Origin of the sequence: Nocardia sp. NPDC060259, from assembly GCF_042728775.1 — a bacterium.
GTDB lineage: Bacteria > Actinomycetota > Actinomycetes > Mycobacteriales > Mycobacteriaceae > Nocardia.
In genome coordinates, this window is record NZ_JBHXAY010000038.1 from 1 (window position 1) to 55,236 (window position 55,236).

Below are 55,236 nucleotides of genomic sequence, written 5' to 3' on the forward strand. Positions count from 1 at the left end.
GGACCAGGTCGAGGACGAGCGGCCGGCGGCTCTGCTCGGCGGGCCGGTCGACGAGGCCGTACGGGACGGGCCGGACGTCGTCGTGGTCGGTGGGCGGCGGCGGGTAGGCGGCCATGCCGTCGAGGGAGATCTGTTCGTCGAGCGGCGGCAGCCAGGGGCTGCGCTGCGCGGCGCGCCGATGTGGCGCGCCACCACCACCTCACGCCGAGGCCAGCGCCAGCGACCCGGCCGACAGCAGCAGATACGGCAGCGGGTAGCCCAGATGGGCGTACTGGCGCGAACGCAGCACGGTGAGCTCGGCGCCGACGAAGTACAGCACCAGCCCGGCCGCGGCCGCGACGGCCAGGGGGCGGTAGGCCAGACCGGCGAGCAGACCCAGCCCACCGGCCGCCTTGATCACGGCCAACGGGGTGAGTGTCCACGGTGCGACGCCGTAGTGGCGCATGTTCTCGCGTACCCAGTCGGCACGCACGACATCGATCGCGGCGGCGGCGAGTGCGGCCAGCGCGGCGAGCACGGTGACGACGACATAGCTGGTGTGCATCGGACGGTTCCTCCGGTCTACGGTGATCGACGGCAGTCGCCGTCGTCGTCTGTGACGAACGGCCCGACCGAAAGGTGACCGATGCGCGCGGATTCGCTCGCGCTCGCCTTCGAGCAGCGGCGCACTCGGCTGCGCGGCATCGCGTACCGGATGCTCGGCTCCGCCGCCGAGGCCGACGACGCGGTGCAGGAGACCTGGCTGCGGCTGGACCGGGTGGCCGCGGCCGAGATCACGAATATCGACGGCTGGCTGACCACCGTCGTGACCCGGATCTGCCTGGACGCCCTGCGCGTTCGCGCGCAACGCGCCGAGACCACCGACGTGACGGCCGTCGATGCTCGCGCCACCGGACCTGGCGCCGATCCCGAGGACGAAGCGCTGCTGGCGGATTCGGTCGGACGCGCCCTGCTCGTCGTGCTCGATGTGCTCGGGCCGGAGGAGCGGGTCGCGTTCGTCCTGCATGATCTGTTCGCGGTGCCGTTCGCGGACATCGCGCCGATACTCGGGCGGACACCGGCCACCACCAAGAAACTCGCCAGCCGGGCCCGGCTCCGGGTACACGCGCCGGCTCGCGTCGATCAGGCCGCACTGGCGGAGCAACGCGTCGCGGTGGCGGCGTTCCTGAAGGCGGCCCGCGAAGGTGACCTGGGCGAATTGCTGGCCGTGCTCGCACCGGACGTGGTGCGCACGGCCGATCCGGCGGCCCTACCGCCCGGGATGGCGGCACTCGTCCGTGGCGCCGCCGCGGTCGCCGACGGCACGCTGGTGCTGCGGCAGCGGTCGCGCGATGCCGTGCTGCTCCTCGTCGACGGGCGGCCCGGCCTGGTGGTGGCACAGGCGGGCACGCCGTTGTTCGCCGTCACGTTCACTGTCCGCGCGGGCCGGATCGCGGCCTATGACGTGGTCGCCGCCCCGGATCGGCTGGCCGAACTCACGCTGGCGCTCCTGCCGGACCCGTCCTGAACCCGTGCGGCACCGCCGTTTTGGCACACTGTGCAACTTTGCACTGGTTGCGATACCGCAGCCAGTGCGTAAACGCAGCGCGCGCAGGCGAACTCGCGTGGGTCAGAGCGCCGGGACGCGCGCGAACCCCAGCGGCGGGGTCGGCACCGGGCCCGAGCGCAGGTCGTGCCGGAAATCGGCCAGCAGCGGCAGCATGTCGACATTGCGGGCGGCATAGCAGCGCACCATCGGCAGGGCGCGTGAGACCTCGGCGCGTTCCACCGGCTCGGCGTCGAGGAACGCCATCCCCTCCAGACCGAGCCCGAGGGTGTCGGCGAGGCGCACGATCGAGGCCGACTTGCGGCCCCAGCCCACCTCGACCGCCGAGAACATCTCGTACAGCCCGTGCCGGTAGAGCGTGCGCAGCGTGCGCGAACGATCACCCCGTGCCGCGACAGCATGCAGCACACCGCGCTCGCTCAGTTTGGTGAGCGTGCGCAGTGCCTGCGGGCGCAGCGTGGTGCTGGTCGCGTCGTGGACCACACCGTCCCACAGCGTTTCGTCCAGTTCCCAGACCAGACAACGGACGGCAGGTCGCATGGTGGTGCCCCCTATCGGTTCGTTCCGGCGCGGAGAACTCTACAACCACTCATACCGATGGACCAGACTTGTGACCGCTCACCAAGCAGGCAGGCAAGCATGAGTCCGCGACCCATTACCCGACGTTCCATTCCGGCATCGGCGCCGGTTGGCTAGGGTGAAGTCGCTGGACAGCGGGGGCACAGCCGAAATTGGGCGAAGGGAACACAGATGTCCGTCGATAATCCACCCCGGCAATCGCTGACCATCTCGGGTCAGCCGATGTCGTCGCCGCTGAAGGACGTCCGTGCCCTCTCCCGGCAGATGGTCGGCCACTTCGTCGCCAATGTCGTCCCCTGCGGCACGCTGCCCGGCGACGCCATCACCGGCGACGTCACCACCATCACCCGGATCTGCCTCGAATTCGCCGTCAGCATGCTCGACGGCCGCGACATCCCGAACAAACTGCAGCGCCTGCAGGACGCGGCCAGCGGCTGGGCCCGCGAGGGCGTGCCGATCGACACGATCCACCACTCCATCGCCGAGGGCTTCAAGATCGGCCTCGACCTGGTCGTGGCCAACGCGTCGGTGAAGGACTACGACAACCTGGTCGACGGCGTGAAGATGGTGATGGAAATGCTCGACACCATCACCGCCCAGGTGTCGCTGGCCTACGTGCGGGAACTGCGCGGTGTCGTCAGCGAGCACCACACCGCGGTGCACACGCTCACCTCGGCCCTGCTCGGCGGGCACAGCACCTCCACGATGGCCCGCGAGTGCGGGATCGCGATCGCCGAAACCTACGCGGTGCTCGCGCTGGCGATCCCGCCGCACCGCGAGGAGGCCAACCCCGCCCTCGACGCGAAGGTGGTCGCCCGCCGCAAGTTGCGCCGCGTGCAGGCCGAACTGGCCAAGCGCTGCGGGGATTCGGCGCTGTCGCTGCTCAGTGTCGACGGCGGCACGGTACTCATCCCCGCCGACACCTTCGACCGCGACGGCCTGACCGCGCTGGTCGCCCAGCTCTCCCAGGCCGCCCAGGTCGGGATCACCGCGGCGATGGTCGAGACCTCGACGACCGGCGTCCCCGACGCCGCCGACCAGTCCCACGAACTGCTCGACATGGTGCAGCGACTCGAGGTGACCTCGGGGCTGTACCGCTTCGACGAGCTGGCCCTCGAGTACCAGCTGACCCGCCCCGGCCCCGGCCGGGAGTTCCTCGGTTCGCTGCTCGACCCGCTCGATCAATACCCCGAGCTGCTGGAAACCCTGCAGCGCCACATCGCCAACAATCTCAACCGCCAGCGCACCGCGCGAGTCCTGCACGTGCACACCAACACCGTCGACTACCGGCTCAAGCGGATCGGCCAGCTCACCGGTTTCGATCCCACCCAGCCGTCGGGTCTGTGGTACCTGCGTTCCGCGCTCGTCGCGCGCAGCTACCGTTCCGCCGCCTGATCCGCTCCCCCGGAAACGCCGAAGGCGCTGCCCGCCGAGTGCGGACAGCGCCTTCGTGGTTTCTCACAGCGAGCCACTACCCCCGATCAGCCAGGGGTTGAAGGTGCACACGAGCTCGTGGTTGCCCGCCGGGTCGATGGCCCGCAGCGCGATCGAGAGCGCCCGCGGGGAGTACATCATCGTCAGGTGGTCGGAAACGTCCTGTTCGCAGCCCTCCTGCAGGGTGATGTTGTCGACCGTGGCGCCGGGACCCGGCTTCAGGAAGGTCAGGTCGTAGGGGTTGGTGACCTCGTCGTAGCGGGTGCCGACGACCGTGTAGTCGACGCCGGCGACGGTGTCACCGTTGGCGTTGAGCTGGTTGACGAAATCCGAGCCGATGGTCTGCTGGATGCCGGCGTGCCCGACGAAGATCTCGATGAGACCGAGGATGTCGATGCCGAGGTTGTTGATCGCGCGGCCGAGGGCACCGATGCCGTCCAGGCTGGTGCCGTGGTGGGTGGCGCCGAAGGTGACCAGGTTCTTCACCTTGGCAGCGCCGCCGTCGAACTTGGTGTACCAGTTGGCCATCGCGCCGCCCTGGGAGTGGGCGACGATGTCGACCTCGTCGGCGCCGGTGGCCGCGAGCACCCGGTCGACGAAGACCGCGAGCTGATCGGCGGAGTCCTGGATGTAGCCGGTGCCCATGACGCCGGGCAGGACCGAACCGAGACCGCCGCCTTCGACCAGGCCGGAGCGGCCGTAGTTGAAGGTGAACGTGCACAGGCCCGCGTCCTTGATCGGCTGGCCCATGAACGCGTACCCGTTGTAGGCGTTCATCCAGGTGCCGTGCAGCAGCACGACCGGGCGAGGCTTCTCGGCGGTCGGCTTGCAGGCCCAGTCGTTCGCACCGGGCGGAGTGGCGTCGCCGTTGGCAAGGCCGTAGGCGAAGGCGCCGAGGAACGAGGTCTGGGCGGGTCCGTAACCGACTGTGTCGGTGGACTTTCCGCCGGAGGAACCGGAACTCGAACCGGAGCCGCCGTAGCAGTTCCCCGATCCGTTGCCCGAACCGGCGCCGCTGCCGGAGGTGCAGGCGGAACCGCTACCGGGGCCGGCGACCTGGCGGCCCTCGGAGATGAGATCGGCGAGGGCCTGCTCGGTCGGCGCCTGCGCCGGGGACGCACCCGCCCCGGGACCGGTGAGCGCGACGGCGAGCGCGCCGACGCCGGTCAGCACCGCCGTCTGTAGCGTCCGTCTGCGACTGGGAGATTTCATTGTTGGCGTATCTTCCTGTGCGATTCGAGAAATACGAATGGCTTTGTCGAAACCGCACTGAACATAAGGCGGCGAAATCGCCGCTTTTCCAACGTCTCCTGGTTTCTGGAAAGATCACCACCGGTTGTCGAAAACCGCCATGAAGCGGCACAGGAATTTTGCCGTCAGCATTCGCTGCGCGCGGCGACCCCTTGCAAACGCTCGTCCAGCCACAGCATCGCCTCCGGATAACCGGTGACCGCACCGATCACATGTTCACCGAACACGCTGCGGTACACCGCGTTCGCGCCGAGTGAGCACTGCTCGTTGTAGAGATTGCGCGCGCCCGCGGCGGGGATCCAGAACTCCTGCTCGCCGTTGTAGATGTAGAGCGGAGTGGCCGAGCGCATCCCGGACATCCGGGTGATCTCGTAGATCGTGGTGGCCAATTCCGAACGCAGCGGGTCGGCGATGTTGGCGCCGACATCGATCGGCAGGTGCAAGACGCCGGGAATGGCGAACACGCTGACGCACTGGTCCTTCATCACCGAGGTCGCCACCCAGCGCGCGAGATTGTTCATCGCGGCCAGGATTTCCGGGCGTTCCCGGCCGATCGCGAACGTCGCCGCCATAAAAATGCCGGAAGCGAGGTTGGCATTCATGCTGCGCGAGAGAATCTCGAAATCGGCGGGAACGCCACCGAGTGCCGCGCCGACGATCACGTCGGCGAGTTCCGGTGCGTAGGAATCGATCAGCTTGGCCGCGCCGTGGGTGGCGATGGCGCCGCCGGAATAGCCGGTCATCGCGAATCTGCTGGCACCAAATGTCACCGGGTCGATCCCGCGGACGGCGCGGATCGCGTCGAGCACCGCGTGCCCGGCGACATACGGCTCGGCATAGGCCATCCAGGGGCCCTCGTGATCGGGCACCAGCACCGCGTAGCCGCGCAGGCCCGCCAATTGCGTGGTCGGCGGGATGAATTCGGTCGTGCTCGAATGCAGATTGAGGCCGTGCGCCAGGGTGTATCCCGGCGTGCAGTCGCGCCCCAGCGCGTCGATCGGCAGGTTGTTGACCAGCACCGGGCGATCACCGGGACCGGTCCAGTCGGTGGCGGGCACGAGCAGGGTCGCCGTCGCGAAGGACGGGCGGCCGTGCGAGTCGTCGGTGCGGAACTTGAGCAGGGTGGCCGACCGGATCGGCACGAGGGTGAGCGGGGCCGCGGTGGCGATGACATCGCGGGTCTCGATGATGTCGCCCGGCGCCAGCTCGGCCAGGCCGTCGGGCCAGTGGTCGAACATCGGGTCGCCGACCGCCGAGGGCATGACCGCGGCGTGCAGGGCGGCGAGTTCGGCATCGGGATCGCCGGTGGGCTGGATCGGCGACGGCAGCACCTGATCGATCCAGCGTTGCAGATCGGGCAGGAATCCCGGCGTACCGGGATGTGGCACCGGGAATTCCGTCGTCGGTGGCGGTTCGGCCGCCGCCGTGCCGACGGCGAACGAACAGAGCAGGAGCATCGAGCAGACCAACACACGCACAGATCGCATGGCACACACGCCTTCGGGTGGCAACGTCGGATTCGTCGTGACGTGCGGCGATGCGGTGCTTCGAATTCCGCCGAACCTCCCCCAGTGCGCCCCTCGTCAGATCACTGACGGTACGCCGGAACCACCCGGCGGAATCGGCGTCGTGCCCGAGTCGTGACGCAATGCGGCACGATCGCAACAACGAGCGACCCGGATCCGCGTCGGGGCAAGCGGATCCGGGCCGATCGACACCGGGCTCAGCAGGTGCTGGGCGCCGGTTCCCCCTGCAGCCGCGCATCGAGCCATCTCAGCGCGGAAGGTAGTCCGAGCACAGCTGCGGTCAGGTGGTCCGGGGTGGGTGTCGACTCGGTGACCACCGGTGTCCCCGCCGCGCACCAGCGGTGCACGGTGGTGGTGATCGCGTCGACCGGGATGAGTCCGTCGATGGGTGAATGCCATTCGAAGACAGGCATGGTCGGTGTCCCGGGGTAGAGCTCGAGGCTGTTCTCCTCCACCACGGCGCGGGCCTCCGGATCGTCGACCATCGACGTCGTCGCGGCGAAGTCGAGAATGCCCCGCCCCGCGCCCGCCCCGAGGATGTCGTTGGTGCAGGCGTCGGCGATGGCGGCGCGGGCGGCCAGGCCGCTGGCGTTCATCTGCTCGCTGATCGGAAAACGGTGCGGGTACTCACGTTCCAGGCCGATTCCGGCCGCCAGCGCGAGCCCGAAGACCGGATGCGAACCGAAGCCGAGGCCCTCGAGCATCGACACCAGATTCATCGGCACGCCGCCCATCGCGGCGCCGGCGATCTCGACATCGGGCGCGTAGGTGGGCTGCAGCGCCGCCGCCCACGCCGTCGCCATGCCGCCACCGGAGTAACCCGCCATCGCGACCCGGCTCCCCGAGACCTGCAGTTCGTCGACCTTGCGCACGGCCCTTATTCCGTCGAGGGTCACCTGACCGCCCAATTTGGCTGCGCCGTAGGCGAAGTGGGGGCCGAGGTGGTCCGGCAGCGCCATCGTCCAGCCACGCCGCAATGCCACGTTCCAGGCGATCGCCTCGCGCACCATCAGATTCGGGTCCTCGGTGTAGAGCACCTTGGATACCGAACAGCGCACGCCGAGACCGTTGATGATGTGCTGGTAGGACAGCACCGGGGCGTCGCGGCGGTGGCTCGTCGGCTGCAGGACCGTGGTCGTGGCCGCGATCGGCTCGCCCGCGGAGTTGGTCGACCGGAATCGCACCAGCGTGATCCTGGTGTCGGGGAACATCGCCAGCGGCGGCATCGGCCGCACCGCCAGCACGTCACCGGGCTGGGTACCCGACAGGTCGGCGGGCTGGGCATAGAAGGGGTCGGGATCGGCGGCCGGGTAGAGCGGTGCGCTGTGGCTCGCGGCGGCGGGCACGGTGGCCAGCATCAATGCCGCGGCCACCGCCAGCAGTGTTCTGCGCGGCCGAAACTGTCGTGCCGCGGCAAACCGGATCATGCGGCTGTCCTCCCGTGTCGCTGCCGTCGGCACCGATACTGGCCGGTACCGTGGCTCGTCGGAACCGCATCCGAGAGACATCGGCGGAGCTCACAACAGCCCTGCGGAGAGGTTGTGACCGGAGGCAAGCCGTCGGCGCACCCGCTTGGTCGGCGTACTGCCGCGGCACCGGGCGGGCTGTGAGATCTCCAGCGGAATCCAGAACATGTTCTCCTCGATGGTCTGGGCCCTACCGTCGAGTAGGAAGGCGCTCACGAGTGCCGGGGCGAAAAGGAGCACGCCATGATTCCCATCGACGAGAACATCGCCGCCACCCCCCATCGCATCGAACGGACCGAGATACCGACCCGCCGGATCACGGTCTACTTCGACGGCCCGACATCGCAAGACGCCCTGATCCTGGAATACGCCGCGACCCCGTCCGAGGCTTGGGAGTTCACGACAGCGGCGGTGCACGCGGGCCTGCTCGTGACCGTCGACGGCCGGGTCGGCCCCGAACTGCGCAGACTCCCCTGCCGATCGCTCTGGCACTGAGCCCACCTGCACCGCCCGGCCCGCCGCACTAGGCTGGCCGGGCGGCCGCGTCTCGGCCGCACGGTCCGGGACAACGGAAGGGGCGTCCGTGACACGGTGGCGCAGCGGTGCCGCGTTCGCCGCGATCGCGCTGGCCGCCCTGACCGGCTGCGGGTCGGCCGACTCCGACGACGCGGCCGCACCGGCCCCGACGACGATGGCCACGACACCGCGACCCACCAGCAAGCCGCCTGCCACCATCGCGCCGCCGACCACCACCGTCGATCCCTATGCCGGTCTGCCGCTCATCGACCACGTGACCTGGACCGAGACCATCGACGGCGCCCGGCTGCTCGTCGTCCCCACCGTCGCGGGCAGGAAGACCTCGACCCCGGGCACCGACGAGCTCGCTTGGCAGGAGGTCCTCGCCCTCGACGCCGACGCCGACGCGCCGGGGATGCGCGACCAATTCCTCTGCCACTGGGTGTGGGCCAGGATGGTGGCGCCCGACAAACCGAGCTGGAACCTCGAACCGTGGCGACCCGACGTCGGCTATTCGGCCACGGTGTCGGCCAACTGCAATCCCGGCGGCCCGGAACGCTGACGGCCGCCGTCCCGCCCGAAAGGAGCACCTCGCATGCGCATTGTCGTCGCCGGTGGACACGGCAAGATCGCCCTGCTGCTGACCCAGCTGCTCACCCGTCGCGGTGACCAGGTCTACGCCCTGATCCGCGACCCAGGTCAGGCCGCCGACATCGCCGCGACCGGCGGCGTCCCGGTCATCTACGACATGGAACGCGACACTCCAGACGACCTCGCCGCCGCCGTCGCCGGCTCCGACGCGGTGGTGTTCGCCGCGGGCGCAGGCCCTGGCAGCGGGGCCGCGCGCAAGTACACCGTCGACCTCAACGGTTCGGTCCAGCTCGCCGACGCCGCCGAGCGGACCGGGGTCCGGCGATTCGTGCAGATCTCGACGATGGGCGCCGGCGCGCCGCCCGCGCCGGGGACCGACGAGGTGTGGGCCGCCTACCTCGATGCCAAGACTCGCGCCGAGGACGATCTGCGCGACCGCGCGCTCGACTGGACGATCCTGCGGCCCGGCATGCTCACCGATGCCGAAGGCAACGGTCTGGTCACGCTCGGACCGCCGCCGATTCCGCGCGGCCCGGTACCGCGCGCCGATGTCGCCGCAGCGCTCGCGTCGATCTTGGTCGCGGACAACACTTTTCGGCACACTCTCGAGTTGGTCTCCGGTTCGGAGCCCATCGCGTCGGCCGTTGCCTCGATTCATTAGCCGAAAATTAACTATTACAACTGCTTTCGGCCAGATGGCCGATTTGGGCGGACGGGCGGTACCCCCGTTTCCACAGGGCGATGGGGGCGAACCGCCGGTCACGAGGTTGTCCATGCCCCGCGGGTCGCGAACACGGTGGCGCAAACGCGGATTCGCCGCTCAGAAGCCGGGAAAAACGCTGCATCGAGACGGAATCGATCGTGCAGATGTGCTTGCATCTGAAAGTGTCCCCGTCCTAAACTCAGGGCCGCAATACAATTCAGGGGATAGTCAGGGGAGGCCGCGAGCGGCACACCTGGGGCTATATTTGCCTTGGGTTTGCCACTGCCTAAACACAGGGGCGTTCACATGAACAACACCAACGGCCGTTCCGGCCTCGCTGATCGCGCAGCGACCACGACCCACCCCGACACCGCAGGGTGCTCCAGGGAAACCGCGGTCGCCTATGTCATCGATGCCGTGGAGTCCACCGGCGCCGCGACCCGCAACGATTTCGATATCGACCGCATCGTGACCACCGCGCACGAATTCGCCGACGACTGGGATCTGCAGACGCTGACCCCCGACACCTTCTGGCGCATCGCCGCGGGCTGTATCAAATACTGAGCAGTTCCGGCCTCAGGCCCGGTCGGCGTACTCCAGCAGGATCGCGCGCGAGCGGTCGGGCTGTTCGGCCTGGACGCTGAGCTGGTCCATCACGGACTTGTACAGCGCCAGGTCCTGCCTGCGCTCGAGGTAGAGCGCGCTGGTGAGCTGCTCGAGATAGACGATGTCGGGCAGTTCGGGCTCGGCGAAGCGCAGAATGCTGAAGGAACTGCCCGCGGCGGCGTGCCCGCCGGCGGCGTACGGCAGCACCTGCACGATCACATTCGGCAGTGCCGACAGCTCGGCCAGGTACCGCAGCTGTGCGCGGTGTACCTCGCGCCCGCCGATCGGTCGGTGCAGCACGGCCTCGTCGATCACCGCCCACACCACCGGCGGCTCGGGCCGGTGCAGGACGTCCTGGCGGCGCTGACGGACCTGCACGCGACGCTCGGTATCGGCGTCGTCGAACCCGAGGGTGACGATGGCCCTGGTGTACTCCGGCGTCTGCAACAGGCCGGGCACCAGCTGGGCCTCGTAGGTCCGGATCTGACTGGCCGCCTGCTCGAGCCCGAGGTAGGTGCTGAACCACGAGGGCAGCAGATCGCTGTAGCGATGCCACCAGCCGGGTTCACTTGCCTGCCTGGCGAGTTCGAAGAAGGACTCGCGCTCCACGGTGTCGTGGACACCGTAGAGCGTCAGCAGGTCCCGGATATCGCGTTCCTTGAATCCGGTGCGTCCCAGTTCCAGCCGGCTGATCTTCGCGTGGGAACCACGGATCGCGTCACCGGCCGCTTCGCGGGTGATGCCTTTGCTCTCGCGCAGTTTGCGCAACTGGCCACCGAGAGCGATGCGCAGCACGGTAGGGCCACGGTCGACAACCGGTTGCACGCGACCGATCTCGTCGGGTTCAGCCGTCATGGCTGTCGATGTTACCGATCACTTGGTCAAGTAGTCGAACTCTCCGGCCTTCGCGCCGCGGATGAACGCGTCGATCTCGGGCCGGGTGTAGAAGATGACCGACCCGTGCGGGTCGCGCGAGTTGCGCACGGCGACCGAACCGTCGGCCGCTTCGGCCACCTCGACACAGTTGCCGCTGGGGTTGCTGTAGGTGCTCTTACGCCAGGCGCCGTCGGCCGGGCGTTCCCGCTGATCATGGTCCATTCCGGACACGCCACACTCCTCGTTCTCGAATGATGCCCATCGCTGCGAAAGTTGCAGATGCACGCACAAACGTTCTTGCAGATGTACTGTGCGATCGGGACATTAACACGCGCCGGATACCCGCGCACCGGTCGGTACTTACCCGACGACACGACCTGGGCGGCGTCTCGATAGGTGACGTCCAGCCCCCTGAATTCGCAAGCGCCGCAAGCCCTTCAGCCGCCCGACACGCCCGGATCAACCGTCCAGATGTTCTTGCATCTGCAAACGAAGCAGCCGTAGACTCAGCCGCAAGATCACCGGAAGGTAGGTCGGCAACACCAGCCGGATCCACCTTCCGTTGCCGGATGCGAGGGGCCTCGGATGAGCACGCCGTTTCGAACACCCCGCCGGGTCTCGGCCGGAACCGCCGGTCTCGAGGTCCCGCGATACCTCGGCGCGACAGGAGCACCGTCCGATTCATGTAGCGACGAGCCACACGGGCTCACCTACCGCCAGGCCCGCGAGATGCTGCGTCAGCACGACGTCCACGGGCCGCAATGCCGCCAATGGCTGGCCGCCGCGGCCTATCTGTCGGCGGGCCTGGACGACGAATAGCCGGTTGTAACGTCTTCGTGCTGGTCACGGCGAGGTCACCAGGGGCATCCTGGAGATGAACATCGGCGCGGACATGGGTGAGCGGCATATGCGGATAGCGGACATCCTGCGCAACAAAGGAACGGCAGTCACTACGGTGCCGCCGCAGACGACGGTGCGCGCACTGCTCACGGTGCTGGCCGAGTGCAATATCGGTGCGGTGGTGGTCTCCCCCGACGGCGCGGCCATCAGCGGCATCGTCTCCGAGCGCGACGTGGTGCGCCACCTCGACCGGCACGGCGCCCCGCTGCTCGACCGGCCGGTCACCGAGATCATGACCGACCGGGTGCGTACCTGCGGGCCCGACGATCACACCTCCTCGCTGCGCGCGGACATGACCGAGCACCGGATCCGGCACATGCCGGTGGTCGAGGCGGATCGGCTGGTCGGCATCGTCAGCATCGGTGACGTGGTGAAGAGCGAGATCACCGAGCTCGCCACCGAGCGCAGCCACCTCGTCGACTATCTGCAGGGCAAGTACTGAGCCGCGACGCGAAAAGCGTTGTCCGCGAAAAATCTTCGTCAGCCGTACCAGAAATGTGCGTATCGTTGATCGGGTGCACCCCCTCCGGCCCGAGCCTGCCGCCGTCGCGGTGACCCGGCACGCGCCGACCCCGGTGCCCGCGACGATCCGCGACCGCTTCCCCGCGCTGGCCGACCCCGCGGTGGTGTACCTCGACAGCGCGGCCACGACGCAGAAGCCCGACACCGTCATCGCGGCCGTCACCGCCTATCACCGCGAGCACACCGCGAACGCGGGCCGTGGCACCTACAGCTGGGCGACGGCGCTGACCGCGCGGATCGCGGCGATCCGCACGCGTGCCGCCGGGTTTCTCGGCGCGCAGTACCCGGACGAGATCGTGTTCACCAGTGGGGCGACCGCCGCGCTCGGGACGATCGCGCACAGCTGGGGTCTGGCCACCTTGGACTCCGGCGACGAGATCCTCTACAACCCCGCCGATCACGCCGCCAATGTGCTGCCCTGGCATCACCTGCGCGACACCATGGCCCGGTTCGGGCGCCGCATCGTGCTGCGCCCCTACCGCAGTACCGCGGCGGGCGAGGCCGACATCGATGACATCCTCGCCCAGGTGGGGCCGCGCACCCGGTTGATCACCACCAGCCACCTGCATCACGTGTACGGCGGGCTGACCACGCTCGAGGAACTGCGCGGGCGCATCGATCCCGAGATCCTGCTGTGCTTCGACTGCTCGCAGAGCGGTGGGCACCTGCCGGTCGACGTGATCGACCTCGGCGCCGATTTCGCGGTGTTCGCGGGGCACAAGATGTTCGGGGCGCCGGGCATCGGCCTGCTGTACTGCCGGCGGCGCGTACACGACCGGCTGCGGCCGTTCCTGCCCGGCGGACACTCCGGTATCGCAGTCGGCGAGGACGGCCTCGTCGGTTCCGGGATGCCGCAGCTGCTCGAGGGCGGAACCCAGAACATTCCCGGGATCCTTTCCCTGGCACCGGCTTTCGATCTGCTCGACGAGCTCGATCCGACGGCCGTCGCCGCACACAACCGTGAGCTCACGCTGCGGCTGATCGAGGGCTTGCGCCCGATTCCCGGACTGGACTTCCTACCGGGACCCGCGCACGCACGCTGCGCGGTGGGGTACGGGATCGTTTCGTTCACCCTCGACGGGATCGGCGCGACCGATCTCGGGTTCGTGCTGGCCGAGTCCGGTTTCCTGGTCCGCACGGGGGCGCATTGTGTGCCGTCGGCCGATCCCGACGCCGGGTCGGTGCGGGTGAGCACCCACCTCTACAACACCCTCGACGAGATCGATCGGTTCGTCGCCTGCGTGGCCGGTATCGCCGGCCAGGGGCGATGAACACTTCCTGACCCCGACCCGAGGAGCACCGATGGGCATGCCTGCAGCGCCGCACTACGACCGCCGCGCCGCGTCCCGGGTATTGGCCCGCCTGGCGGCCCCCGGGCTCTTCACCGTCGCCGAAGCCCCGTCAGCGGTCCGGATCACTGTTCGCGCCACCGCGTTACGGCCTGAGCCGGGCAGCTCGCTGACGCAGTCCCAGCGGATGTATCTGGAACGCTTCCTGCGTCCGTGCCGTCCGGAGCAGGTGACCAGCGCGACCCACCGCATCACCTGGACCGACAGCGCGGGCATCCCCAACACCGGGTACTTCCACACCGGCGGCGCCGGGCCCGAGCTCGCGGTGGTGGCCAGGGAAACCGTGCTGGCGCTGTGGCGTTCGCTGGCGGCGTCGGGTCTGGTCGAGCGGTCGGCCGTGCTGACCGAACCCGATCTCGCGGTGCTGACCGCCACCACCACCGATCACGATCCGCACGAGATCTTCCGGGTCGGGGTGGAGGCCACCGGGCGCGCCTTGACCCAGCACGGGCTCATCGCGGCCGACACCCCTTACCGGGATATCGTCGAATTCGCCAGGGGGATGCGTGATTCCGGCATCTTCGCCGCGGTGGCGACCCGCTGGTTCTGGGAGTTGCAGGCCTCGACCTTCCGGCGCGGGATGATCCCGGTGCGGCTGGCCACCCAGCCGGACGGCAGCGTGCGCTACACCGCCGACTCCATCACGGTCCTGCGGGCGATGAAGGACGCCACCATCGGCGACGCGCGCGCGGTGATGCGCCGCGCCACCACCGAGGAGGGGCTCGACGTCGAGGCGGCCGTCGCCAAGTACCACGACGATCTGGATCTGATCTCGCGCCAGTACGCGCTGCTGCCCGCCGAATCCCGGCCCGCCTGCCTGGCGGCCGCACCGCAGGCGGTCGACGGTGCGGCGGTGCACGTCCTGGCGACGGTGGTCGATCGGTTCGTCGAGACGTTCGCCGCGCTGGCGGGCAAGGTGGAGGTGGTGGAGGACACCGCGGAGCCGGAGCCGGACGGTACGCTGCTCGGGGACGACGGCGTCTTCTATGTCCCCGACATGAGCTGCAAGCACTGTGTCCGCACGATCACCGCGCTGCTCGAATCGATGGACATCCCGGTCGTCGAGATCGACCTGGAGTCCAAGCGGGTGATTGCCCGAATCCGCAGTCCGCGCAATCGGTTCCGCGTGTTCGAGGCCCTACGCGACGGCGGCTACAACCCGGTGGACGACGTGCAGGCGCAGGCGCCGGGCGCGGCGGTGGGATGACGCCGCCGCCGGCTGTTCCCGCCGCGCTCCATCCGTTGGTCGCGGCGTTCCTCGACGACCGGGCTGCGGTGCGCGCGGCCCTGCACCGGTTCGGGTCGCCGGTGCATCTGGTGTTCCCGCAGGTGTTCACCGCGAATCTGGCCGCATTGCGCGGCGTACTCGACGGAGCGGCCACCAGGTACCGGATCTGCTACGCGCACAAGGTGAATCGTTCCGCGGCGTTCGCGGGCACCGCCGCCGCGGCGGGCATCGCGGTCGACGTGGCCTCCGCGCGGGAACTGCTGTCCGCGCAGGCCGCCGGGTTTCCCGCCGACCGGATCGAGGTGACCGGACCCAAGGGCGCGGCGATGCTGCGGTCCGCCCTCGCGGCGGGCGTGACGATCAATGTCGACAATCTCTGGGAACTGGAGACCCTGGCAGAGCTGGCCGAGCCGGGCACCAGTGTGTCTGTGCTGCTGCGCATCTCGGGGTTCCCCGGTAGCTCCCCGAGCCGGTTCGGGATCGACCTCGGTGACGCCGGGGCAGCGTTCGGCCTGCTGACCCGCCACCGGGATCGGCTGCGGCTGCTGGGTTTCGCGTTCCACCTCGATACCGCGGCCACAGCGGAACGCGTCCAGGCGGTCGCCGAGTGCCTCGACCTGGTCGAGCGCGCGTACGGGCACGATCTGACGCCGACGGTGCTCGACATCGGCGGCGGGCTGCGGCAGGTGTTCACCGCCGACGCCGCGGGCTACGACGCCTACGATCACGCGCTGCGCGCCGGACTCCTCGGCCATGGCCGCGCAGTGCACTGGGGCAGCAATACTTTCGGCTATCACGTGGCCGACGGCGCGGTCCACGGCGGACCGGTGTTCCACAAGTACGCCAATACCGAATCCGCCGCCGGGATCCTGGCCGATCTGCTCGGCGCGCCCTTGCCGGGGCACGGCGGGCGGGCGTTGAGCAGGGTGCTCGCCGACAACCTGCTCGAGCTGTGGCTCGAACCCGGCAAGGCGCTGGTCGATCAGGCCGGGATCACCCTCGCCCAGGTCGAATTCGTCAAACGCGCGGGCAACGGGGCGACGCTGGTGCATCTGGACCTGAGCCGCGACACGGTCACCGCCGCCGACCAGGAGGTGCTCATCGATCCGATCGTGCTCGCCGAACCCGCGGTATCCGCCGCCGTCGGGGTGTATTTCGCCGGTCACCTGTGCTTGGAGCGGGATCTGATCACGCAACGGCAGGTGCGGCTCGCCGGAGTGCCCGCACCGGGCGATCCGGTCGCGTTCGCCAATACGGCCGCCTATCACATGGACCTGTCCGCGGCGCGGGCCAGCATGCACCCGGCGCCGGCGAAAGTCGCTGTGCTGCACCGGGACGGCGAGTTCGACCTGTGCCCCGACGCGGACTATCGGCCCGAGGTGCGGTGATGGTCTACACCCACATCACCGAGCTGATCGGCAACACTCCCCTGCTGCGCCTGGACCCGGCGGTCCATGGGCTCGCCGATGTCGACCTGTACGCGAAACTGGAGTCGCACAATCCGTTCGGCTCGGTCAAGGACCGGGTCGCCTGGGCGATGATCCGCGCCGACCTGGAGCGGATCGCCGCGGACGGGCAGTCGTTCATCGAAGCCTCCAGCGGCAACACCGCCAAGGCGTTGCGGGTGCTCGGCGCGCTGCACGGCATTCCGCTGCGCGCGGTCACCAACCGGATCAGGGTGACCGAGGTCAGGCAGCTGCTGCAGCTGCTCGGCACCGAGATCGTGGAACTGCCCGGCCTGTCCGAATGCCCCGATCCCCATGCGGCCGACGATGTCTCGGCGGTCATCGCGCAGACCACGGGTCAGGCGCCCGGCCGGTGGTTCCATCCGTCGCAGTACACCAACGACCGCAATGTCGAGGCGCATCTCGACGGTACCGGTACCGAGATCGCCACCGATCTCGCCGAGGCGGGGATCGCGCACCTGGACTATCTCGTCGGTGGCCTCGGCACCAGCGGCTCCACCCGTGGCACCGCCACCGCGCTGCTCGCCCGGCATCCTGCGCTGCGCACGATCGGGGTGGTGTCGGACCGGTTCGACTTCATCCCCGGCATCCGCTCCGAACGCGAGATGTGGGATGTCGGGCTGTTCCGGCCCGATTTCTACGACGACATCGTCACCGTCGACTCCGCTGCCGCCATCGAGGCCACCCTCGAGCTGGTGCGCGGCTACGGCGTACTGGCCGGGCCGACCAGCGGCGCCGGCTACGCCGCCGCCCTGCGCACCCTGGCCGACGCGCCCCGCCCGGCCGACCGGCCGCTGGTCGCGGTCCTCATCGTCTGCGACCGGCTGGAGCCGTACCTGTCCTACTTCGCCAAGCGCAGGCCCGAGCTGTTCGGCAAGTCCGCCGCACCGGCCGCACCCGGCCCCGACGACACCGCCGCCGCCCCGACGCTCACCCCCGCCGCGCTGGCGGAGCTCGACCGCACCGGGCGTCCCACCGTCGTGGATACCCGTGGCGCCATGGCCTATCGGGTCGGGCACGTGCCCGGCGCGCTCAATATCCGCGACGACCAGCTCGACGAGATGCTCGCCCAGGGCGTGCCGTTTCCCCGATCACGACCGGTCGTGTTCGTGTGCCCGGTGGGTGAGACCTCGCTGCGCTTCGCCGCACTGGCCCACCGCGCGGGCTATGACGCGTTCAGCCTCGCGGGTGGCATCGTCGCCTGGCGCGACGCGGGCTATCCGCTCGAACGCGGCGGCTGATCACACCAGCACGCGCGCTGCCCGGCGGGCGGTCGAGAGCGGGCTGCGCCGTCCCACGGTCGCCAGCAGGGCAGGCAGCGGGCCGCGATAGCCGTCGGCGAGCAAGCCGACGACTGCCAGGAACCGGGCGACGAACCGTTGCGCTGTCTCCTCGTCGAACCGGGCGATCGGGTAGATGAACGAGCCATCGATCCCCGCGGGGGCGCCGTGCGGATCGTAGTGATCGGTCAGGCCGAACTCGAGATCGTGCTTGGCCCTGACCACGCCGGTCGGCACCTCGGTGATCGAGATGCCTGGCGCGGGAGCGGGTTCGGCAGTGCTGCGCGCGGCAGGGCTGCGCTGCAGGATCAGCGTCGCCTGGAACAGGGGCAGGGCGGCGTCCTGGAGGAGGCAGCGCTTCAGGCGGGGGTTGGGGGTGTCGGGGTGTGCGTAGGCGGCGAGCGCGACGCGGCGCACCTGGTCGATCAGCTCGTCGACATCGCCCGCGCGGTCCAGGCGCACCCGCATCAGCACGTCGTCGGAGAAGTTGCCGACGAGGTCGTCGAGCAGGCGGTGGTCGCGGCCCGACACCGCGGTGGCGACCGTGACATCGGCGCTGCGCGCGAACGCACCGACGGTCACCGCGAAAGCGGCCTGCAAGACCATGAACAGGCTGGCCCGTCCGTCCTGGGCCAGCCGCAGCAGACCGGCGTGGGTCCGCGGGTCGAACGAAATCGGCAGCAGCGCGCCTGCGGCCGGGTCGATCGGCGGTGACTGTAGTTCCCGCGCAGGCAGATCGAGCAGCGCGGGACGACCGGCCAGCGCGTTGGCCCAGTACCGCAGCTGATGGGTCGCGCGGCTCCACTCGTCGGTGAACTCGCCCAGCTGGGCGTGCTTCCACAGCGTGTAGTCGGTGTAACTGACCGGCAGCGGCGACCACTCCGGGGCACCGCCGCCGCGGCAGGCCGGATAGGCGGTGACGAGGTCGCGGATCAGCGGGCCCATCGACCGGCCGTCGACCGAGATGTGGTGCACGACCAGCGCGAGCACCACATCGTCGGGGCCGAGCACGAACAGCCGCGCCCGCACCGGCAGATCGCGGGTGAGATCGAAGGGGCGCGCGGCCAGTGCGGCCACCGCGGTGTCGAGTTCGGCGTCGGTGACAGCGCATTCGGTCACGTCGAGCTCGACGTCAGCGGGCTCGACGACCCGCTGGGCAGGGCCACGATCGGTCGCCGGGTAGGTGGTCCGCAGCGGTTCGTGCCGGGCGACCAGGCATTCGAGCGCGGACCGTAGCGCGGTCACATCGACGGCGGCACCGCGCAGCCGGATGGCGCGGGCGACGTTCCAGTCCGCGGACCGGCCGAGCCGGGCGGCGTGCCACATCCGTTCCTGGGCGGGCGCCAGCGGCACGTGCGCTGGGCGTGGTCGCGGCGCCAGCACTGCTACCGGCTGCGCGGGCGGCCGGAAACACACCGGCTCGGACACAGCACGCGACGGTGCCGTCAGGATGCCGCGCCCGGCATCGTTTCCCCCCGACCTCATCCCCGACCCGGGGTCGAACACTCGTCACAACCTCCACTCCCGTACCGAACAGATTCGGAACGCTAACGAGGCGATGTGAACGAACAGTTGCCGGATTGTGACCATGCCCGGTCGGTCCGGCCGCGGGCCGGCGTCGGAGATGTCGCGTCTGTCCACTTTCCGGGAAAAACGCCCAAAAGCCGCGTTAGAGTGGCCTCGGGAAGCGGAGCGAGGAGCTGGTTGGTGTCCATCGGGAAATTGGTGTCGTTCGACGGGTCACGGGGTTTCGGGTTCATCCGGCCCGACGACGGCGGACCCGATGTGTTCGTCCACGTCAACGACATCGGGCTCGACGAGGACGAGCTGCGCCAGGGCAGGCTGTTCGAATTCGACGTCACCGAGGGCGATCGTGGCCCCAAGGCGATCAATCTGACCGCGGTGGGCCACGCCGCGCCGCCGCCGAAATCGCGCAAGGACCGCGCGGCAGGCGATCGCCTCGGCGCCGACGAGCTGCGCAGGCAGATCACCGAACTGCTGCTGGAAGCCTCGCCCGCGCTGACCGCGGCCGAGATCATCACCATCCGCGACCGCTTCACCCTCTTCGCCGACGAGCACGGCTGGCTCGACAGCTGACCGCGACACCGCCGCGCTCGATATCCGCGCGATGTCGGTGGGCCGCCCTACGATCGAACCCGCACCGATGAATCGGGTGCGCTCGCGCCGTCGACACGGGTGAACCCACTCGCGAGGAGGATCGGATGGATCTACCGGTGATGCCGCCTGTGCGCCCGATGCTGGCCAAGTCGACGCCGTCGCTGCCCCGCGAACCAGGGCTCGCCTACGAACCGAAGTGGGACGGATTCCGCTGCATCGTGTTCCGCGACGGCGACGAGATCGAATTGGGTTCCCGCAACGACCGCCCGCTCACCCGGTACTTCCCCGAACTGGCCGAGCTGCTGAAAGCCGCACTGCCGCAGCGCTGTGTCATCGACGGGGAGATCGTGGTCGTCACCGATCAGGGCCTGGATTTCGACACCTTGCAGCAGCGGCTGCATCCGGCGGCGTCGCGGGTGAACAAGCTGGCCGTGGAGACACCGGCCAGTTTCGTGGCATTCGATCTGCTCGCCCTCGGCGATCGCGACCTGACGAAGGAGCCGTTCACCGAGCGCAGGCGCGAACTCGACTCCCTGCTCGATGCCGCGCCGGGGCGGATCCACCTGACGCCGATCACCCACGATCCCGATGTCGCGCAGGACTGGTTCACCCGCTTCGAGGGCGCGGGCTTCGACGGGGTGATGGCCAAGGCCGACGATCTGCCCTACCTGCAGGACAAGCGGGTGATGCTCAAGATCAAGCACGAACGCACCGCCGACTGCGTGGTCGCCGGGTACCGGCTGCACAAGGACGGCGAAGGGGTCGGGTCGCTGCTGCTCGGCCTGTTCGACGACAAGGGCAACCTGAACCATGTCGGGGTCGCCTCGAGCTTCACCGCGGCCCGGCGGCGCGAACTGCTCGGCGAGCTGGCGCCGCTGCGGGAGAACGCGCTCGACAATCATCCGTGGCGCAACTGGGCCGACGCGGTCGCCCAGGCCGGCGCGGACGGCAAGATGCCCGGCGGGGTGAGTCGCTGGACCGGCGGCAAAGACCTCTCGTGGGAACCGTTGCGGCCGGAGCTGGTCGCCGAGGTGCGCTACGAGCACGTCCAATCGGGACGCTTCCGTCACGGCGGGCGGCTGGTCCGATTCCGCGCCGACCGCACCCCCGACTCGTGCACCTACGCCCAGCTCGACGAGGTCGCCCCGGCCGAGCTGGACGCGATCTTCGGAGCGCAGCGATGAGCGCGGCCGTCGACGTCGAGGCCGACGGCCGCACACTGTCGATCAGCAACCCGGACAAGGTCTATTTCAGCAAGCGCGGCGAGACGAAACTCGAGCTGGTCCGCTACTACCAGGCCGTGGCCGACCCGCTGCTCGACGTGATCGGGGGCAGGCCGCTGCTGCTGGAACGCTATCCCGACGGCGCTTCGGGCAAATCGTGGTTCCAGAAGCGGGTCCCCAAGTCGGCGCCGGAGTGGCTGCAGACCGTCGAAGTGTCCACCCCCAACGGCACCACCAGCGACGCGCTGGTCGCGCACGACCTCGCGCACATCCTGTGGGCGGTCAATCAGGGCTGCCTCGGCTTCCACGTCTGGCCCAATCACGTGCCCGATCTGACGATCGCCGACGAGCTGCGGATCGACCTCGATCCCTCGCCAGGCATCGGTTTCGACGATCTGCGCCGCGCGGCCGTGCTCACCCGCGACCTGCTGAGCGAACTCGGCATCGACTGCCGGATCAAGACCTCGGGTTCGCGCGGGCTGCATATCTACGCCACACTCGAGCCCCGCTGGGACGGCTACCAGGTGCGCGCGGCCGCCGTGGCGCTGGCGAGGGAACTCGAGCGCAGGCATCCCGAGGAGATCACCGCGCAGTGGTGGAAGGAGGAACGCGGCTCTCGCGTGTTCGTCGACTTCAACCAGAACGCGCCGCACAAGACGGTGTTCGGCGCCTGGTCGGTTCGTCCCAAGGTCGGCGGGCAGGTCTCGACTCCGATCACCTGGTCCGAACTCGACACCGTCGTCCCCGACGAGCTCACCCTCGCGACCGTCCCTGCCCGGCTCGCCGAACTGGGCGACCCGTGGGCCGATCGCACGCCGCAATCGATCGAACCGCTGCTGGCGATGTCGGAACGCGACATGGCCGACGGTCTGATGGACGCACCGTGGCCGCCGCAGTATCCGAAGATGCCGAACGAGCCGCCGCGGGTGCAACCGAGCCGGGCCAAGAAGGCCGACTGAGACCTATTCCTCGGTCCAGGGCACCCAGCTGCCGGTGCCTGCCTTGCCCTCGCAGACCAGCGCGTGGTTGTCGGAGGTGCGCCCCGATTTGTCGACCGTCGGATCGCAGCGCTCACCCGCGGTGTAGTAGGACCCGGACACCTTGAACGGGCCCGACCAGGTGTAGTTGCCGTCGGCCTGCAGGCACAGCAGGGTCGCACCGTCTGCCGCCACCCCGAGCAGTCCCGCCCGGTCGGCCGAACAGGGTGTGCCCTTCTCGACGACGCCGCCCGACGGGCTCACCGCCGGAACGGTCCCGGTCGCCGTCGGCGCGCCCTGCGACGGCAGCGTCGTCGTTGTCACCGAGGCCGTTGTCGTTGTCTTGGCCAGCGTCGGCACCTCGATCTCCAGCCCGCCGAACGCGACGAGCCCGACCGCCGCGACAGCGGCCACCTCCGCGATTCCCAGCAGCAGCGCGAATAGCGCCATTCCCCGCCCCCGCGGATGCCCGAACGACAGCAGCCCGAACACGATCGCGATCGGGAACAGCAGCACCAGCGCGGCGGCGAGCGCGATCATCGCGTACGGGTTCACCCGCGGCTGGTCACCGCGGCCATGACCCTGGCCACCGTCCGCCGGCGTCGCGTGCGGCCAGCGCTGGCCGTTCCAGCGCCGATCCTCGGTTTCCTCCTCGGGGTCGTCGTCCCATTCGTCGTACCGTGCCATCAACCCCGGGTCCCTCTCCGATCCCCCCGGCGCGGAAACATAACAAACTTGCAACGCCGGGTTTGCGACGAGGATAGGGACTTCGAGCCTGTCGGTCAGCGCAAACGGCAAATGCGCTCATGTGCGGTCCGCACCGGATCAAGGGGGATGGATACCGGTAACGAACCGGCAAACCCTTTGCCTCGTCACCCGCTTCGGGTCCATGCTGGTCACAGGTACCAGTGCGCGCATTTCGAGCTCGCGAGGAGGACCCCATGCCCGGCAGCACCATTTCGGCAGACGAGCCCGGCTGGCATGCCCAAGCCGGCGACCTGCTCGCCGACGACTACAACGTTCCCGGCATCATCGCGTGCGCGATCGGCGTCATCAGCCTCGCCTGCACCCTTGTCGCCGCGGGATCGGGGTATGCCGGGTACGCGGTGCTCGCGGGCGTCGCCACGGGGGTATTCCTCCTCGGTGGCGCCGCGGCGCTGCTGTTCGAGCATCACCGGGAGGAGCGGATCGAGCAGCTCTACGGGCGCAGCGGGCACGCGCCGGGGCATATCGACCCGCAGCGCTACGGCGCCAGGGAGATCGCGGTCCCCCATCCCGCCCAGCGCAGGCTCGGTTCCTAGCCGGCCACGCCCGGCCGCGGTTCCACGCTCGGCATCGTCTCGGTGATGACGGTGAGCAGGGTGTCGGCGAGCAGACGGTGCACCTGATCCCTGGTCAGCGTGCCGCGGGTGATCCATTCGCGCCCGGCCACCTTCACCAGCCCCGCGTAGGCGAGGACCAGCGCGCGCAATTGTGCGCTGTCGGCCACATCGGGGCGCCCGATCATCACCAGCATGCGTTCGGCGGCGGCGTCGTCGGCCTGGTCGAGGATCTGCTGCACCTCGGGATCGTCACCGACACCCTCGTGACTGGTGACCTTCACCCAGGTGGTGCCGTGTTCGGCGATGGTGTCGAGCAGCCAGGTGACGATCGCGTCGACCCGTTCGCCCGGCGTGCCCTCGGGGATGGACACCTTGTCCGGGCGCGGCAGCGTCACCATCCGGCGCACGACCGCCAGGTACAGGTCGCGCTTGTTGCCGAAATAGTGGTTGATCAGCCCGCGGGCGACACCGGCGCGCTGGGCCAGTTCCGCGGTCGACACCGCCGCGTAGGGCCGTTCACCGAACATGTCGATGGCACAGGCCAGGATCTGCGCGCGTCGCTCGTCGGGTTCGAGCCTGCGCCTGCGCGGCGCGTCTGCGGTGTCGGTGTCGAGCGGGGAAATCGGGCTGCTCCGTCGGGTTCGGTGGCCGCCGCGCGGTTGCGGCAGCGGTGCACCACGATACCCAGCGGGTCCGGCGAGCGGCCAATGCGACAATAAGTGTCGTCCCCCGCTCCCGCACGAAGGAATGCCGCACTCCCCGATGACCGAGAACATGATCGATCCGGACGAGTTGGCGACCTGTCTGCGGGTATTGGAACGAGCCGGGCAGCTGGAGAAGGAACACCCCGATTCGATCGCGGTGCAGCGCGCCGTCGGGCACATGTTCAAAAAGCTCAAGCAGCGCCGACGCATCGAGGCAAGGGAGCAGGTCGCCACCGCCGACCGCGCGGTCATCGCGGCAACGGCCACCGGCTCGCCCCAGCGCATCGACGACGAGACCGCGGGCATCCCGATCAGCTCGGCCACCACCGGAGCGAGCGCCGGCACGTTGCTGCGTGCGCGTCCCTGCTACATCTGCAAGCAGCGCTACATCCAGGTCGACGCGTTCTACCACCAGCTGTGCCCCGAGTGCGCGGCCGCGAGCCACGCCAAGCGCGACGCCCGCACCGACCTGACCGGCAAGCGTGCCCTGCTCACCGGTGGCCGCGCCAAGATCGGCATGTACATCGCGCTGCGGCTGCTGCGCGACGGCGCGCACACTACGATCACCACCCGCTTCCCCAACGACGCGATCCGCCGCTTCGCCGCGATGGAGGACAGCGCCGACTGGCTGCACCGGCTGCGCATCGTCGGCATCGATCTGCGTGATCCGGCGCAGGTCGTCGCATTGGCCGAGGACGTCGCCGCGCAAGGCCCGCTCGACATCCTGATCAACAACGCCGCCCAGACCGTGCGCCGCTCGGCAGGCGCCTACAGCGCCCTGGTCGACGCCGAGACCGCGCCGCTGCCCGCCGGCGTGCTGCCGGAGATGGTCACCTTCGGCAAGACGATGCAGGCCCACCCGACCGCGCTGACCGCCTCGCTGACGCCGTCGCTGTCCGCCGCCGATGTCGCCGAGCTGGCGCTGGTCGCGGGCTCGGCCACCCCGGAGCGGATCGCGGCGGGCGTGGCGATCGACGCGGGCGGCCTCGTCCCGGATCTCGCGCACACCAACAGCTGGGTGCAGACCGTCGCCGAGGTGGACGCCACCGAGCTGCTGGAAGTGCAGCTGTGCAATTCGGTCGCGCCGTTCATCCTGGTGTCGCGGTTGCGTCCGGCGATGGCCGCCGCGGCGGGCCGCCGCAAGTACGTGGTGAATGTCTCGGCGATGGAAGGCCAGTTCAGCCGCGGCTACAAGGGGCCGGGCCACCCGCACACGAACATGGCCAAGGCCGCGCTGAACATGCTGACCCGCACCAGCGCGCTGGAGATGTTCGAGGCCGACTCGATTCTGATGACCGCGGTCGACACCGGCTGGATCACCGACGAGCGCCCGCACTACACGAAGGTGCGCCTGGCCGAAGAGGGCTTCCACGCGCCGCTGGACCTGGTCGACGGCGCCGCCCGCGTGTACGACCCGATTGTGCAGGGTGAGAACGGCGTCGACCTGTACGGCTGCTTCCTCAAGGACTACCAGCCCTCCCCCTGGTAGCCGCGACCCAAGCGATGCCGAACCGGAATGTTGATCATGATTCCGGTCGCCGATCGGATACCTATTCTGAATAGGTGCCGTTCCGGGTGTTGGCCGATATCATCGCCGTCACCCACGTCGCGTTCATCGCGTACGTGGTCGCCGGCGGTTTTCTCGCGTGGCGGTGGCCACGCACGATCGGCCTGCATCTGCTGGCCGCGTCGTGGGGGTTCGCCACGATCCTGATCGGCTTCGACTGCCCGCTGACCCATGCCGAGAACTGGGCGCGCAGGCAGGCCGCGGTCGCCGAGCTGCCTGCGAGCGGTTTCATCGACCACTATCTGACCGGGGTGATCTATCCCGACAGCGCGCTGGGATTGATACGGGCATTCGCGGCGGCGGCGGTGCTCGTGTCCTGGATCGGCTATGTGCGCCTGCACCAGCGGCACCGCCGGTTCAGTTCAGGTGCCGTGTGATCTCCCGCGCCACCTCGGCGGGCTGTTCGTCGAGGTAGAAGTGCCCGCCGGGGAACGTGCGGATGCTGAACGGCCCGTCGGTGACGGTGCGCCACTGTTCGGCCTGCGCGAGGGTCGTCGTCGGGTCCTCGGTACTGACCAGTGCGACGACCGGGCAGCTCAGCTGGGTTCCCGGCTGGTGCCGGTAGGTCTCGACGGCCTGGTAGTCGGCGCGCACGGCGGGCAGCACCAGGTCGGCCAGGCCCGGCTCGGTGCGCAGCAACCGCACCGGCGCGGGGTCGGTGGCCAGACGCTCGAGATCGTCGATGAGTGCGGCGTCGGAGCCCTGGTGCAGTCGCCCGTTCTCGACGAATGCCGGTGCGGGACGGCCGGAGACGATGAGCTGATCCACCGGCTGACCCGCCGTGGCGAGCCGCCGTGCGGTCTCGTAGGCCACGGTCGCGCCCATACTGTGCCCGAACAGCGCGCGCGGCCGGCTCGGCTGCCGCAGCAGGTCCGCGGCGATCCGGTCGGCGAGCTGGTGCAGGTCGGTGATCATCGGATCGCCGAGCCGATCCTGGCGGCCCGGGTATTGCACGGCGGCGACGTCGACCCCTGGTCCGATGTGCCGAGCCAGTTCGCGGTAGAAGGCGGCCGAGCCACCGCCCGGCGGCAGGCAGACCAGTTGCCTGCGCGGCGCCTGATCCGGTCGCAGTATCCGAACCCATTCCGTCGCAGCCGTATTCACGCCCACCTCACCCTCCTTCACCATGATCGCCGCGGTTAGGCTGGTCGAGGTGACCACCGCGCAGCAACTCGTGCACGCCTACGAGACCGGGCTCGGACTCGCGGCATCGGCCGGGGCCGACGAGCCGGATCCGGGTGACCGGCTCGCGGCCACGCTACCGGTGTGGGCCTTGGCCGCGGGCTCGGTGGCGGCGGTCGGCACGGCCGCGAACCGGATCCGTGCAGCGCATGGCCTGCCGAGCAGGCCCTCTGCCCTCGATCCGGCCCGGATCGGCGCGGCGTTCTCCAGCGAGCGGCTGTTTCGCCGCGGCGGCAGCGCGCCGTCGATCTTCGCCGAGTTGTCCGGCTTCTTCCGCACCGCCGACGGGTGGGTGCGCACCCATGCCAACTATCCGCACCATCGCGACCGCCTGATCCATGCCCTCGGCCTGCCCCCGTCGGCCGAGGCCGCGCAATTCGCCGCCCGGTTGGCCGCCGTGCCCGCGGCCGAGGTCGAGGAGGTGGCGGCCGCCGCGGGTGCGATCGCCGTGCGTATCCGCACCGAGGCCGAATGGGCAGGCAGTCCCATGGGCCGGGCGGCCGCAGCGGGTCCGCTGGTCACAGTCGATCGGCGCGCCAACGCCGTCGCACTGCCGAATACAGCGCATTCCAACCCGTCTACGTGGCGCCCCACCGCCGAACACCCGTTGCGTGGCGCCCGAGTTCTCGACCTGACCAGGGTCCTGGCCGGGCCCGTCACGACCCGCACCCTCGCGCTGTTGGGTGCCGATGTGCTCCGCGTCGATCCGCCACAGCTGCCCGAAATCGACTGGCAATTCGCCGACACCTGCCAAGGCAAACGGTCGACCCTGCTCAATCTGCGCACCGACCTCGCGACATTCGAGGACCTCCTGTCCGCCGCCGACGTGTTGGTGACGGGCTACCGGCCCGGTGCGCTCGCCGCGGCAGGCGTGCGGGTGACGCGCCCCGATCTCATCGACGCGTCCGTCTCGGCGTGGGGCACAGCCGGCCCGTGGGCAGGCAGGCGTGGTTTCGACAGCATCGTCCAAGCGGCGTCGGGTATTTCGCTGCTCGAAGGTTCCCCGGATCGCCCGGGTGCGTTGCCCGCACAGGCGCTCGACCACGGCTCCGGGTATCTCCTCGCCGCGGGCATCCTGGACGCACTGCTGGCGCGAGCCGACGACGGAGCAGGTCGCGACGTACGAGTCTCGTTGGCCCGCACCGCTTCCTGGCTCCTGGCGGGCGATCGCGACCCTGGTCACCCTCCCGCGGCGACGCCCGACCAGACAGCGACGGTCACCCACGGCGAACTGGTCACTGCCGCACCGGCATTCGCCGGGTACGACGACTTCCGCTGGCCCGCACCGCCCTACGGGTCCGCGCAGCCGTTCTGGATAGAGCTACCGGACCAGCGCACCTGACCTGTCGCGCAGGTCCTGACCGGGCAGACGGTCTCAGCGCCCCGCGAGCGCGCGCACCGCCACCGCCAGCTGATCACCGTCGGCCACGGCTTCACCCGGATTCAGCAACCACAGCACACCCAGGCCCTGCACGAGGACGAAGTACAACCGACCGATCGCGTCGGCCTGCGCCTCGTCGAGTTCCGGGTGCGCCGCGCGCAGATTCGCCGCGAGATCGGTATAGGCACGCGACAACTGGTCACCGAGCTGGGCACGTGCCTCGTCGGAGCGCACGATCCGCACGATGTTCTCCAGACTGGCCAGCATCGCCTCGTGGTTGTCGGCGAACACCGCGGGCATTCCGTTCCACAGCCGGGTCAGGCCGGCCAGCGGCGATGTACCTGCGCCCGCGTCGATCAACTCCTCCATCGCGTCACCGATCGCATTGCCGAGCGCCTCGCTCAGCGCCTCGGTGACCAGCCGTTCCTTGGACCCGAAGTGATAGCCGATCGCGGCCAGACTCACCCCCGCGGCCGCGGCGATATCGCGCGCGGTCGCCTTGGCCACACCGCGTTCCAGAATGACCTTGCGCGCCCCCGCCAGTAGGTCTTCTCGATTACCCATGCCGCGAGACTACCCGACCGTCTTAGACATTTGTACTAGACATACGTGCAACCCAAATGTTAGACATATGTCTAAGACATTCGTTCTCCAGACGGGAAACACCATGACCACCACCAGCTCCCTGCACGTTCTGGTCTCCGGCGGCGGTATCGCGGGCAACGCGGTCGCACTTCAGCTGCTGCGCAGCGGCATTCGCACCACGGTCGTCGAGCGGGCGACTGTCCCCCGCCCCGGCGGCCAGGCCGTGGATCTGCGTGGACCGAGCCGGGAAGCGGCCGAGCGGATGGGCCTGATGGAGGGCATCCGCAAGTATCAGCTCGACGAGCGCGGCATGTCCTACATCGACGGCGACGGCCGCGTCTACGCCCGCATGGCGATGGAGGATTTCGACGGCCAAGGCGCGGTCGCCGAAATCGAGATCACCCGTGGCGACCTCAACCAGGTCCTGCTCGACGCGCTGGCGACCGCCGACGACGGCGACCTCGACTACCGCTACGGCGAGTGGATCGAACAGATCGAGCAGGACGACACCGGCGTCGCGGTCACCTTCGCCTCGGGCCGCACCGAACGTTTCGACCTGGTGATCGGTGCCGACGGCGTGCACTCGGCGACACGCAGGCTCGTCTTCGGCCCGGAGGAGCAGTTCAGCACCAATCTCGGCGGTTACGGCGCGTTCTTCACGATGCCGACCCCGCCCAACGTGGAGCCCGGCTGGTTCGGCATGCGCCTGGTACCCGGCGCCATGCTCGGTATCCGCCCCGACGGCGACCCGGCGACCGCCAAGGCGATCATCACCATCCGCACCGACGCCGACCCCGCGCTGCGTCGCGACCCCGACGCCCAGCGTGCCCTGATCCGCCGGGCCATCGGCGAGGCCGGGTGGCACGCGCCCGCGGTTCTCGCCGCCATGGAGACCACCGCCGACTTCTACTTCGACGAGCTCGCCCGCGTCGACGTGCCCGACCTGGCCGTCGGCCGTGTCACGCTGGTCGGCGACGCGGGCTACTGCGGCTCCCCCATGACCGGCATGGGCACCGCGATGGCTGTGGTCGGCGCCTACGTGCTCGCGGCCGAGATCGCCGCCACGCCGGCGGACCCGCACGGTGCCCTGCGGCGCTATCAGGACGCGATCACGCCGTTCCTGGCCAAGGCCAAGGAGATTCCCGGCGGCGGTATCGCGATGATGCTTCCGCGCACCAAGCTGATGACCAGCCTGTCGAAGGTGAATGTGCGGATGATGATGTCGCGTCCGATGCGGCCGATCACGAAGAAGATCTTCTTCGGCCACACCGAGGAGTTCACCCTGCCGACCTACTGATCGCCCGGCCCGGACCTCCCGCGGGATCCGGGCCTACCGCCGCGGCTACGCTCGACCTGTGGCACAGCAGATCATCCTCGATGTCGATACCGGAATCGACGATTCGCTGGCGTTGCTGTATCTGCTGGCGTCACCGGAGGCGCGGATCATCGGGATCGCCGCGACCGCGGGCAATGTGCCGACCGCGCAGGTGGCCGCGAGCACCCTCGCCCTGCTCGATCTTGCCGACGCCGACGAGATCGAGGTGGCCGCGGGCGCGGACGGACCGCTGGCCGTGCCACTGCGCACCACCGAGGACACGCACGGCCCGCAGGGCCTCGGTTATGCCGAGCTGCCCGTCTCGACACGTCCGCTGTCGGACCGGTCGGCGGCGCAGATGTGGGTGGACCTGGCTCGCGCGAACCCCGGCTCGGCGATCGGCCTGTGCACCGGCCCGCTGACCAATCTCGCGCTGGCCCTGCGCATCGAACCCGAACTGCCCCGGCTGCTGCGACGCCTGGTGATCATGGGCGGCGCGTTCAACCATCCGGGCAACACCACGCCGACCAACGAGTGGAACATCCACGTCGACCCCGAGGCGGCCAAGGAGGTCTTCGACGCGTTCTCGGCGGCGGCGCCGGATCGCAGGCCGCTGGTGTGCGCGCTCGACATCACCGAGTCCATCGAGATGCGGCCCGAGCACCTGGTCCAGCTGGCCGAGGCCGCGCACAGCACGCCGATCGAACGGGTCGCCGCGGGCGATGCCCCCGAATGGCGTTCGGCGGCAAGCAATCCGATCATCCGGTATCTCGTCGACGCGGTGCGGTTCTACTTCGACTTCCACCATCTGTACGACCTGGGCTACCTCGCGCACATGCATGATCCGTTCGCGGCGGCGGTCGCGCTGGACCCGGCTCTGGTGCTGACCCGCCCCGCCACCGTCGACGTCGAACTGGCGGGCACCATCACCCGGGCCACCACCGTCGCCGACTGGGCGGGCATGTGGGGCAGGGAACCCAACGCCGACATCGTGATCGGCACCGACCCCGCCGTCTTCTTCGAACGTCTCGTCACCCGCGTCGGCGCCTTCGCCCGTCGCCTGTACCCGGAGCCGCCCTCGTGACCGTCGATACCGCCGCCTATCTCGCCGACTTCCGCCGCCGCCTCGAGCTGCCCGCGATCGTCGACGTGCACACCCACTTCATGCCCGACCAGGTCATGCAGAAGGTGTGGGCGTACTTCGACCAGGTCGGCCCGCTGACCGGCCGTCCGTGGCCGATCACCTACCGCGACGACGAACAGGTGCGGCTGAAGACCTTGCGCGACTTCGGCGTCCGCGCGTTCACCTCGCTCGTGTACCCGCACAAGCCGCAGATGGCCGCCTGGCTCAACGAGTGGACCGCCGAGTTCGCCGCCCGCACACCCGACTGCCTGCACACCGCCACGTTCTACCCCGAACCGGAGGCGCCCGGGTACGTCCGCGCCGCGATCGAAGGCGGCGCGCGAGTTTTCAAGGTGCACATCCAGGTCGGCGCGTTCTCACCGCTGGACCCACTGCTCGACCCCGTGTGGGCGATCCTCGCCGAGACCGGTGTGCCCGTGCTCATCCACTGCGGATCCGGGCCGGCCCCCGGCGAATTCACCGGTCCTGCGCCCATTGCCGAACTGCTGCGCCGCTTTCCGGCGCTGCGGCTGATCATCGCGCACATGGGCACCCCCGAGTACAGCGAGTTCCTCGACCTGGCCGAGCAGTACCCGCGGCTGCACCTCGACACGACGATGGTGTGGACCGACTTCAGCGAAGGCGGGGCGCCGTTCCCGCCCGCCGAGCGGGAACGGCTGCGCCGCTTCGCCGATCGCATTCTGTTCGGCAGCGACTTCCCCAACATCCCCTACCCGTACGCCGAGGCCGTCCAGGCGCTCGAGCGGCTGGACCTCGGGCCGGACTGGCTGCGCAAGGTGTGCCACGACAACGCGGTCGCGCTGTTCGACCTGCGCTGATCAGGCGGGAATCGCCATCCCCTCGGCCAGCAGCGGCCAGGAGTTCTTGAACGCCTTCTGCCAGTAGCCCCACGAATGGGTGCCCTGGGTCGACACGTCGAAGGTGGCGGGAATGTCGAGCTCGGCGAGCCGGTCCTGCAGGTTCTTGGTGCACCAGCCGGTCGCGGCCTCGATCACGCCGCCGACCACGATCTGGTTGGCCAGGCCGACCGGCCCCCACGTGACCAGGTGCGGGTCGCCGAGCGTGTCGTGCTCGCCGGGCAGGCCGTTGCCGTTGGAGATGTAGAGCTTGGTGCCGCGCAAACCCTCGGCATTGACGACGGGATCGTTGGCGACCCACTCCGGGTCCCCGGGCGGGCCGTACATGTTCGACGCGTCGCCGCCACCGGTGCCGACGACGACGTTCACGAACTGTCTGCCCACCGGGTCGCTGATCTGCGCGCAGCCGCTGTAGGCCGCGACCGACTGGAACAGGCCAGGTTTCGCGATCGCGAGCTGCAGCACCGAGGTGACCGTCATGGAATTCGCGGCGATCGCGTTCCGTCCGGTCGTCTCGAACATCGTGTCGACGAGCGCGGGCAGCTCGTCGAGGAAGAAGGTGCGCCACTTGTTCACGCCCAGCCTGGGATCCGGTTCGCGCCAGTCGGTGTAGTAGCTCCACGCACCGCCCACCGGCATGACGACATTGACGTCCTTGGCTGCCAGGAAGTCCACGACATCGGTGTTCTGTTCCCAGGTCGCGGTGTCCTCGCCGCCACCGGCGCCGTTCACCAGATACAGCGACGGCCGCGGCACCGAGGTGTCCACGGGTCGCTGCACCTTCACCCAGACCTCGCGCGCCATGGCCGCCGAGAAGATCCGCACCGTCACCTGGCGCCCGTCGACCGAGGTCACCTCGGCCCGCGACCCGTCGACAGCGACCGCCCGATTCGTCACCACGGCACCGGATTCCGGCGCCTGCGCACCGACGCCGCCCGCGCCGAGCACTGTCGAACCCACGGCGACGAGCACCGCCACCAACGCCGAGACCGCGCCGCGGCACCTCATCGATCGAGCCTCCTACTGAAAACCGACCACTCAGTGCGGTCGGTCCCAGTATCGGCAGAGATCACATCACCGTTACCGGTTCCTTACCGATTCGTCACCAGAAACAATGACACCTGGGCGAATTAGGACGCCGCCACCGTGAAGCGCGCACGTCGGTGAACCGGGCGCTCCGCCTCGTCGAGCAGGGCTACCGCGAAATCCTCCATCGAGATGGTCGACACTCCGTCGACGTCGACCAGCAGTTCGTCGGCGCCGACCCGGTAGCTCCCGCTGCGTTCACCCGGAACCAGCTCGGCGGGCGGACTCAGATAGGTCCAGTCGGCCTCCACATCGGCTCGGCACGCGGCGAGTTGTTCGGCGCAGGCCTGCGCGATCGCGGCGAGTTCGGCGGGGAAGTCCGGGGTTTCGTGCAGCAATGCCCCGGCGCCTGGCACCGCCAGCGTCGCCGCACCGCCCACGACGAGCAGCCGCACACCACTGCGGGCCACACCGTCGAGCATCGCCGCCGCGACCACCGGCAGTTCGGTCTCGCGCCCGGCCGCGGGCCGCGTCGCCGCGATCACGAGATCGTGACCGGCACTCAGCTTTTCGACGTCGTCGGCGGACCCCGCGTCACCGATGCGCACCTGCACGCCGTCCGGCATCTCCACAGCCCGCCGCACCACCGCGGTCACCTCGTGCCCACGCGCCACCGCTTCGGCCACCACCCTGCCGCCGACGGCGCCACCCGCTCCGAACACCGCGATCCGCATGATCAATCCTCCTGTGCGACAACCCGACTCACTGACACGTCGAATATATCTCAATATTGAGTTAGTTAATCATGATGTATCTCACTGTTGAGATATCAGTGGCCGGTGAGCTTGGAGGCGTAGACGGCGAGGCGGACCCGGTTGTCGGTGCCGGTCTTCTCGAGCAGGTTCGCGATGTGGGTCTTGACGGTGCTCACGCCGAGATGGAGGCGGTCGGCGATCTCTTGGTTGCCGTGCCCTTCGCCGACCAGGCGCAGGACGTCGAACTCGCGAGCGGTCAGATCGGGTGCGGGGACCGGGTCGGGAGCCGATCGGGCTTCGATGGCCCGGTTCACCAGGCGGCGCAGGAGGATAGGCGAGAACAGCAGGTCGCCGTCGACTGTGCGGCGGATGGCGTCGAGCAGGACCTCGGGGTCGGTGTCCTTGACGAAATACCCTGCGGCTCCGGCGGCGAGGGCGGGGAACAGGTGATCGTCGTCGTCGAAGGTGGTGAGCACGAGCACCTTCGCGCGCGGCGACAGGGCGAGGATCCGCCGGGTGGCCGCGACGCCGTCGAGGCCGGGCATGCGCAGGTCCATGACGACGAGGTCGGGCGCGAGTTCGGCGAACTGCCGCACCGCCTCCACGCCGTCGGCCGCCTCACCGACGACGGCGAGGTCGGCGGTGTCCTCGATGAGCATCCGCAGGCCTGCCCGCACCAGACGCTGGTCGTCCACCAGCAGCACCGTGATCACGCGTCGGCTCCCCGCACGGCATCGGGCAGCCAGGCCCGCACCACCCAGTGCCCGGCGTCGGCACCGACGGAGAGGCTACCGCCGGCGAGGGCGACCCGTTCGCGCATCCCGACGATGCCGTGTCCCGGCGGCGCCGGGGTGTCGCGGCCGCCGCTGACCACCTCGATGCCGATGCCGCCGTCACGCTTGCCGATCCGGAATCGCACGGGCACACCGCGATCCGCGTGTTTCATGACATTGGTCAGCGATTCCTGGACCAGCCGCAGCAGCGTGAGTCTGCTCATCGCGTCGAGCGTGCCGAGTTCGGTGCCGATGTCGGCCTCGACGGTGAATCCGGCGGCGCGGGCCCGGGTGAGCGCGGCGGTGACCTCGGTGACGACCGCGTCGGCTTCGACCAGCGAGACCGTCCCGAGCGCGGGATCACGCAGCGCCGCGAGGAAGCGGCGAATGTCGGCCAGCGCGTCGGCCGCGGTGCCGCGGACATCGTCGAGAACGGCGACGATGCGCGGATCTGCTTCCCGCACAACATGTCCGGCGACCGAGATGCGCAGAATGATCGAGGCCATGTGGTGGGCGACCACATCGTGCAGTTCCCGCGCCATGGCCGCGCGTTCGTCGACGCGGGTTCGCGCTTCGGCCTCGGCCGCGCGCATCCGCAGGTTCTCCGCGAGGTCTCGCTGACCACGGAGGTACAGCCCGAGCAGCAGCGGCAGCCCCACATACGCCACGGCCTCGACGACGGTGGACGCCCGGCCGATGGACGTGTCGTGCAGGCCGACCCGCCCGAGGACGACGGCCGCCGCCCAGCACCCCGTCGCCACCCACACGATGCCGCGCCGATGCGTGCGCGCGACGACATCGACCAGCGCCACCGCACCGAGATAGGGCACCAGGCCCGACACGCCCCAGGCCGGTGTGCGCAGCATCGGCACCGCGAGCGCGGACAGCACGATCGACACCGCCAGCGGCCACCGAGCTCCGGCGAGGAACACCACACCCGCGGTGACGGCGAGCACCCAGTAGTGCGCAGGCACCCGGTACTGCCCCGGGTAGGTGCTGGCCAGCAGCAATACCGGGATCAGCACCAGCGGCAGCCAGCGCAGGAGCCGCCGTGGATCCCGGTGTGCGCTGATGTCGATCACGCACCCACGGTAGGTGACGGAGCACGGCTAGCACGCGATCGGCGCGTCCGCAAGGGCCGCGCGGCCGGATTCGGTCCGGCGGGGTCCGGCCGCTGGGCGGAGTTGCCGAGGTCGCGGCCGGTCGACGCTGGAGGTTCCCGCACAGACAAGGAGCACATGTGGTCTCGCGACGAGGATTCCTCACCGGCCTCGCCCTCGTCCCGGTCGCCTATGCGGCCGGGTGTTCGATCCGGCCCCCGGCGCCGGGTTCGGCAGGGACGGCAACGCGTCCGCTGCCGATTCCGCCGCGGGCACCGTCGACCGTCGGCGCCGACGGTGTCCGGCGGTTCAGCGTGCGCGTGCGGACCGGGAGCACCGAGATGCTGCCGGGCACCCGCACACCGACCTGGGGTTACAGCGGGCCGGTGCTCGGCCCCACCCTCCGGGCCCGGCGAGGCGAGGAGGTCGCGGTCACCGTCGTCAACGATCTCCCGGAGCCGACCTCGGTGCATTGGCACGGGATGCATCTGCCCGCGGCCTTCGACGGCGGACCGCATCAGATGATCGCCCCCGGTGCGGAGTGGACGCCGCGCTGGCGGGTGGATCAGCAGGCCGCGACGCTCTGGTATCACCCACATCCGCACGGCGCGACCGAAAAGCATGTCCAGCGCGGGCTGGCCGGCTTCTTCCTGATCGACGACGATGCCACCGATCGCCTGGAGCTACCGAAAGACTATGGCGTAGACGATATTCCGCTGGTGATCCAGGATCGCCGATTCACCGCCGACGGCGGGCTCGACGAATCCGACGCCACCGATGTCGGCCTGCTGGGCGACACCATCGTGACCAACGGTATCGCGGGCGCCCACTTCACCGTCACGACCGAGCGCGTCCGGCTCCGCATCCTCAACGGGTCGTCGGGCCGCCTCTACAACCTCGCGCTCACCGACGGCAGACAGTTCCAGCTGATCGGCACCGACGGCGGGCTTCTGCCGGAACCCGTTGCCCTGAGCCAGCTCCCGCTCAGTCCGGGTGAGCGGGCCGAGATCGTGGTCACCGTCCGCGCGGGCGAGAGTGTCACGGTACGGTCCCTGCCGATCGGTGACCGCGACGGCATCGATCGGGCCGCCGAGTTCGGCTTCGACGACTCCTTCGACATCCTTGCCCTGCGCGCCGCCGACACCCTGCGGCCATCGGCGGCCCTCCCCGGGGCCCTCGTGCCGATGAGCCCACTCGCCGCGGCGAGCACGGCGCCGACGCGGACCTTCGAGTTGCGGTGGTTCATGATCAACAACCGCCGGATGGACATGAACCGCATCGATATGACGATTTCCGTCGACACCACCGAGGTCTGGTCGGTGCGCAACAAGGACAACTGGCCGCACAACTTCCACGTCCACGATGTCCAGTTCCAGATCCTGGCGATCGACGGAAACCCGCCTCCCCCGGCACTTTCCGGCTGGAAGGACACCGTCTATACCGCGCCGGGCGCCACGTACACCCTGGCCATGCACTTCGCCGACCACACCGACCCGACGTTCCCGTACATGTACCACTGCCATCTGCTGCATCACGAGGACCAGGGCATGATGGGCCAGTTCCTGGTCCTGGCGCCGGGACAGCAGCCGGCGCCGATGGACAGGGGGACGATGGGGCACGGGTGAGCCGCGTCAGGCGACCGATTCCAGGTACTTCGCCAGGGCCGCGACGAGCTCGCGGGTGCCCTCCTCACGCTGGGCGCCGGTGTCGTGGCCGTCGAGGTGCGCGCCGAACTCGACGAGGGTGAGCTTGGTGCCGGTGGCCGTCGGCTCGAATTCCCAGGTGGCGACCGAGGTGGAGATGTGGGCGCCGTTGAGCCACATGTCGTAGGTGTAGACGAGGCGTTCGTTGTCGATGATGTCGGTGTAGGTGGCGACGAAACGGGAGGTCATCGTCTCCTGGAAGGTGCCTTCGTTGATCTCGAGGCCGCCGACGCGGAAGTCGACGGAGACCTCGCCCTGTTCCCAGCCTTCTTCGCCGCCGAACCACTTGCTCTTGACGGTGGGATCGGCGAAGGCCTGGAAGGCGACGGCAGGAGCGACGGGCACCTCGCGCTCGATGGTGAACTGAGCGTGGGCGATGGAGCGGGTAGCGGTGTCGGTCATTGTTGTTCTCCCTCTGTGTTGTTCGCTGATTCGGTGAGTAGTGCCGTGAGCCGGTCCAGCTGCCGTTCGGCCGGTGGCCGGTGCTGGCGCAACCAGTCGATCGCGAGCCCGAAGGCCCCTGGCGCCAGCTGGTAGGTGCGCACGCGCCCGATCTTGGCCGAGCTGACGATCTGGCCTGCCTCGAGCGCCTTCAGGTGCTGCACGATCGTCGGCAGCGCGACCTCGAACGGCGCCGCGAGATCCGACACCGACGCGGGGCCGCGAGCGAGCCGCTCGACGATCGCCCGCCGGGTCGGATCCGCCAGCGCCCGGAAGACGCTGTCCAGTCCTCCGTCCGGCTCACCCGATGAATACTTAGGCACATACCTAAGTATTCACGCCGACAAGAGTTCGCGCAACCCTTGGTTGCGAAAATTCTGGTCAGGCGTCGAAGGCGCCGAGGATTTGTTCGGCGGCGAGGGCCGGAGTGAGCGTGCCGTCCCGGACGGCGGATTCGACTTGGGCGCGAACGGATTTCACGGCCGGGTTGTCGGCGAGGCGGCGCAGGATCTGGTCGTGGACCATGGTCCAGGTCCAGTCGACCTGCTGGCGGCGGCGCTTCTCGGCGAACTCCCCCGTCTCGGTGAGGACGCGGCGATGTTCGAGGACTGTGTCCCAGAACTTGTCCAGGCCCTGGCCTTCCAGACCGCTCATGGTGAGCACGGGTGGGCGCCAGAGGGCGTCGTGCGGGTGGATCAGCCGCAAGGCGCCTTGCAGTTCACGGGCCGCGCTCTTGGCTTCCATCTCGTGCTTGCCGTCGGCCTTGTTGACCGCGACCAGCTCGGCCAGCTCCAGCACGCCCTTCTTGATGCCCTGCAGCTGGTCACCGGTGCGGGCGAGGGTGAGGAAGCAGAAAACGTCGACCATGTTGGCGACGGTGACCTCGGACTGGCCGACGCCGACGGTCTCGACCAGGATCACGTCGTAGCCGGCGGCCTCGAGCAGCACGATGGTCTCGCGGGTCGCTTTGGCGACACCGCCGAGGGTGCCCGCGGTGGGCGAGGGCCGGATGAACGCGTCGGCTTCCAGCGACAACCGGGCCATGCGCGTCTTGTCACCGAGGATCGACCCGCCGGTGCGGGTCGAGGACGGGTCGACGGCCAGGACAGCGACCCGATGCCCCTTGCCGAGCAGGTACATGCCGAGCGCGTCGATGAACGTCGACTTGCCGACGCCGGGGACACCGGTGATCCCGACCCGGTTGGACACCACGGTGCCCGGCTCGGTGCCCAGCCGCAGCAGCAACTGCTGGGCCAGTTCGCGATGGTCGGCGCGGGTGGATTCCACCAGGGTGATCGCGCGGGCCAGGGCCGAGCGCTGTCCGGCTTTCACCTCGTCGGCGAGCGCGTCGACGTCGATGGTGCGGCGGACGCCGGTGACGGTCCGGTCGCCGTTGCGCGGGGCACCGACACCCGCGGTAGTGCCGAGCCGGGGGTGGGCCTGGCCACCCCCGGCCGTGTGTGCGGCGTCGCTCATTCGGCTGTGCCGCCGCCGATCTCGTGGCCCAGGGAGGCGGCCAGCTTCTTCAGCAGGTCGATGGCGGCATCGGCGATCACCGTTCCGGGCGGGAAGATCGCCGCCGCGCCTGCCTCGTAGAGCTCGTCGAAGTCACCGGGCGGGATGACGCCGCCGACGATGACCATGATGTCGGGGCGACCGACATCGGCCAGTGCCTGCCGCAGGGCGGGCACCAGCGTGAGGTGGCCGGCGGCCAGCGAGGAGACACCGACGATGTGCACGTCGTTGTCGGCCGCCTGGCGCGCCACCTCTTCGGGGGTCTGGAACAGCGGGCCCACATCGACGTCCATGCCGAGGTCGGCGAACGCGGTGGCGATCACCTTCTGGCCGCGGTCGTGGCCGTCCTGGCCCATCTTGGCGACCAGGATGCGGGGACGACGGCCCTCGGCTTCGCCGAACTCCTCGACGAGCGCGATGGCCGCGCCGATGTTGGATGCCTTGCCTGCTTCGTCACGGTACACACCGGAGAGCGTACGGATTTCGGCCTGATGGCGGCCGTAGACCTTCTCCAGTGCGTCGGAGATCTCACCGACGGTGGCCTTGGCCCGGGCGGCGTCGATGGCCAGCGCCAGCAGGTTGTTCTCCATCCCGCCTTCGGTGGCGGCGGCAGCGCGGGTCAGGTTGGCCAGCGCGGCCTCGACGGCGGCCGAATCGCGTTCGGCGCGAAGGCGTTCCAGCTTCTCGATCTGCTCGGCGCGCACGCGCGAGTTCTCGACCTTGAGGACCTCGACCTCGTGGTCCTCTTCGACCTGGTACTTGTTGACGCCGATCACCGGCTGCTGCCCGGTGTCGATGCGCGCCTGGGTGCGGGCGGCGGCCTCTTCGATGCGCAGCTTCGGAATGCCCTCCGAGATCGCCTGTGCCATACCGCCGTGCGCTTCCACCTCGGCGATGTGGGCGCGGGCGCGCTCGGCCAGCTGGTGGGTGAGCCACTCGACGTAGTACGAGCCGCCCCACGGGTCGATCGGGCGCGTGGTGTTGGACTCCTGCTGGATCAGCAGCTGGGTGTTGCGGGCGATGCGGGCGGAGAAGTCCGTCGGCAGCGCCAGTGCCTCGTCGAGGGCGTTGGTGTGCAGCGACTGGGTGTGACCCTGGGTCGCGGCCATCGCCTCGATACAGGTGCGCGCCACATTGTTGTAGGCGTCCTGCGCGGTGAGCGACCAGCCGGAGGTCTGCGAATGAGTGCGCAGCGACAGCGATTTGGCGCTCTTGGGCTCGAACTTGGAGACCAGCTCGCTCCACAGCAGGCGCCCGGCGCGCAGCTTGGCCACCTCCATGAAGAAGTTCATGCCGATCGCCCAGAAGAACGACAGGCGCGGGGCGAACTTGTCGACATCCATGCCCGCCGCGATACCGGCGCGGATGTACTCCACACCGTCGGCCAGGGTGTAGGCCAGCTCCAGATCGGCGGTGGCACCGGCCTCTTGGATGTGGTAGCCCGAGATGGAGATCGAGTTGAACTTCGGCATCTTCGCGCTGGTGAAGGCGAAGATGTCGGAGATGATCCGCATCGAGGGCTTGGGCGGGTAGATGTAGGTGTTGCGGACCATGAACTCTTTCAGAATGTCGTTCTGAATGGTTCCGGCCAGCTGCTCGGGCGTGACGCCCTGCTCCTCGGCGGCGACGACGTAGAGCGCCAGGATCGGCAGCACCGCGCCGTTCATGGTCATCGACACCGACACCTGATCCAGGGGGATCTGGTCGAAGAGCTGGCGCATGTCCAGGATCGAGTCGATCGCGACGCCTGCCATGCCGACGTCACCCTGCACGCGCGGGTGATCGGAGTCGTAGCCACGGTGGGTGGCGAGGTCGAAGGCGACCGAGAGGCCCTTCTGACCGGCCTGCAGGTTGCGGCGGTAGAAGGCGTTGGAGTCGGCGGCGGTGGAGAAACCCGCGTACTGGCGGATGGTCCACGGCTGGTTGACGTACATGGTCGGGTAGGGACCACGCAGGAACGGCGCGACACCGGGCACCGTGTCGAGCGGATAGCCCTGCGCGACAACGGCATCCCGGTCGGCCTTGGTGAACACCGGCGGCACGTCGATGCCCTCGGGAGTGGCCCAGGTGAGCTGGTCGGCGGTGGTGTGGTTGGCCGCGGCGGCCTCGGCCACGAACTCCTTCACCTGCGCGTCGTCCACGTCGGCGGCCTCGGCCGCGCGCTCGGTGAGCGGCACCTCGGCGAAACTACCGATCAGGTGCTCGATATCGGATGTGGTCATCAGGCTCCCACCTTCTCCAGCAGCTGCGACAGGACCGCGACCGCGTCGATGCGCAGGGTCAGGTACCCGTCGGGACGCTGTGTACCGCTGTACTGCGCGACCGACTTCTCCGGCCCGGCCAGCAGTACCGTGTCGATGCCCGCGGCGCGCAACGCGTCGACCGCGGCGCCCGCTTCCTCACCGTAGCGCTTGTCCGCACCACACAGAACCGCGATCCGCGCGCCGGATTCGGCAGCGGCGGCGGCGATACCGTCGACGGTCAGCGGGCCGGGGTTGACCGACTCGATGCCACCGGAGGCCAGCACGTTCGCGGTGAAGATGGTGCGCGCGTTGTGTTCGGCGACCTGGCCGAGCGGAACGATCAGCGCCTTCGGCCGGGCGCCGTTGGCGGCCAGGTACGCGTCGGACCGGTTGCGCAGCGATTCGAACGCGGCGCCGTAGCGGGCGACCGAGACATCGGCGCGCGCCTGCTCCGACAGCGGTGTCTCGGCGAGGTTGGGGAACTCGTTGACGCCGGTGACCGCGGTCTTGCGGTGCGCGATGTCGGCGGCGCGGGTGGCGGCCGTCTCGGCGATGCGCTCGGCGACCAGACCGGCGGCGAGCGCGGCGGGGTAACCGCCCGCGGCCTCGATCTCCTGCATGAACTCCCAGGCCTTGGCGGCCAGTTCGTCGGTCAGCGAGTCGACGTACCAGGAGCCGGCGGCCGGGTCCTGGACGTGACCGAGGCGTGATTCCTCGAGCAGCAGCAGCTGGATATTGCGGGCCATGCGCTCCGAGAACGACTGCGACACACCGAGTTCGCCGGTGGGCAGCGCGGAGTCGAAGGGCAGCACGGTGACCGAGTCGGCACCACCGACACCGGCGCCGAAGGCAGCCAGGGTGGTGCGCAGCAGGTTCACCCACGGATCGCGCTGGGTCATCATCGCGGCCGAGGTGACCGCGCGCTGGGGAGCCGCGCCGAAGGCGGGCGCACCACACACGTGGGCCACGCGGGCCCAGAGTCGCCGGGCGGCACGGAATTTCGCGATGGTGGCGAACTGATCGTCGGTGGCCGCGAAGCGGAACTCGAGCTGACCGAACGCGTCGGCGATGTCGACACCCGCGGCGGTCAGCGCGCGCAGGTAGGCCAGGCCCGCGGCGACGGACGCGCCGAGTTCCTGGGCGTCGGCGGCGCCGGCGTTGTGGAAGGCGGTGCCGTCGACCGTGATCGCGCGCACCGTCTCCGGGCGGGCGATCGCGCGGGACGCCAGCGCGACGGCCTGTTCGGTGTCGATGTCGGCGGTGCCGGCGAACGCGCTCGTCAGCGGGGCCGCGCCGAGCCCGACCTGGATCTCGGCGCGGTCGGCGAGCTGGTAGCCGTCGAGCAGCGTGTAGATCTGGTCGGCGGCGGCGGCGACGTCGGCGCCCGCGACCAGGGTCAGCGGGGCCAGTTCGAAGAGCAGGCCGGACAGCGCGGTGGGGATGTCGGCGATCGCGACGCCGTCGGCGCCGACCCCGAGCGAGACGGCACTGACGCCGTTCTCCAGCCAGGACAGGATCGTCTGGTTGGTTGCCGCGGCGTCGGCCGAGCCGGCGAAGGCGGCGACGAACCAGCCGCGCTGCGGGTCGCGGGTGGCACTGCCACCACGGACGAACGGGAAGGCGCCGGGCAGCGGCTGCTCGGGCAGCTCGTCGCGGCGGGTGTAGAGCGGGGCGATGGTGAGCCCGTCATAGGTGGTCTCGTCGAGCAGATGCTCGGGCTCCGCGGGGAGCTCGGATGCCTCGACTCGTCGCGCTTTGGCCAGCACGCCAGCCACGCCCTTGCGCCATGCGGCGTATTCGGGCACCGGATCCGGTGCGAGCCCCGCCCCGGACTCTGAACCAATCGGCATAGCTGCTGTTCCCTCTTCCATTCGACGACCGCACCCCGGTGTACTGCCGATCCGGCAGCATCAACCCAGCAGCGGATACAGCGGCGAACCAGGATGTGTCCGGTTCATCCATGATGCTAACTGTGACACGCTGTCCGAGCACTGGGGCCATCCCCTACCGACCGGTACGCTTGCGCGGTGTCTGGACTGATCAGATCCCCGCGCCTGCTCATGGCCCTGGCCGGGATCGCCGTGCTGTTCGTGGTGGCGATGCTGGTTCCGCTGCCCGGTCCGCAGCAGATCAGGGAGTGGGCGGGCGGCGCGGGGCCGCTGCTGCCGGTGTTGTTCTTCCTCTTCTATGCGCTCGTCGCGGTGGCCCCGGTGCCGCGCACCGTCCTGACGGTGACCAGCGGGGTGTTGTTCGGCCCGGTCCTCGGTTCGGTCATCGCGCTGGGCGCGACCGGCGTCAGTGCGACACTGGCCTTGCTGGGGGTGCGCGCGGTGGGCCGGGCCAGGGTCGCCGACCACCTGAACCACCCCGCGGTCCGGGCGATCGATACCCGGCTGGCCCAGCGCGGCTGGCTGGCGGTCGCCGCCCTGCGGATGATCCCGATGGCACCGTTCTCGATCGTCAACTACTGCTGTGGCCTGTCCTCGGTCCGCACGCTGCCGTATCTGATCGCCACGCTCGCCGGTTCGGCGCCCGGCACGATCTCGACGGTGATCCTCGCCGGTTCCCTGGCGGGTGACACCAACCCGATCGCTGTCACGGTGTCGGCCATCTGCCTGTCGATCGGCCTGCTGGGACTGGTCCTGGACGCGCGGCTACCGCTGGCGCCCGCTCCGGCAGCTACTCCGGACGCGGAACCGGTGAACGTCCGCGGCTGACCGGCGCGCCTGCCGCATCCGGCGCCGTCGCGGCCGGATAATCCCAGGCCATGGCGATGACCGTGGGCCGCAGATCCGCACTCGCACTGCTGGCCGGGCTGCCGCTGCTGGCCACGGGCACGGCGCGCGCGCAGTCCGCCCTCGGGCCCGGCGTCGGGGCCGACCCGGACCGAGCACCGATCCGGTACACGATGACCGCGTTCCGCGCCGACAGCGATACCACCCTCGCCGTCTACGAATCGACGGACGGCACCGACTTCACCGCAGTCAGCGAGCACGCGTTCACGCCGCCGTCGGGCCTGGTCCGCGATCCCAGCATCCTGCTGCACAGCGACGGCATCTACTACCTCACCTACACGATCGCCGGAGACGCCACCGCGATCGGCCTGGCCCACAGCCTCGACCGGATCACCTGGACCGCCCTCGGCAATATCCCGATGCTCGTGCCGGGCAGGCTCGAGGGCGCATGGGCGCCGGAGTGGTATGCCGACGCGGCGGGCCGGGTCGGCATCATCGTCTCGCTCACCGGGGGACGCGGATTCACCCCGCACCTGCTGATCCCCCTCGACGCCGGGCTCACGACCTGGGCGCCGCCGGTCCCCCTGCTCGGACTCGGCCCTGGCAAGCCGGGTTCCCTCGGCTACATCGACACCACGCTGGTGCGTCTGGCGGGCCGGGTGTTCGCGTTCGTCAAGAACGAGGATTCCAAGCTGATCGAACTCGCCGTGGCCGATCGCCCGATCGGGCCCTATACGTTCGTGGCGACCGGCGATTGGGCCGGATGGGGTGGTCCGCGCGAAGGCCAGTCGGTGGTCCGGCTGCCCGACGGTGGGCACCGGATCTACCTCGATGCCTACCTCGATGGTCGCTATTTCTTCAGCGACAGCTATGACGGATTCCGGTCCTGGTCGCCCCCGACAGAGCTGCCAGGACTGTCCGGCGTGGTCCGGCATGGCACCGTTCTCGCCGAGTACGGCGCTCCATCAGCACCATAACCGCAGCTCACAGCACTGCCGGCCACCTTCGCTCAGATTTCTGAACAGAAACCCCCTTACTTCAGGGGCACCGGGTTACGCTGGCGATCCGACACAATTCGAAAGTGAGCTTCTTCACATAGACCAGTTGTGACTAACGCGCATTTCAGAAAACTCTCAGAGTTATAGACTCGGGATAGCCCAGGGTTCGCCAGCTACATCCGGTGCGGGATCCAGAGCAACACCCGGTGACGCGGCCGCGCTCACCGACCTTCCCCGTTCGCGCCGATTTCGGCTTGCATTGCACCCCGAGGTGACCCCCGCATGGAATACACCCACCTGTCCGAATTCCGGATTCGCTCCGGCGCACTGTCCATCTGGACGCCCGAACTCGCCTCTCCCGGTTCCTGGTACGACGACGAGCGCCCGCTCGCCAGCGTCCACTCCCAGTACCTCGGCTTCCTCGATCCCGAGGATCCCAGCCCGGGGCGCGGGCGCTGGATCGGCACCATCTTCGAGATGGACGCCCCGCTCGACGCGCAGGTGTGGGCCACGACGCTGGAGCTGTGGCACGACCGCCACGAGGGATTCCGGACCACCGTCGCCCCCACCGGTGACGGCGACTACCACCGGGTGACCACCGCCCCCGGCACCGTGCGGGTCACCGGCGTTCCGGTCGCCGATCTCACCGACGGCGACCAGATCAACGACTTCCTCTGCGGCACACTGGAACTGCGTCTTTCCCCGCTGGTGTGGCCGCACCTGCTGGTGGCCACCGTCGCGCATGACACCGACGACTTCACCGTCCTGGTCGCCGCCGACCACTCGGTGCTCGACGCCTACTCGCAGGCCGTGCTCATCCTCGAGCTGCGCACCCTCTACACCGCCGTGCGCACCGGCGGCGAGATCCGCGATTCGGCCACCTTCGGCAGCGCCGCCGACTACGCCGCCGTCGAGCGCGCCGCGGCCGAAGAACTCACCCCCGACTCCCCCGCCGTGGCGGTGTGGCGCGATTTCGTCGGTGAGCCCGGATCGCCCATGCCTCGTTTCGCCGAGGGCATGGTCGCCGCGCTCGACGGTGAGCACGCCCAGCCCAGTGTCTCGCGCACGCTGCTGACCCTCGAGCAGCTCGAAGAGGTGGAGGCGTCGCTCGGCCGGATCAAGCACCGGCTCTCGGTCACCGTCTTCGCCGCGCTCGCCGCCGCGTCCCGGGAAGTGTTCGGCGACGACCGTTTCCGCACGATCATGCCGATCGCGACCCGGCCGGATCTGAGCTGGCTCGAGTCGATGGGCTGGTTCGTCAATGTCGTCCCGGTCGACATCGCCTTGCCCGCGGGCGCCGACATGTCGGTCGCGCTGGATGTCACCCGGGCCGCGCTCAAGCGCGCCCATGTCTGCAACGACGCCTCGTGGGGCCGGTCCCTGGCGATGGCGGGCGCGCTCGAAGGCCCGACCTTCGGCGCCTCCTTCCTCGACATCCGCATGCTCCCGGACTACGAACTGGTCGCCGACCTGCGCGGACGCACCCTGCGCGCCGTCTCGTACTCCACCGACGAGGTGTACTTCTGGGTCGTGCGCGGCCCCGAGGGTCTCTACGTCTCCACCCGCTACCCCGCCGGTCTGCCCGCCGAGGTGATGGACCGTTTCCTCACCGAATTCGCCAGGGCCATCTACGCGGTCACCACCCTCGCCGCGCCCGCCGCGGCCGCACCGGTCGCCGACGCCGCGTCGGCAGCGCTGAGCGCGGGCTGACGATGCGTGCACTGCTGGCCTTCACCGGGAGCCGGGGCGATGCCCAGCCCGGCATCCTGCTTGCCCGCGAACTGCGGGCTCGCGGGCACTCGGTGACGCTCGCCCTCTCCCCCAATCTCGTCGAGTTCGCGACCGGCCACGGTGTTCCCGCCGTCGGTTTCGGTCGCGACAGTGCCGAACTGCTGCGCACCCAGCACGCCGATCGCCGGTTCCGCAGCCTCAGTCCGCGTCAGCGGCTGCGTGCGGTGCTGGATCTGCAGCGGCGCGGTGTGGCCGAGGCGGTGGGCGACCTGCTCGTCCTGGCGCCGGGCCACGACGTGCTGGTGACCGGGATGGCAGGTGAGGAAGCGGCCGAGAAGGCCGCGCGGCGCGTCGGATTGCCGTTGGCCGCAGTGCATTTCTTCCCGATCCATCCGAATCGCTCGGTACCGGTGGTGCCGACCGCGTGGGGTCAGCGGATTCCCGGTGCGCTCAATCGGCGGATCTGGTCCGGGCTGCGGTGGGCGCGCGACGCCGCGCTGGCCGAACCGCTGGCCGAGTTCGGGATCGTCGAACATCCACTGCCGGACAGGGTGTCGATCCAGGCCTATGACGTCGACCTGTTTCCCGGGTTGGCGGCGGAGCTGCCGGATCGGCACCCGATCACCGGGTTCGCCGTCGACACCGACGGTTCCCTCGGTGGCCCGGTCGATTCCGCGCTGTCCGCCTGGCTCGACGCGGGGGCGGCGCCGATCTATGTCGGCTTCGGGTCGATGGCGGTCGACGATCCGGCGGCGCTGGTGACGATGCTGCGCACGGTCTGCGCACGGCGCGGCAGGCGGCTGCTGCTCGCCGCGGGCTGGGCGGGCATCGAGCCCGAACTGTCGGCCGAGGTCGCGATCGTCGACCAGGTCGACCACGCCGCGGTGTTCCCGCGGTGCGTCGCGGCGGTGCACCACGGCGGGGCGGGCACGACGGCCGCCGCGCTGCGTGCCGGTGTGCCACAGGTGATCTGCTCGATCCAGGCCGATCAACCGTATTGGGGGCGCGCGCTGTCGCGGCTCGGCCTGGCCGACACCCTGCGCGCCGCCGATCTCGACGCGGACGCGCTCACCGCCATGCTGGACCGGGTCGCCGACCCGAATGTCGTCGCACGTGCCGCCGCCTACGCGGGCCGTTTCCCCGACAGCGGCGTCACTCTCGCCGCCGACGAGGTGGAAGCCCTTGTCCCCGCGTCGTTCCCGGCACCCGAACTGGATCATGCCGGGAGGCCGCAGTGAGTAGCACCGAAATCGCCGTGCGCACCAGCGGACTCGGCAAGTCCTACGGTGACTTCACCGCGGTCGGCAGCATCGACCTGAGCATTCCCGCCGGTTCGGTGTTCGCGATGCTCGGCCCCAACGGCGCGGGCAAGACGACCACGGTCCGCATGCTGGCGACCCTGCTGCGCCCGGATCGTGGCAGCGCCGAGGTCTTCGGTTTCGATGTGGTGCGCGACGCGACCGCGGTCCGCTCGATGATCGGGCTCACCGGCCAGTACGCCTCCGTCGACGAAACGCTCACCGCCGGTGAGAATCTGCGCCTGTTCGGGCGACTCCTCGGATTGTCCCGGCGTGCCGCGGCGCAGCGCAGCGACGAACTTCTCGAGGAGTTCGAGCTCTCGGCCGTCGCCCGCCGCAGTGTGTCCGCGTTCTCCGGTGGCATGCGCCGCCGCCTCGATCTGGCCGCGACGCTGATCACGGTGCCACCGCTGATCTTCCTCGACGAGCCGACGACCGGCCTCGACCCGCACACCCGTGATCGCATGTGGGGCATCGTGCGCGGCCTCGTCGACCGCGGCGCGACCGTGCTGCTGACCACCCAGTACCTGGAGGAAGCCGACGCGCTCGCCGACCGGATCGCGGTCATCGACCGCGGGACGCTGGTCGCCGAGGGCACCGCCGCCGAGCTGAAAGCGTCCATCGGAGAACAGGTTCTGCGCCTGGACATCCCCGACACCGCGGACCTGCGCCGCGCCGAGACGCTGATCCAGGACCTGACCGGCGACATCCCCGAAGGTTCCTCGACGGGCATGCTGACCGTCGTTCTGCGTGATGTCGCGCTCGGCGCCGACATCGTCGCGGCCTGCCGCGCCGCCGGCATCACCCTGCGCGGTTTCGCGGTCGACCGGCCCGACCTCAACGAGGTGTTCCTGTCGCTGACCGGGCACGCGAAGACCACCGACAGCGTCGGCGTGGCGTGACCACCCTCCGGGAAAGTTCGAGAACCGCCATGACTCTCACCACCGAGACCGCCGCCGAGCCGACACAGGTCGTGCGCGCGCCGCGGGTCACCCGTGTCAGTGCGCTCGCCGCCCTGCAGCATTCGCTGATGATGGCCTGGCGCGGGTTGCTCACCTTCCGGCACAGTCCGCAGTTGCTCTACGACGCCATCCTGCTGCCGATCGTGGGGCCGGTGTTGTTCGGCAGCATCTTCGGCACCGCCATCGCGGGCAGCATGGAGGCGTATCTGCCGATCATGATTCCCGGTGTGCTGGTGCAGATTGTGCTGACCTCCTCGGTCGCCACCGGTGTGCAGCTGTCCGAGGACATCCATTCGGGTGTGTTCGACCGGTTCGTCGCGATGCCGATCGCCCGCTCGGCACCGGTTGCCGGAGCGTTGCTGGCGGGTACGGTGCGCTATCTCATCGCCGCGACGACGGTGGTGATCGTCGGCTTCTGCATGGGCTACCGGCCCGAGCACACCGCAGGCTTCCTGGCGGGCGCTGTCCTGGTCGTCTTCGCCACGACCGCGATCAGCTGGCTGTTCGCGTTCATCGGCGCCACCGTCGCCCGGCCCGCCGCGGTGCAGGGCATGTGCATGCTCGTGCTCACCTTCCTCGGTTTCGCCTCCAATGCCCTGGTGCCCGAGGAATCCATGCCGACCTGGATGCAGCATGTCTCGAACGTGAATCCGGTGTCCTACCTGGTCTCCGCGGTGCGCGAGCTGGCCGCCCACGGCACCGTCGGCGCCGACGCGTGCTGGTCACTGGTGGCCTCGGTGGTCGTTGTCGCTGTCTTCGCGCCGCTGACCGTGCGCACTCTCCGTTCCCGATGAGGAGTCTTCCGATGACCGTCACCTCCCCCGCGGCCCTCTCCACCGGACCGGCGGGCCTCAACCGGATCACCGCCGACGACGACCTGTTCTTCAAACTGCACAGCCTCTACCCGAACGCCCTGGTCAACCAGCTGGCCTACCGGTTCGACGAGCGCCTCGACCCCGAGCTGCTGCGGCACTGGCACGCGCATCTGTCGACCGGGTTCATCGCCCGCCGGGTCCGCACCACCCGGTTCCCGATCGCGCGGGCCCACTGGGAGCCCGCCGAGGAGTCGCTGCCCCTGGTCTGGTCGGCGACGCCACTGCCCGACGACGCGGTGCTGGAGTGGTTCCTCGAGCAGGCCGCGGTGGAGTTCGACCCCGAACGCGGGCTGGTGTGGCAGCTCGCGGGCGCGCACACGGAGTCCGGCGGCACCGTCGTCACCCTCGTCGCCTCGCACGTCGCCTGCGACGGTGGCGGCATGATGCACGCGATCGTCGATTCCCTCGACCGGCTCAATCGCGGCGAAACCCCCGACCGCGCCGCCAGTGCGGGCAATCTGGTCGGCCCGGTCGCGGGATCGGGCCGCTTCGCCGCCGACCTCGCCGATGCCAGGGGACAGTTGCGCGCCGTCGCGCGCGGTGTGCGCGCCGCGCGCCGCGCCCGCGGGGTCAGCGAACCGGCCCGCAACCCGCGCCCGGCCGAGCCCCGCCTGCCACACGCCGAGACCTGGCAGGCCGCCGAGACGATCGTCCAGGTCGACCTCGCCGACTGGGACGCGGTCGCCGCCGCCAACGGCGGCACCACCAACGGCCTGCTGATCGGCGTCGCGGTCGGCCTGCTGGGACGCAGCGGCCGTATCGCCGACGGCGCCGACGTCCGCGTCGATATCCCCCACTCGATGCGCGTCGCCGACGATCCCCGCGCCAACGCCACCACCGGCCTGCCGATCAGCGTCACCTACCGGGCAGGCGAGCGCGCCGATCTCCCCGCGGTCCGCGCCGCACTCAAGGCGGCGGGCCTGGCCTACCGCAACCCCGAGACCATCCCCCCGATCCAGCACCTGCAACCGGTGCAGATGCTGCTGCCGAAGGTGGTGCTGCACAAGTTCGCCCGCACCGCCAAGGCACCCGAATGCCTGTGCACCAATATGGGCCGCACCGCCCAGAACATCGCCGTCCTCGGCCCCCACCGAGCCCGCGACGTCATCATGCGCCCGGTCGTCAACCCCGGCCCGGTCGACCTGTTCCGCCAGGTAGAGGTAGGTGTCAACCTCGCCTTCTCCTGCGACGACGACACCGTCACCCTGGTCGTCACCGGCGGCGACCCCGACCGCTTCCCCACCCGCGCGGCCCTCCAGGAACTCCTCGCCGCGGAATTCGCGGCCTGGGGGCTGACCCCGCGCTTCTGGTAAAAACCTCAGGCGGAAAAGATCGGGCAGGTCACTGCAGGAAGTCGGCGAGCAGCTTCTCGACGATCTCAGGTTGGTCGTTCCATGCTGAAAGACCGGCGAAGGCGAGACACGCTTCGCTGAGCTCAGGTTTCTTGGATCAAACCCATTCTGGGCCGAGGACCCGGTTGAGGTTCCTGGCAAGCTGCAGCATCTGTTCACCCGCCTCGAGCACGACGGTTGTGGAGGCCGTCCAGTTGCCGTCCGCATGCCGCCACGGCCTGACTGTCCATGTCACCCGCAAGTCCGCGGTACGCGCTTTCCCTGCCGGGTCTCGCCGAGCCCCCGGATCGTGGTGTTCTGGGTTCGTAGCGGCCGTGCCGACTCCCACTGGTGGACGTGTGACCGGGGAGTCAACTCCCCAGCGCACCGATTTCGAACCAGTACCGCCGCGCAGGGCCGTGCTCGGTGTCGCGGACACCTTCGAGGATGCCACCGTTGCGCTCGATCGTCTTCGCCGAGGCTATGTTGTCGATTGCGCAGATGATCAGTACGCGGTCCAGGCCGAGTTCCTGTGCCTCACCGAGCATTCGGCCCAGCGCCCAGGTAGCCAGTCCTCGCCGGCGCGCGGACGGCCTGATGCCGTAGCCGATATGGCCGAGATCGCTGAACTCGTGCCGCAGCGCCATTCCGCCGAGCACCCGGTCGCCGTCGACGATCCATCGATAGGTGCAGCGCACCCGGCCACCCTCCGTCGCCTTCGCTGGATCAGAATCCTCAGCCAGGCGCGTCACCCACGCCACGAACCCGGCCGGCGAGTCGACCTCGTCGGACGGCCGCAGCCCGAAACCGTCCTCGTGAACGCCGGGCCCCCCGTCGTCACGCGCCTCGAGCCATGCGGTGTGCATACGTGTGGTCGGTGCGATCAGGTCGGGCATGTCGCGACGATACCAACTCCGCTGTGCGGCAAGCTGTCTGAGAAATGGGCCGATGCGATCAACTCCGAATCGTTAATTCTCTTGGGGCAGAGCCTCTTCCAGAGATGGAACCGAACATGGGCAACCCGAGGTCGGCTCCTGCCGCTGTTTGCTGGAGCGTCGGGCAATCTGGGCGAACTTGTCCTCGACGCCACCGAAACCGACGTGCAGGACCCCGACTTCGCCAAGCCAGCCTTCGCGTTTGGCCTCGGGGATGCGGGCTTGCCTCCGGTTCGATCTAGGCTCGATAACCGACCTCGTCTTCGACGACGCCTCGATGGCTGGTCTGGTCGCCTGGTACTCGCTGATCCACGTGCCCGACGACGAGATCAGTTCGGTCTTCGCGCACTTCCAGCGAATAGTTCGGCCCGGTGGACGGTTGCTGCTCGGCTTCCATGTCGGTGACGAGTCTCAGTTGAAGACACAGGGCTATGGCGGGCACCAGATGAACGTATATGTCTATCATCGCCAGCACGGTCAGATGAACGCGTGGCTCAACGATGCCGGCTTCGTCGTAGAGACACACAGGACTCTTACCTCAGCCGAGAGCACGATTGGCGGGATAATTCTCGCGCGCCGCCAAGTTGACGGCCTAGAAGAGTGAATCGATCGACTTCGCGCCGCCTGGAGCCAGTTGTCCACCGGCGGCCGAACGGGCGGTAATGCCGATTTCCGTGTATTCGTCAGGTTCGCGTTGAGCGGTGGCTTGCACTACACCGATGTGAGTACGCCGGTGGCAGACGAGACCACGAGGAGGTGGCCTGTCGGTGCCGCAGGGCACGATGTCGACATGTCAGGGAATCTCCCAAGCCTGAAAGACAAGCTCGTCGACGGTCTCACCGCGCCGATTACCGACGTCGAGCGAGAAGCGGCGCACACCCCTCCCTATCCGATACCGGCTGCCGTTGTCCCCATCCGTGACCGTGTCCTCGAGGAACTCGTCAGCCGCCTCCCGAGTACAGGCGACGGGCCGCCGACGGTGACTCGCGTGCTGAGCTGGCCTCGGAACTACCGAATCGAGGTACAGATGCTCGGTCGCAGCCACGGCCTCTTCGACTTCGCGGACGCGACTTGCGCATTGATCGCGGTTGACGCGCTGACTTCGGATGAGGTCGACAGCATTGCCCCGCTCCTGCCCGAGTCATGCGGGTTTCGTCGGCAGCTGGTGTTGAACCGGATCGCCGCCGGAGATCTGGCCGGCGCTCGTGCGCTCGCTACACGAATAGACGACGGATACGGCTGGCGCGCATACCGTGACATCGGCTTCGCCCTCGCCGACCGAGGCGACGTCAAAGGCTTCTTCGCCGATTGGAAGCGATACGCGGCCGGTCAGGACCGCGCGGGCATGGCCGTACTCAAAAAACACCTGGTCGAGGGTGTCGCTCGACACCAGGACTGGAACGCGGCGGTGACCGTCGCAGCGGACAAACGGATCGGGCCGACCTTTGTCGGCCACGCGTTTACCGGATTCGTCGACGCAGCCGACGTCGACGGAGTGTGGGGGGTGCTGACCGATGCTGCCAAAGGCCTCCTGTCAGAGCTCGACGAGTTGGCTCTGCTGGCAGCCACCATCGGCAAAGCCACTCCGCACAATCCCGAACGCAACCATCCCCTGCTCGACACCGTCGTGGACCGCCTCATCGCGATCGACCCCACTGCCGATAAGGCCCTCATGCGTGGCCGCGACAGCGAGCTTTTCGGTCTATGGTCGGCCATCGGCGAACAAAGCACGCTCGACCGGGTCCGAAAAGCAGTCCGAACACCTGGATACAAGCGGGAACTCACCACCCTGCCGCGAGATATGTCGCCCGGCAGGTGACTGACTGCCTCGAACCGAACCGGCAACCTTCCCCCACTGCTCGCCAAACCCGACACCTTTTTGGAATGGCGCAGGTCCCAAGCCTGCAGGCGCTCCGAGTGTTCGGCGCTCGGTCGCGGACGTGGTCGCGTCCGCACCGAGTGGTAGTCTGTGCGCTCGATATCGAAGGGGTGGAGTGGTTTTGGCGCATATCTGGGTGGTCGTGTGCCTGCCGCCGGAGGCGATCGATGATGTACAGACCGCGCTCACCCGAGCGCTCGCCCCGTTCGAGATGTACGAACAGCCTGCCGAGCGATCCATGTGGGACACATGGCGGATACGGGGCGGCGGCGAGGGAGCCGGATTCTATGTACGACCAGGTTATGAGGACGATCCTCGGTTGATCCACGATACCCCGAACTACGCAGGCCACGTGCTGCCAACCAACCGAGGCGAATGCGCGGGCGGGCCAAAGGCATTGCTGGACCTCGAACGGGAAACTCTCCGATGGTCCGATGTGCTCACTCTCAACGGTTGGTGGGTCGAGGAAAGTGGCGTCTGGGCCCATAGCAGTTGGGACGAGAACACGTCCTACGCCGACGAGCCCGACTGCCCGGTGCTTCCCGGCGGTAACAAGAACTACCTGGCGGCATTGCCCGAAGACACTCTGCTTGTCCGCGTCTACTGCCACGGCTGAACGCATTCATCTGCCGCTGATCGCGCTGACTGAACGGCCAGCGCGAGGCGCTGGTGAAACCACTGAGCCCCCACCCGAACATCGTCGGGGATGTGGAGCATCAGCG

Annotated in this window: 57 protein-coding genes; 33 read left to right on the forward strand and 24 right to left on the reverse strand. The window is 69.2% G+C overall.

From position 1 onward, the window contains the following. Positions 1-199 precede the first annotated feature (199 nt). The gene (locus tag ACFWF2_RS16240; protein WP_379308233.1) at positions 200-544 is read right to left on the reverse strand and encodes a DoxX family protein; all 345 of its coding nucleotides are present in this window, start codon (positions 542-544) and stop codon (positions 200-202) included. A gap of 81 nt (positions 545-625) precedes the next feature. On the opposite strand from ACFWF2_RS16240, the gene ACFWF2_RS16245 reads away from it, so the two are divergent. After that, positions 626-1,507, forward strand: coding sequence for a sigma-70 family RNA polymerase sigma factor (locus tag ACFWF2_RS16245; RefSeq protein WP_379308234.1), 882 nt, complete (start codon positions 626-628; stop codon positions 1,505-1,507). A 102-nt stretch (positions 1,508-1,609) separates the two neighbouring features. On the opposite strand, the gene ACFWF2_RS16250 is transcribed toward ACFWF2_RS16245, so the two are convergent. Continuing rightward, entirely contained in the window at positions 1,610-2,086 is a 477-nt protein-coding gene (locus ACFWF2_RS16250; protein WP_379308235.1) for an HAD-IIIC family phosphatase, read from the reverse strand. A 210-nt stretch (positions 2,087-2,296) separates the two neighbouring features. Here ACFWF2_RS16250 and ACFWF2_RS16255 point away from each other — a divergent pair, with 210 nt between their 5' ends. Then, positions 2,297-3,520, forward strand: coding sequence for a PucR family transcriptional regulator (locus tag ACFWF2_RS16255; RefSeq protein WP_379308236.1), 1,224 nt, complete (start codon positions 2,297-2,299; stop codon positions 3,518-3,520). Between the two features lie 63 nt (positions 3,521-3,583). On the opposite strand, the gene ACFWF2_RS16260 is transcribed toward ACFWF2_RS16255, so the two are convergent. From ACFWF2_RS16260 to ACFWF2_RS16275, 4 genes are all read right to left on the reverse strand, one after another. Then, entirely contained in the window at positions 3,584-4,771 is a 1,188-nt protein-coding gene (locus ACFWF2_RS16260; RefSeq protein WP_379308237.1) for an esterase/lipase family protein, read from the reverse strand. A 164-nt stretch (positions 4,772-4,935) separates the two neighbouring features. Then, the gene (locus ACFWF2_RS16265; RefSeq protein WP_379308238.1) at positions 4,936-6,297 is read right to left on the reverse strand and encodes a lipase family protein; all 1,362 of its coding nucleotides are present in this window, start codon (positions 6,295-6,297) and stop codon (positions 4,936-4,938) included. Between the two features lie 236 nt (positions 6,298-6,533). Next, positions 6,534-7,763: a lipase family protein gene (locus tag ACFWF2_RS16270; RefSeq protein ID WP_379308239.1), complete on the reverse strand. Its 1,230-nt coding sequence runs from the start codon at positions 7,761-7,763 to the stop codon at positions 6,534-6,536. Between the two features lie 90 nt (positions 7,764-7,853). Next, positions 7,854-8,042 (reverse strand): hypothetical protein, encoded by a 189-nt coding sequence (locus ACFWF2_RS16275; RefSeq protein WP_379308240.1) that lies wholly within the window; start codon positions 8,040-8,042, stop codon positions 7,854-7,856. Between the two features lie 3 nt (positions 8,043-8,045). On the opposite strand from ACFWF2_RS16275, the gene ACFWF2_RS16280 reads away from it, so the two are divergent. The 4 genes from ACFWF2_RS16280 (at position 8,046) to ACFWF2_RS16295 (ending at position 10,176) form a co-directional block, all read left to right on the forward strand. Next, positions 8,046-8,297 (forward strand): hypothetical protein, encoded by a 252-nt coding sequence (locus ACFWF2_RS16280; protein ID WP_379308241.1) that lies wholly within the window; start codon positions 8,046-8,048, stop codon positions 8,295-8,297. Between the two features lie 88 nt (positions 8,298-8,385). Continuing rightward, a complete protein-coding gene (locus ACFWF2_RS16285) occupies positions 8,386-8,880 on the forward strand; it encodes a DUF2599 domain-containing protein (RefSeq protein ID WP_379308242.1) in 495 nt (164 codons plus the stop codon). Between the two features lie 33 nt (positions 8,881-8,913). Further along, positions 8,914-9,570: an NAD(P)H-binding protein gene (locus ACFWF2_RS16290; RefSeq protein WP_379308243.1), complete on the forward strand. Its 657-nt coding sequence runs from the start codon at positions 8,914-8,916 to the stop codon at positions 9,568-9,570. A 348-nt stretch (positions 9,571-9,918) separates the two neighbouring features. Next, the gene (locus ACFWF2_RS16295) at positions 9,919-10,176 is read left to right on the forward strand and encodes a hypothetical protein (RefSeq protein WP_189028143.1); all 258 of its coding nucleotides are present in this window, start codon (positions 9,919-9,921) and stop codon (positions 10,174-10,176) included. Positions 10,177-10,188: 12 nt separating this feature from the next. On the opposite strand, the gene ACFWF2_RS16300 is transcribed toward ACFWF2_RS16295, so the two are convergent. Further along, on the reverse strand, positions 10,189-11,073 hold the full coding sequence (locus ACFWF2_RS16300; protein ID WP_379308244.1) for a helix-turn-helix domain-containing protein: 885 nt from the start codon (positions 11,071-11,073) through the stop codon (positions 10,189-10,191). Positions 11,074-11,091: 18 nt separating this feature from the next. Further along, the gene (locus ACFWF2_RS16305) at positions 11,092-11,316 is read right to left on the reverse strand and encodes a DUF397 domain-containing protein (RefSeq protein ID WP_379308287.1); all 225 of its coding nucleotides are present in this window, start codon (positions 11,314-11,316) and stop codon (positions 11,092-11,094) included. Between the two features lie 363 nt (positions 11,317-11,679). Here ACFWF2_RS16305 and ACFWF2_RS16310 point away from each other — a divergent pair, with 363 nt between their 5' ends. The 6 genes from ACFWF2_RS16310 (at position 11,680) to ACFWF2_RS16335 (ending at position 17,800) form a co-directional block, all read left to right on the forward strand. Continuing rightward, a complete protein-coding gene (locus tag ACFWF2_RS16310) occupies positions 11,680-11,913 on the forward strand; it encodes a hypothetical protein (RefSeq protein ID WP_379308245.1) in 234 nt (77 codons plus the stop codon). Positions 11,914-12,001: 88 nt separating this feature from the next. After that, a complete protein-coding gene (locus ACFWF2_RS16315; RefSeq protein WP_379308288.1) occupies positions 12,002-12,436 on the forward strand; it encodes a CBS domain-containing protein in 435 nt (144 codons plus the stop codon). 73 nt (positions 12,437-12,509) lie between these two features. Then, entirely contained in the window at positions 12,510-13,787 is a 1,278-nt protein-coding gene (locus ACFWF2_RS16320; RefSeq protein WP_379308246.1) for an aminotransferase class V-fold PLP-dependent enzyme, read from the forward strand. A 31-nt stretch (positions 13,788-13,818) separates the two neighbouring features. Next, positions 13,819-15,072 carry a heavy-metal-associated domain-containing protein gene (locus ACFWF2_RS16325; RefSeq protein ID WP_379308247.1) on the forward strand — a complete coding sequence of 418 codons (1,254 nt, stop codon included), beginning with the start codon at positions 13,819-13,821 and terminating at the stop codon, positions 15,070-15,072. Further along, positions 15,069-16,481, forward strand: a complete 1,413-nt coding sequence (locus tag ACFWF2_RS16330) for a decarboxylase (protein WP_379308248.1) — start codon at positions 15,069-15,071, stop codon at positions 16,479-16,481. Before ACFWF2_RS16325 ends, ACFWF2_RS16330 begins: the two co-directional genes overlap by 4 nt. Then, positions 16,481-17,800 carry a pyridoxal-phosphate dependent enzyme gene (locus tag ACFWF2_RS16335; RefSeq protein WP_379308249.1) on the forward strand — a complete coding sequence of 440 codons (1,320 nt, stop codon included), beginning with the start codon at positions 16,481-16,483 and terminating at the stop codon, positions 17,798-17,800. Before ACFWF2_RS16330 ends, ACFWF2_RS16335 begins: the two co-directional genes overlap by 1 nt. Here the strand turns inward: ACFWF2_RS16335 and ACFWF2_RS16340 are convergent, their stop codons facing one another. Beyond that, a complete protein-coding gene (locus ACFWF2_RS16340) occupies positions 17,801-19,267 on the reverse strand; it encodes a condensation domain-containing protein (protein WP_379308250.1) in 1,467 nt (488 codons plus the stop codon). It lies immediately after the preceding gene. A gap of 276 nt (positions 19,268-19,543) precedes the next feature. Here ACFWF2_RS16340 and ACFWF2_RS16345 point away from each other — a divergent pair, with 276 nt between their 5' ends. From ACFWF2_RS16345 to ligD, 3 genes are all read left to right on the forward strand, one after another. Further along, positions 19,544-19,936 (forward strand): cold shock domain-containing protein, encoded by a 393-nt coding sequence (locus ACFWF2_RS16345; protein ID WP_379308251.1) that lies wholly within the window; start codon positions 19,544-19,546, stop codon positions 19,934-19,936. 125 nt (positions 19,937-20,061) lie between these two features. Continuing rightward, positions 20,062-21,141, forward strand: a complete 1,080-nt coding sequence (locus tag ACFWF2_RS16350) for an ATP-dependent DNA ligase (RefSeq protein WP_379308252.1) — start codon at positions 20,062-20,064, stop codon at positions 21,139-21,141. Further along, complete coding sequence (gene ligD / locus ACFWF2_RS16355; RefSeq protein WP_379308253.1) at positions 21,138-22,139, forward strand: non-homologous end-joining DNA ligase; 1,002 nt, start codon at positions 21,138-21,140, stop codon at positions 22,137-22,139. The genes ACFWF2_RS16350 and ligD overlap by 4 nt, the downstream gene beginning before the upstream one ends. Positions 22,140-22,142: 3 nt before the next feature. Here ligD and ACFWF2_RS16360 read toward each other — a convergent pair whose 3' ends face one another. Further along, on the reverse strand, positions 22,143-22,844 hold the full coding sequence (locus ACFWF2_RS16360; RefSeq protein ID WP_379308254.1) for a hypothetical protein: 702 nt from the start codon (positions 22,842-22,844) through the stop codon (positions 22,143-22,145). A 254-nt stretch (positions 22,845-23,098) separates the two neighbouring features. Here ACFWF2_RS16360 and ACFWF2_RS16365 point away from each other — a divergent pair, with 254 nt between their 5' ends. Continuing rightward, complete coding sequence (locus ACFWF2_RS16365; protein WP_379308255.1) at positions 23,099-23,458, forward strand: hypothetical protein; 360 nt, start codon at positions 23,099-23,101, stop codon at positions 23,456-23,458. Here ACFWF2_RS16365 and ACFWF2_RS16370 read toward each other — a convergent pair. Beyond that, a complete protein-coding gene (locus ACFWF2_RS16370) occupies positions 23,455-24,195 on the reverse strand; it encodes a TetR/AcrR family transcriptional regulator (RefSeq protein ID WP_379308256.1) in 741 nt (246 codons plus the stop codon). The genes ACFWF2_RS16365 and ACFWF2_RS16370 overlap by 4 nt on opposite strands. A 46-nt stretch (positions 24,196-24,241) precedes the next feature. On the opposite strand from ACFWF2_RS16370, the gene ACFWF2_RS16375 reads away from it, so the two are divergent. Beyond that, positions 24,242-25,672, forward strand: a complete 1,431-nt coding sequence (locus tag ACFWF2_RS16375; protein ID WP_379308257.1) for an SDR family NAD(P)-dependent oxidoreductase — start codon at positions 24,242-24,244, stop codon at positions 25,670-25,672. 74 nt (positions 25,673-25,746) lie between these two features. After that, complete coding sequence (locus tag ACFWF2_RS16380; RefSeq protein WP_379308258.1) at positions 25,747-26,127, forward strand: DUF2784 domain-containing protein; 381 nt, start codon at positions 25,747-25,749, stop codon at positions 26,125-26,127. Here ACFWF2_RS16380 and ACFWF2_RS16385 read toward each other — a convergent pair. Continuing rightward, complete coding sequence (locus tag ACFWF2_RS16385) at positions 26,108-26,860, reverse strand: thioesterase II family protein (RefSeq protein WP_379308259.1); 753 nt, start codon at positions 26,858-26,860, stop codon at positions 26,108-26,110. The two genes, ACFWF2_RS16380 and ACFWF2_RS16385, sit on opposite strands and share 20 nt — an antisense overlap. Before the next feature lie 16 nt (positions 26,861-26,876). Here ACFWF2_RS16385 and ACFWF2_RS16390 point away from each other — a divergent pair, with 16 nt between their 5' ends. Then, a complete protein-coding gene (locus ACFWF2_RS16390) occupies positions 26,877-28,274 on the forward strand; it encodes a CoA transferase (RefSeq protein WP_379308260.1) in 1,398 nt (465 codons plus the stop codon). Between the two features lie 33 nt (positions 28,275-28,307). On the opposite strand, the gene ACFWF2_RS16395 is transcribed toward ACFWF2_RS16390, so the two are convergent. Beyond that, a complete protein-coding gene (locus ACFWF2_RS16395; RefSeq protein WP_379308261.1) occupies positions 28,308-28,877 on the reverse strand; it encodes a TetR/AcrR family transcriptional regulator in 570 nt (189 codons plus the stop codon). A gap of 103 nt (positions 28,878-28,980) precedes the next feature. Here ACFWF2_RS16395 and ACFWF2_RS16400 point away from each other — a divergent pair, with 103 nt between their 5' ends. The 3 genes from ACFWF2_RS16400 to ACFWF2_RS16410 are packed head-to-tail and all read left to right on the forward strand — an operon-like array spanning position 28,981 to position 32,175. Beyond that, entirely contained in the window at positions 28,981-30,195 is a 1,215-nt protein-coding gene (locus tag ACFWF2_RS16400) for an FAD-dependent monooxygenase (protein ID WP_379308262.1), read from the forward strand. Positions 30,196-30,253: 58 nt separating this feature from the next. After that, positions 30,254-31,297 (forward strand): nucleoside hydrolase, encoded by a 1,044-nt coding sequence (locus ACFWF2_RS16405; RefSeq protein WP_379308263.1) that lies wholly within the window; start codon positions 30,254-30,256, stop codon positions 31,295-31,297. Beyond that, positions 31,294-32,175, forward strand: a complete 882-nt coding sequence (locus ACFWF2_RS16410; RefSeq protein ID WP_379308264.1) for an amidohydrolase family protein — start codon at positions 31,294-31,296, stop codon at positions 32,173-32,175. Before ACFWF2_RS16405 ends, ACFWF2_RS16410 begins: the two co-directional genes overlap by 4 nt. Here ACFWF2_RS16410 and ACFWF2_RS16415 read toward each other — a convergent pair whose 3' ends face one another. The 4 genes from ACFWF2_RS16415 to ACFWF2_RS16430 form a co-directional block, all read right to left on the reverse strand. Further along, positions 32,176-33,222 carry an alpha/beta hydrolase gene (locus ACFWF2_RS16415; protein ID WP_379308265.1) on the reverse strand — a complete coding sequence of 349 codons (1,047 nt, stop codon included), beginning with the start codon at positions 33,220-33,222 and terminating at the stop codon, positions 32,176-32,178. It abuts the gene before it with no gap. 122 nt (positions 33,223-33,344) lie between these two features. Continuing rightward, positions 33,345-33,974, reverse strand: coding sequence for an NAD(P)-dependent oxidoreductase (locus ACFWF2_RS16420; protein ID WP_379308266.1), 630 nt, complete (start codon positions 33,972-33,974; stop codon positions 33,345-33,347). Between the two features lie 95 nt (positions 33,975-34,069). Further along, entirely contained in the window at positions 34,070-34,708 is a 639-nt protein-coding gene (locus ACFWF2_RS16425) for a response regulator (protein ID WP_379308267.1), read from the reverse strand. Further along, positions 34,705-35,850, reverse strand: coding sequence for a sensor histidine kinase (locus ACFWF2_RS16430; protein WP_379308268.1), 1,146 nt, complete (start codon positions 35,848-35,850; stop codon positions 34,705-34,707). Before ACFWF2_RS16430 ends, ACFWF2_RS16425 begins: the two co-directional genes overlap by 4 nt. A gap of 158 nt (positions 35,851-36,008) precedes the next feature. Here ACFWF2_RS16430 and ACFWF2_RS16435 point away from each other — a divergent pair, with 158 nt between their 5' ends. Further along, positions 36,009-37,493 (forward strand): multicopper oxidase family protein, encoded by a 1,485-nt coding sequence (locus tag ACFWF2_RS16435; protein ID WP_379308269.1) that lies wholly within the window; start codon positions 36,009-36,011, stop codon positions 37,491-37,493. Between the two features lie 6 nt (positions 37,494-37,499). On the opposite strand, the gene ACFWF2_RS16440 is transcribed toward ACFWF2_RS16435, so the two are convergent. Genes ACFWF2_RS16440 through ACFWF2_RS16460 form a run of 5 tightly spaced genes read right to left on the reverse strand, consistent with a single transcriptional unit; the run spans position 37,500 to position 43,620 of the window. Continuing rightward, positions 37,500-37,973: an SRPBCC domain-containing protein gene (locus tag ACFWF2_RS16440; RefSeq protein ID WP_379308270.1), complete on the reverse strand. Its 474-nt coding sequence runs from the start codon at positions 37,971-37,973 to the stop codon at positions 37,500-37,502. Then, a complete protein-coding gene (locus ACFWF2_RS16445) occupies positions 37,970-38,335 on the reverse strand; it encodes an ArsR/SmtB family transcription factor (protein WP_379308271.1) in 366 nt (121 codons plus the stop codon). Before ACFWF2_RS16445 ends, ACFWF2_RS16440 begins: the two co-directional genes overlap by 4 nt. A 58-nt stretch (positions 38,336-38,393) precedes the next feature. Continuing rightward, positions 38,394-39,488 carry a methylmalonyl Co-A mutase-associated GTPase MeaB gene (meaB, locus tag ACFWF2_RS16450; RefSeq protein WP_379308272.1) on the reverse strand — a complete coding sequence of 365 codons (1,095 nt, stop codon included), beginning with the start codon at positions 39,486-39,488 and terminating at the stop codon, positions 38,394-38,396. Beyond that, a complete protein-coding gene (gene scpA / locus ACFWF2_RS16455) occupies positions 39,485-41,749 on the reverse strand; it encodes a methylmalonyl-CoA mutase (RefSeq protein ID WP_379308273.1) in 2,265 nt (754 codons plus the stop codon). Before scpA ends, meaB begins: the two co-directional genes overlap by 4 nt. Then, positions 41,749-43,620, reverse strand: a complete 1,872-nt coding sequence (locus tag ACFWF2_RS16460; RefSeq protein WP_379308274.1) for a methylmalonyl-CoA mutase family protein — start codon at positions 43,618-43,620, stop codon at positions 41,749-41,751. Before ACFWF2_RS16460 ends, scpA begins: the two co-directional genes overlap by 1 nt. 177 nt (positions 43,621-43,797) lie before the next feature. Between ACFWF2_RS16460 and ACFWF2_RS16465 the strand changes: the two genes are divergently transcribed. The 7 genes from ACFWF2_RS16465 (at position 43,798) to ACFWF2_RS16495 (ending at position 51,682) form a co-directional block, all read left to right on the forward strand. Next, positions 43,798-44,487 carry a TVP38/TMEM64 family protein gene (locus ACFWF2_RS16465; protein ID WP_379308275.1) on the forward strand — a complete coding sequence of 230 codons (690 nt, stop codon included), beginning with the start codon at positions 43,798-43,800 and terminating at the stop codon, positions 44,485-44,487. A gap of 50 nt (positions 44,488-44,537) precedes the next feature. Beyond that, positions 44,538-45,482 (forward strand): hypothetical protein, encoded by a 945-nt coding sequence (locus ACFWF2_RS16470; RefSeq protein WP_379308276.1) that lies wholly within the window; start codon positions 44,538-44,540, stop codon positions 45,480-45,482. 303 nt (positions 45,483-45,785) lie between these two features. Further along, positions 45,786-47,213, forward strand: a complete 1,428-nt coding sequence (locus ACFWF2_RS16475; protein ID WP_379308277.1) for a condensation domain-containing protein — start codon at positions 45,786-45,788, stop codon at positions 47,211-47,213. Positions 47,214-47,215: 2 nt separating this feature from the next. Next, entirely contained in the window at positions 47,216-48,472 is a 1,257-nt protein-coding gene (locus tag ACFWF2_RS16480; RefSeq protein ID WP_379308278.1) for a glycosyltransferase, read from the forward strand. Beyond that, positions 48,469-49,434 (forward strand): ATP-binding cassette domain-containing protein, encoded by a 966-nt coding sequence (locus ACFWF2_RS16485; RefSeq protein WP_379308279.1) that lies wholly within the window; start codon positions 48,469-48,471, stop codon positions 49,432-49,434. Before ACFWF2_RS16480 ends, ACFWF2_RS16485 begins: the two co-directional genes overlap by 4 nt. Before the next feature lie 29 nt (positions 49,435-49,463). Next, positions 49,464-50,288 (forward strand): ABC transporter permease, encoded by an 825-nt coding sequence (locus tag ACFWF2_RS16490; protein ID WP_379308280.1) that lies wholly within the window; start codon positions 49,464-49,466, stop codon positions 50,286-50,288. An 11-nt stretch (positions 50,289-50,299) separates the two neighbouring features. Beyond that, the gene (locus ACFWF2_RS16495) at positions 50,300-51,682 is read left to right on the forward strand and encodes a hypothetical protein (protein WP_379308281.1); all 1,383 of its coding nucleotides are present in this window, start codon (positions 50,300-50,302) and stop codon (positions 51,680-51,682) included. 136 nt (positions 51,683-51,818) lie between these two features. Here the strand turns inward: ACFWF2_RS16495 and ACFWF2_RS16500 are convergent, their stop codons facing one another. Together ACFWF2_RS16500 and ACFWF2_RS16505 are read right to left on the reverse strand one after the other, a co-directional pair. Then, positions 51,819-52,154: a DUF6228 family protein gene (locus ACFWF2_RS16500; RefSeq protein ID WP_379308282.1), complete on the reverse strand. Its 336-nt coding sequence runs from the start codon at positions 52,152-52,154 to the stop codon at positions 51,819-51,821. After that, complete coding sequence (locus ACFWF2_RS16505; RefSeq protein WP_379308283.1) at positions 52,072-52,596, reverse strand: GNAT family N-acetyltransferase; 525 nt, start codon at positions 52,594-52,596, stop codon at positions 52,072-52,074. Before ACFWF2_RS16505 ends, ACFWF2_RS16500 begins: the two co-directional genes overlap by 83 nt. A gap of 241 nt (positions 52,597-52,837) precedes the next feature. On the opposite strand from ACFWF2_RS16505, the gene ACFWF2_RS16510 reads away from it, so the two are divergent. The 3 genes from ACFWF2_RS16510 (at position 52,838) to ACFWF2_RS16520 (ending at position 55,130) form a co-directional block, all read left to right on the forward strand. Further along, positions 52,838-53,239, forward strand: coding sequence for a class I SAM-dependent methyltransferase (locus tag ACFWF2_RS16510; protein ID WP_379308284.1), 402 nt, complete (start codon positions 52,838-52,840; stop codon positions 53,237-53,239). Between the two features lie 186 nt (positions 53,240-53,425). Next, positions 53,426-54,454: a hypothetical protein gene (locus ACFWF2_RS16515; RefSeq protein ID WP_379308285.1), complete on the forward strand. Its 1,029-nt coding sequence runs from the start codon at positions 53,426-53,428 to the stop codon at positions 54,452-54,454. A gap of 175 nt (positions 54,455-54,629) precedes the next feature. After that, a complete protein-coding gene (locus ACFWF2_RS16520) occupies positions 54,630-55,130 on the forward strand; it encodes a hypothetical protein (RefSeq protein WP_379308286.1) in 501 nt (166 codons plus the stop codon). The last annotated feature ends 106 nt before the right edge of the window (positions 55,131-55,236 follow it).

Bases quoted from the DNA above. Each gene is read 5' to 3' on its own strand.
- ACFWF2_RS16240 (WP_379308233.1), bottom strand. From the start codon at position 544: ATGCACACCAGCTATGTCGTCGTCACCGTGCTCGCCGCGCTGGCCGCA.
- ACFWF2_RS16245 (WP_379308234.1), top strand. From the start codon at position 626: ATGCGCGCGGATTCGCTCGCGCTCGCCTTCGAGCAGCGGCGCACTCGG.
- ACFWF2_RS16250 (WP_379308235.1), bottom strand. From the start codon at position 2,086: ATGCGACCTGCCGTCCGTTGTCTGGTCTGGGAACTGGACGAAACGCTG.
- ACFWF2_RS16255 (WP_379308236.1), top strand. From the start codon at position 2,297: ATGTCCGTCGATAATCCACCCCGGCAATCGCTGACCATCTCGGGTCAG.
- ACFWF2_RS16260 (WP_379308237.1), bottom strand. From the start codon at position 4,771: ATGAAATCTCCCAGTCGCAGACGGACGCTACAGACGGCGGTGCTGACC.
- ACFWF2_RS16265 (WP_379308238.1), bottom strand. From the start codon at position 6,297: ATGCGATCTGTGCGTGTGTTGGTCTGCTCGATGCTCCTGCTCTGTTCG.
- ACFWF2_RS16270 (WP_379308239.1), bottom strand. From the start codon at position 7,763: ATGATCCGGTTTGCCGCGGCACGACAGTTTCGGCCGCGCAGAACACTG.
- ACFWF2_RS16280 (WP_379308241.1), top strand. From the start codon at position 8,046: ATGATTCCCATCGACGAGAACATCGCCGCCACCCCCCATCGCATCGAA.
- ACFWF2_RS16290 (WP_379308243.1), top strand. From the start codon at position 8,914: ATGCGCATTGTCGTCGCCGGTGGACACGGCAAGATCGCCCTGCTGCTG.
- ACFWF2_RS16295 (WP_189028143.1), top strand. From the start codon at position 9,919: ATGAACAACACCAACGGCCGTTCCGGCCTCGCTGATCGCGCAGCGACC.
- ACFWF2_RS16300 (WP_379308244.1), bottom strand. From the start codon at position 11,073: ATGACGGCTGAACCCGACGAGATCGGTCGCGTGCAACCGGTTGTCGAC.
- ACFWF2_RS16305 (WP_379308287.1), bottom strand. From the start codon at position 11,316: ATGGACCATGATCAGCGGGAACGCCCGGCCGACGGCGCCTGGCGTAAG.
- ACFWF2_RS16310 (WP_379308245.1), top strand. From the start codon at position 11,680: ATGAGCACGCCGTTTCGAACACCCCGCCGGGTCTCGGCCGGAACCGCC.
- ACFWF2_RS16315 (WP_379308288.1), top strand. From the start codon at position 12,002: ATGCGGATAGCGGACATCCTGCGCAACAAAGGAACGGCAGTCACTACG.
- ACFWF2_RS16325 (WP_379308247.1), top strand. From the start codon at position 13,819: ATGGGCATGCCTGCAGCGCCGCACTACGACCGCCGCGCCGCGTCCCGG.
- ACFWF2_RS16330 (WP_379308248.1), top strand. From the start codon at position 15,069: ATGACGCCGCCGCCGGCTGTTCCCGCCGCGCTCCATCCGTTGGTCGCG.
- ACFWF2_RS16335 (WP_379308249.1), top strand. From the start codon at position 16,481: ATGGTCTACACCCACATCACCGAGCTGATCGGCAACACTCCCCTGCTG.
- ACFWF2_RS16350 (WP_379308252.1), top strand. From the start codon at position 20,062: ATGGATCTACCGGTGATGCCGCCTGTGCGCCCGATGCTGGCCAAGTCG.
- ligD (WP_379308253.1), top strand. From the start codon at position 21,138: ATGAGCGCGGCCGTCGACGTCGAGGCCGACGGCCGCACACTGTCGATC.
- ACFWF2_RS16360 (WP_379308254.1), bottom strand. From the start codon at position 22,844: ATGGCACGGTACGACGAATGGGACGACGACCCCGAGGAGGAAACCGAG.
- ACFWF2_RS16365 (WP_379308255.1), top strand. From the start codon at position 23,099: ATGCCCGGCAGCACCATTTCGGCAGACGAGCCCGGCTGGCATGCCCAA.
- ACFWF2_RS16375 (WP_379308257.1), top strand. From the start codon at position 24,242: ATGACCGAGAACATGATCGATCCGGACGAGTTGGCGACCTGTCTGCGG.
- ACFWF2_RS16390 (WP_379308260.1), top strand. From the start codon at position 26,877: ATGATCGCCGCGGTTAGGCTGGTCGAGGTGACCACCGCGCAGCAACTC.
- ACFWF2_RS16395 (WP_379308261.1), bottom strand. From the start codon at position 28,877: ATGGGTAATCGAGAAGACCTACTGGCGGGGGCGCGCAAGGTCATTCTG.
- ACFWF2_RS16400 (WP_379308262.1), top strand. From the start codon at position 28,981: ATGACCACCACCAGCTCCCTGCACGTTCTGGTCTCCGGCGGCGGTATC.
- ACFWF2_RS16415 (WP_379308265.1), bottom strand. From the start codon at position 33,222: ATGAGGTGCCGCGGCGCGGTCTCGGCGTTGGTGGCGGTGCTCGTCGCC.
- ACFWF2_RS16420 (WP_379308266.1), bottom strand. From the start codon at position 33,974: ATGCGGATCGCGGTGTTCGGAGCGGGTGGCGCCGTCGGCGGCAGGGTG.
- ACFWF2_RS16440 (WP_379308270.1), bottom strand. From the start codon at position 37,973: ATGACCGACACCGCTACCCGCTCCATCGCCCACGCTCAGTTCACCATC.
- meaB (WP_379308272.1), bottom strand. From the start codon at position 39,488: ATGAGCGACGCCGCACACACGGCCGGGGGTGGCCAGGCCCACCCCCGG.
- scpA (WP_379308273.1), bottom strand. From the start codon at position 41,749: ATGACCACATCCGATATCGAGCACCTGATCGGTAGTTTCGCCGAGGTG.
- ACFWF2_RS16460 (WP_379308274.1), bottom strand. From the start codon at position 43,620: ATGCCGATTGGTTCAGAGTCCGGGGCGGGGCTCGCACCGGATCCGGTG.
- ACFWF2_RS16470 (WP_379308276.1), top strand. From the start codon at position 44,538: ATGGCGATGACCGTGGGCCGCAGATCCGCACTCGCACTGCTGGCCGGG.
- ACFWF2_RS16475 (WP_379308277.1), top strand. From the start codon at position 45,786: ATGGAATACACCCACCTGTCCGAATTCCGGATTCGCTCCGGCGCACTG.
- ACFWF2_RS16480 (WP_379308278.1), top strand. From the start codon at position 47,216: ATGCGTGCACTGCTGGCCTTCACCGGGAGCCGGGGCGATGCCCAGCCC.
- ACFWF2_RS16490 (WP_379308280.1), top strand. From the start codon at position 49,464: ATGACTCTCACCACCGAGACCGCCGCCGAGCCGACACAGGTCGTGCGC.
- ACFWF2_RS16495 (WP_379308281.1), top strand. From the start codon at position 50,300: ATGACCGTCACCTCCCCCGCGGCCCTCTCCACCGGACCGGCGGGCCTC.
- ACFWF2_RS16505 (WP_379308283.1), bottom strand. From the start codon at position 52,596: ATGCCCGACCTGATCGCACCGACCACACGTATGCACACCGCATGGCTC.
- ACFWF2_RS16515 (WP_379308285.1), top strand. From the start codon at position 53,426: ATGTCAGGGAATCTCCCAAGCCTGAAAGACAAGCTCGTCGACGGTCTC.